The sequence below is a fragment of the Acidovorax sp. sif0632 genome, from assembly GCF_019218805.1.
Lineage (GTDB): Bacteria > Pseudomonadota > Gammaproteobacteria > Burkholderiales > Burkholderiaceae_C > Acidovorax > Acidovorax facilis.
The window spans coordinates 340,451-387,661 of the sequence record NZ_JAHUWW010000006.1; the positions used below are offsets into that span (position 1 = coordinate 340,451).

General features: G+C 65.3%; 36 protein-coding genes and 1 tRNA gene (1 of these 37 running past the window's edge). 25 read left to right on the top strand and 12 right to left on the bottom strand.

Going from position 1 to position 47,211, the window contains the following annotated elements; all coding sequences use genetic code 11:
• From KW832_RS19635 to KW832_RS19655, 5 genes are all read left to right on the top strand, one after another.
• A protein-coding gene (locus KW832_RS19635) for a LysR substrate-binding domain-containing protein (protein WP_055398106.1) crosses the window boundary here: on the top strand, positions 1–468 show its final stretch. The gene continues 471 nt to the left of window position 1, outside the view; only the last 468 of its 939 coding nucleotides appear in the window; the start codon falls outside the window, past its left edge; the stop codon is at positions 466–468.
• A gap of 97 nt (positions 469–565) precedes the next feature.
• Positions 566–1,708 carry an NAD(P)/FAD-dependent oxidoreductase gene (locus tag KW832_RS19640; RefSeq protein WP_218300998.1) on the top strand — a complete coding sequence of 381 codons (1,143 nt, stop codon included), beginning with the start codon at positions 566–568 and terminating at the stop codon, positions 1,706–1,708.
• The gene (gene gluQRS, locus KW832_RS19645) at positions 1,705–2,682 is read left to right on the top strand and encodes a tRNA glutamyl-Q(34) synthetase GluQRS (RefSeq protein WP_218300997.1); all 978 of its coding nucleotides are present in this window, start codon (positions 1,705–1,707) and stop codon (positions 2,680–2,682) included. Before KW832_RS19640 ends, gluQRS begins: the two co-directional genes overlap by 4 nt.
• Positions 2,679–3,440 (top strand): tRNA (guanosine(46)-N7)-methyltransferase TrmB, encoded by a 762-nt coding sequence (trmB, locus tag KW832_RS19650; protein ID WP_055398104.1) that lies wholly within the window; start codon positions 2,679–2,681, stop codon positions 3,438–3,440. Before gluQRS ends, trmB begins: the two co-directional genes overlap by 4 nt.
• 33 nt (positions 3,441–3,473) lie before the next feature.
• Positions 3,474–4,526, top strand: coding sequence for a GGDEF domain-containing protein (locus KW832_RS19655; RefSeq protein WP_055398103.1), 1,053 nt, complete (start codon positions 3,474–3,476; stop codon positions 4,524–4,526).
• Between the two features lie 52 nt (positions 4,527–4,578).
• Here KW832_RS19655 and KW832_RS19660 read toward each other — a convergent pair whose 3' ends face one another.
• Together KW832_RS19660 and alaS are read right to left on the bottom strand one after the other, a co-directional pair.
• Positions 4,579–7,572 (bottom strand): HD domain-containing phosphohydrolase, encoded by a 2,994-nt coding sequence (locus KW832_RS19660; RefSeq protein WP_218300996.1) that lies wholly within the window; start codon positions 7,570–7,572, stop codon positions 4,579–4,581.
• 100 nt (positions 7,573–7,672) lie between these two features.
• Positions 7,673–10,300 (bottom strand): alanine--tRNA ligase, encoded by a 2,628-nt coding sequence (gene alaS, locus KW832_RS19665; RefSeq protein WP_218300995.1) that lies wholly within the window; start codon positions 10,298–10,300, stop codon positions 7,673–7,675.
• A gap of 255 nt (positions 10,301–10,555) precedes the next feature.
• On the opposite strand from alaS, the gene KW832_RS19670 reads away from it, so the two are divergent.
• From KW832_RS19670 to KW832_RS19710, 9 genes are all read left to right on the top strand, one after another.
• Positions 10,556–11,473 (top strand): dihydrodipicolinate synthase family protein, encoded by a 918-nt coding sequence (locus KW832_RS19670; RefSeq protein ID WP_218300994.1) that lies wholly within the window; start codon positions 10,556–10,558, stop codon positions 11,471–11,473.
• A 37-nt stretch (positions 11,474–11,510) separates the two neighbouring features.
• Complete coding sequence (locus tag KW832_RS19675) at positions 11,511–12,446, top strand: 4-hydroxyproline epimerase (RefSeq protein ID WP_218300993.1); 936 nt, start codon at positions 11,511–11,513, stop codon at positions 12,444–12,446.
• A gap of 27 nt (positions 12,447–12,473) precedes the next feature.
• The gene (locus KW832_RS19680) at positions 12,474–13,589 is read left to right on the top strand and encodes an FAD-binding oxidoreductase (RefSeq protein ID WP_218300992.1); all 1,116 of its coding nucleotides are present in this window, start codon (positions 12,474–12,476) and stop codon (positions 13,587–13,589) included.
• A gap of 23 nt (positions 13,590–13,612) precedes the next feature.
• Complete coding sequence (locus tag KW832_RS19685) at positions 13,613–13,873, top strand: 2Fe-2S iron-sulfur cluster-binding protein (protein WP_199737542.1); 261 nt, start codon at positions 13,613–13,615, stop codon at positions 13,871–13,873.
• Positions 13,870–15,237: an FAD/NAD(P)-binding oxidoreductase gene (locus KW832_RS19690; protein ID WP_255577846.1), complete on the top strand. Its 1,368-nt coding sequence runs from the start codon at positions 13,870–13,872 to the stop codon at positions 15,235–15,237. Before KW832_RS19685 ends, KW832_RS19690 begins: the two co-directional genes overlap by 4 nt.
• A 150-nt stretch (positions 15,238–15,387) precedes the next feature.
• Positions 15,388–16,023, top strand: coding sequence for a TRAP transporter small permease (locus KW832_RS19695; protein ID WP_218300991.1), 636 nt, complete (start codon positions 15,388–15,390; stop codon positions 16,021–16,023).
• A 25-nt stretch (positions 16,024–16,048) separates the two neighbouring features.
• Positions 16,049–17,314, top strand: a complete 1,266-nt coding sequence (locus KW832_RS19700; RefSeq protein ID WP_055398094.1) for a TRAP transporter large permease — start codon at positions 16,049–16,051, stop codon at positions 17,312–17,314.
• A 58-nt stretch (positions 17,315–17,372) separates the two neighbouring features.
• Positions 17,373–18,392: a TRAP transporter substrate-binding protein gene (locus KW832_RS19705; RefSeq protein ID WP_108498414.1), complete on the top strand. Its 1,020-nt coding sequence runs from the start codon at positions 17,373–17,375 to the stop codon at positions 18,390–18,392.
• A 67-nt stretch (positions 18,393–18,459) separates the two neighbouring features.
• A complete protein-coding gene (locus KW832_RS19710) occupies positions 18,460–19,134 on the top strand; it encodes a GntR family transcriptional regulator (protein ID WP_055398092.1) in 675 nt (224 codons plus the stop codon).
• A 155-nt stretch (positions 19,135–19,289) separates the two neighbouring features.
• Here KW832_RS19710 and KW832_RS19715 read toward each other — a convergent pair whose 3' ends face one another.
• Positions 19,290–20,708 carry a PLP-dependent aminotransferase family protein gene (locus KW832_RS19715; protein WP_218300990.1) on the bottom strand — a complete coding sequence of 473 codons (1,419 nt, stop codon included), beginning with the start codon at positions 20,706–20,708 and terminating at the stop codon, positions 19,290–19,292.
• 479 nt (positions 20,709–21,187) lie between these two features.
• Here KW832_RS19715 and KW832_RS19720 point away from each other — a divergent pair, with 479 nt between their 5' ends.
• The 7 genes from KW832_RS19720 to KW832_RS19750 all read left to right on the top strand — a co-directional run bounded on the left by KW832_RS19720 (position 21,188) and on the right by KW832_RS19750 (position 30,659).
• The gene (locus KW832_RS19720) at positions 21,188–22,996 is read left to right on the top strand and encodes a right-handed parallel beta-helix repeat-containing protein (RefSeq protein ID WP_218300989.1); all 1,809 of its coding nucleotides are present in this window, start codon (positions 21,188–21,190) and stop codon (positions 22,994–22,996) included.
• Positions 22,997–23,357: 361 nt separating this feature from the next.
• On the top strand, positions 23,358–24,650 hold the full coding sequence (gene gabT / locus KW832_RS19725) for a 4-aminobutyrate--2-oxoglutarate transaminase (RefSeq protein ID WP_121506537.1): 1,293 nt from the start codon (positions 23,358–23,360) through the stop codon (positions 24,648–24,650).
• Positions 24,651–24,693: 43 nt separating this feature from the next.
• Entirely contained in the window at positions 24,694–25,794 is a 1,101-nt protein-coding gene (locus KW832_RS19730) for an ABC transporter ATP-binding protein (protein ID WP_218300988.1), read from the top strand.
• Positions 25,795–25,860: 66 nt separating this feature from the next.
• Positions 25,861–26,892 (top strand): ABC transporter substrate-binding protein, encoded by a 1,032-nt coding sequence (locus tag KW832_RS19735; protein ID WP_218300987.1) that lies wholly within the window; start codon positions 25,861–25,863, stop codon positions 26,890–26,892.
• A 34-nt stretch (positions 26,893–26,926) separates the two neighbouring features.
• Positions 26,927–28,192 carry an ABC transporter permease gene (locus KW832_RS19740; RefSeq protein WP_218300986.1) on the top strand — a complete coding sequence of 422 codons (1,266 nt, stop codon included), beginning with the start codon at positions 26,927–26,929 and terminating at the stop codon, positions 28,190–28,192.
• A 21-nt stretch (positions 28,193–28,213) separates the two neighbouring features.
• Positions 28,214–29,035, top strand: coding sequence for an ABC transporter permease (locus KW832_RS19745; protein ID WP_218300985.1), 822 nt, complete (start codon positions 28,214–28,216; stop codon positions 29,033–29,035).
• Positions 29,036–29,168: 133 nt separating this feature from the next.
• Entirely contained in the window at positions 29,169–30,659 is a 1,491-nt protein-coding gene (locus tag KW832_RS19750; protein WP_304505083.1) for an NAD-dependent succinate-semialdehyde dehydrogenase, read from the top strand.
• A 68-nt stretch (positions 30,660–30,727) separates the two neighbouring features.
• On the opposite strand, the gene KW832_RS19755 is transcribed toward KW832_RS19750, so the two are convergent.
• On the bottom strand, positions 30,728–31,873 hold the full coding sequence (locus KW832_RS19755; RefSeq protein WP_218300984.1) for an ROK family protein: 1,146 nt from the start codon (positions 31,871–31,873) through the stop codon (positions 30,728–30,730).
• Positions 31,874–32,070: 197 nt separating this feature from the next.
• Positions 32,071–32,144: transfer RNA gene (locus KW832_RS19760), tRNA-Gly, on the bottom strand.
• Positions 32,145–32,377: 233 nt separating this feature from the next.
• Here KW832_RS19760 and KW832_RS19765 point away from each other — a divergent pair.
• On the top strand, positions 32,378–32,740 hold the full coding sequence (locus KW832_RS19765) for a hypothetical protein (protein WP_218300983.1): 363 nt from the start codon (positions 32,378–32,380) through the stop codon (positions 32,738–32,740).
• A gap of 46 nt (positions 32,741–32,786) precedes the next feature.
• Here KW832_RS19765 and KW832_RS19770 read toward each other — a convergent pair whose 3' ends face one another.
• Positions 32,787–34,817, bottom strand: coding sequence for a methyl-accepting chemotaxis protein (locus KW832_RS19770; RefSeq protein WP_218300982.1), 2,031 nt, complete (start codon positions 34,815–34,817; stop codon positions 32,787–32,789).
• A gap of 153 nt (positions 34,818–34,970) precedes the next feature.
• Positions 34,971–35,888 carry a pseudouridine synthase gene (locus KW832_RS19775; protein ID WP_218300981.1) on the bottom strand — a complete coding sequence of 306 codons (918 nt, stop codon included), beginning with the start codon at positions 35,886–35,888 and terminating at the stop codon, positions 34,971–34,973.
• A gap of 202 nt (positions 35,889–36,090) precedes the next feature.
• Here KW832_RS19775 and KW832_RS19780 point away from each other — a divergent pair, with 202 nt between their 5' ends.
• Positions 36,091–38,382, top strand: a complete 2,292-nt coding sequence (locus KW832_RS19780; protein WP_255577847.1) for an AsmA family protein — start codon at positions 36,091–36,093, stop codon at positions 38,380–38,382.
• A gap of 43 nt (positions 38,383–38,425) precedes the next feature.
• Positions 38,426–38,989: a M23 family metallopeptidase gene (locus KW832_RS19785; RefSeq protein ID WP_218300980.1), complete on the top strand. Its 564-nt coding sequence runs from the start codon at positions 38,426–38,428 to the stop codon at positions 38,987–38,989.
• Here KW832_RS19785 and KW832_RS19790 read toward each other — a convergent pair.
• The 3 genes from KW832_RS19790 to imuA are packed head-to-tail and all read right to left on the bottom strand — an operon-like array spanning position 38,983 to position 44,657.
• A complete protein-coding gene (locus KW832_RS19790) occupies positions 38,983–42,240 on the bottom strand; it encodes an error-prone DNA polymerase (protein ID WP_218300979.1) in 3,258 nt (1,085 codons plus the stop codon). The genes KW832_RS19785 and KW832_RS19790 overlap by 7 nt on opposite strands.
• A 16-nt stretch (positions 42,241–42,256) precedes the next feature.
• Complete coding sequence (locus KW832_RS19795) at positions 42,257–43,810, bottom strand: DNA polymerase Y family protein (protein ID WP_218300978.1); 1,554 nt, start codon at positions 43,808–43,810, stop codon at positions 42,257–42,259.
• On the bottom strand, positions 43,773–44,657 hold the full coding sequence (imuA, locus tag KW832_RS19800) for a translesion DNA synthesis-associated protein ImuA (RefSeq protein ID WP_218300977.1): 885 nt from the start codon (positions 44,655–44,657) through the stop codon (positions 43,773–43,775). The genes KW832_RS19795 and imuA overlap by 38 nt, the downstream gene beginning before the upstream one ends.
• Before the next feature lie 187 nt (positions 44,658–44,844).
• On the opposite strand from imuA, the gene KW832_RS19805 reads away from it, so the two are divergent.
• On the top strand, positions 44,845–45,450 hold the full coding sequence (locus KW832_RS19805) for an IPTL-CTERM sorting domain-containing protein (protein ID WP_121419972.1): 606 nt from the start codon (positions 44,845–44,847) through the stop codon (positions 45,448–45,450).
• 9 nt (positions 45,451–45,459) lie between these two features.
• Here KW832_RS19805 and KW832_RS19810 read toward each other — a convergent pair whose 3' ends face one another.
• Complete coding sequence (locus KW832_RS19810) at positions 45,460–46,770, bottom strand: HD-GYP domain-containing protein (RefSeq protein ID WP_218300976.1); 1,311 nt, start codon at positions 46,768–46,770, stop codon at positions 45,460–45,462.
• A 246-nt stretch (positions 46,771–47,016) separates the two neighbouring features.
• On the bottom strand, positions 47,017–47,211 hold a 195-nt coding region (locus KW832_RS19815), incomplete at its 5' end, for a hypothetical protein (RefSeq protein ID WP_218300975.1).

A 47,211-nucleotide genomic window follows, 5' to 3' on the forward strand; every position in this document is an offset into this window, starting at 1 on the left:
GGCAACAACGTGGCGGGCCTGCAGCAGGGCACGCTGGGCGATGTATTGTTCATCTACGTAGTAGCGCCCCACCACCCGCTTGCGGCGGCTGCCGAACCGATCTCAGACGCCACCTTGCTGGAACACCGGGCCGTGGCCGTGGCTGATTCGGCCACACGTGGCGGCGCCACCATGGGCCTGCTCGGTGGGCAGGACGTACTGACGGTGGACACCATGCAGGCCAAGGTGCGCGTGCAGCTGCGTGGCCTGGGCGGCGGTTTTCTGCCCGAGCCCATGGTGCGCCCCTACCTGGAGGCCGGCCGCCTGGTCGAGCGCCGCGTGGCCCGCCCGGAACGCAACGTGCGTGTGCACTACGCCTGGGGCGGCCCGGGCTTCACCGCACCAGGCCGCGCGCTGCAATGGTGGCTGAACCAGCTGCAAAGCCCCACCACACGCCGCGCTCTGCTGGAAAACCACCATCATTTCTGATCCCGATCAAGTCCCGACAGGGTGATACCGCGTGTAGAGTGGTTCCTGTTGGTTTTGTATTGCATCTCGCTTGCCGACCGTCACCGAAAGGCCTCCCATGAGCAAACCCGATCCTCTTCCCGCCAAACGGCTCCGACGCAACACTGCACTGGCAACCCCCCCCGTTGCAGCCCCCGCAGCCCCCACCACGTTCTCTGGCAAACCCCAGCGCCACTTCGCCATCATCGGCGCTGGCATGGCTGGTATTGCCTGTGCACGCACCCTGGTGCAGGCCGGGCACCGCGTGACGGTGTTCGAGAAATCCTCCCAGGCGGGCGGCCGCACTGCCACCATCGACACCCCTTTTGGCAACTTTGATGCCGGTGCCCAGTACTTCACCGTGCGCGACCCGCGTTTTGCCCGCGCCATCGACACCGTGCCCGGCATCTGCAAGCGCTGGAGCGCCAATTCCGTGCAGGTGCTGGACGCCGCAGGCCGTGTGGCCGCTGCGGGCCTGCCCCACCGCGAAGCACACTGGGTGGCCAGCCCAGGCATGCAGTCCCTGGTGGGCGCCTGGGCCGAGCCGCTGCTCAAGGCCGGCCAGCTCGTCACCCACACCCGCGTCACCTCCATTGAGCCCGATTCGTTGAACGCCCCTGGCTGGCAACTGCGCACCGAAGGGCCTGCGGGCAGCCAGCACGTCTATGCCGGTTTCGACGCTGTGCTGCTGGCCCAGCCTTCGGTGCCCGCCCAGGCCCTGCTGGCCAGCTCGGCGGTGGACACCCCGCTGACCGACGCCCTGTCCAAGGTGGCCATTGCCCCCTGCTGGACACTGATGCTCGCCTACCCGCAGGCCGTGCGCCCCGGCCTGACCACGCTGGGCCCGCAGTGGAATGCGGCACGCAGCACACACCACCGCATCGCCTGGCTGGCGCGCGAGTCGTCCAAGCCCGGCCGCAATGTGGTCGAACGCTGGACGGTGCAGGCCAGCCCCGCCTGGTCTGCCGAACACCTCGAAGACGACGAAGCCCGCGTGCAGGCCAAGCTCATCAAGGCCTTTGCCGAAGTCACGGGCATTCGTGCCGCCCCCGCCCATGCGGACACACGCCGCTGGCGCTATGCCCAGACCACCCACCCGCTGGGCAAGAGCCACCTGTGGGACAAATCCATGGGCCTGGGTGCATGCGGTGACTGGTGCCTGGGGCACCGGGTTGAAGACGCCTTCGTGTCGGGACTGGAACTGGCACTTGCCGTGGCATGACGGCCGAGGTGGGCGCTGCACGGCGCTACGTGGGCCGGTTTGCCCCTTCGCCCACGGGGCCGTTGCATGCGGGCTCCCTGGTAGCGGCCCTCGCCAGCTGGCTGGACGCGCGGGCGCACCGGGGCCAGTGGCTTGTTCGCATTGAAGATGTGGACACACCCCGCTGCGTGCCGGGGGCGGATCGGCTCATCCTGCAACAGCTGGCCAGCTGCGGCATGGTGCCCGACGCTCCCCCCCAATGGCAGTCCACCCGCAGCCCGCTCTACCAGCGGGCGTTGGACCAATTGGTAGCCCAAGGCCACGCCTACCCCTGCGCCTGCTCGCGCAAGGACATCGAAGACGCCCATGCCGCCCAGGGCCACACGCGTGAGCGCCATGCCGCGCTGCCTTACCCAGGCACCTGCCGCCACGGGCTGCAGGGCCGCGCCGGGCGCGCATGGCGGTTCAATGTCACAGATTTCAAGCAAAAACAGGCCCTGGCGCTTGACGGCAAATCGCCAGTAGCTGCAAAAATCATAGCAAATCATCTCCTGCAGTGGGAGGACCGCCGCCTGGGTCTGCAGCAGCAGGACGTGGAACAAGCGGTGGGTGATTTCATCCTGCGCCGGGCCGACGGGCTCTGGGCCTATCAGCTCGCCGTGGTGGTGGACGACGCCGACCAGGGCGTCACCGATGTGGTGCGCGGCGAAGACCTGGCCGACAACACCCCGCGCCAGATCCTGCTGCAGCAGGCCCTGGGCGTGCCCACGCCCCGCTACCTGCACACCCCGCTGGTGTGTGGCGACAACGGCGAAAAACTCTCCAAGCAGAACGGCGCCCGCGCGCTGGACCTGTCCCACCCGCTGCAGGCTCTGAACGATGCCGCGCGGGTGCTGGGCCTGCCATCGCTGCCTGCCCCGCACAGCCCTGGCATCTCTGACGCACTGACCCTGTGGGTCGCCGCGTGGCGACGAAACTACAATGGCGCACCGTGACCGAACTGACCCCTACCGCTTCCGCCCCCACCGCTGCGCCCGCTGCAGCCCCCGCGACGACATCTGGCGGGGTTCCCGCTGGCGTGACCCACCCCAAGACCATCAAAAGCTTTGTGCGCCGTGCCGGCCGCACCACCACGGGCCAGGCCAAGGCCTTTGAAGACTTCGGCCCCCGCTTTGTCCTGCCGTATGCCCCGGCGCCGCTCGACGCCGCTTCGGCCTTTGGCCGCACGGCACCGCTGATTCTCGAAATTGGCTTTGGCATGGGCGAGGCCACGGCCCACATCGCCCGCGTGCGCCCCGATGACAACTTCCTGTGCTGCGAGGTGCACGAGCCGGGGGTGGGCGCACTGCTCAAGCGCATTGGCGAACAGGAGCTGACCAACATCCGCATCCTGCAGCACGACGCCGTGGAGGTCATCGACCACATGCTGCCCGAGGGCAGCCTGGACGGTGTGCACATCTTCTTTCCCGACCCCTGGCACAAGACCAAACACAACAAGCGCCGCCTGATTCAGGGCCCGCTGGTGGCCAAGCTGGCGGCCCGCCTCAAGCCCGGTGGCTACCTGCACTGCGCGACCGACTGGCAGCCCTATGCCGAGCAGATGCTGCAGGTGCTGGGCGCCGAACCCCTGTTGCAGAACACCGCCACGGACTTTGCCCCGCAGCCCGACTACCGGCCCCTGACCAAGTTCGAGAACCGGGGCCTGCGGCTGGGGCATGGCGTGTGGGATGTTGTGTTCGTGCGACGACATTGACAAGCTGTGCCTAGTGCTCCACCGTACATCCCAATGAAGCCCATTCTCCAGAACCTGGTGGAAATGACTGGCCACCGCGACCACTTGCGGTTGGAGGTGTCGGTGCTGTCCACGCTGCAAACGCTCAGTGGCATCGTTGAAGTGCGCGCGCTGGAGCTTTTCACCGTGGACGGCGTGGCCCATGTACGCCCCCGTTCCTGGGTTGAGGACGGACAGCTCGTCTCGACCGATTCCGAAGCCGCCGCAGACCCTCGCCGCGAAACGCTGGAAAAATACCCCGCACTTCGCGATTGCGTAGCCAGCCAGGGGGACAGCGCCCTCGCATCGCCCCGCAGGGGGCGCCATGTGCTCTGGCTGCCGGTGTGGATGCATGACAAGGTCACCACCTGTCTGGAGATCACGCAGTCGCGCGCGTTCTCGGCGCACAAGCTGGAAGTGCTCAAGGGCGTGTTCCAGGTCTACCAGAACTACCAGAGCCTGCTGGACTACAGCGAACGCGACGCCCTCACCGGCCTGTTCAACCGCAAGACCTTCGATGAGCAGTTCTCGCGCCATGCGCTCAATGGCCTTTCCAGTGGCCGCCCGGGCACTGTTACCGAATCTCTTCCCCCCGAAGAAGGCTCACAGCCCGGCGAGCCCGTGCAGCAATGGCTGGCGGTGGTGGATATCGATCACTTCAAGCAGGTCAACGACCGCTTTGGCCACCTGTATGGCGACGAAGTGCTGATCCTGATTGCCAACATCCTGCGCAGCTCGTTTCGCAGCCACGACCGCATCTTCCGCTTTGGCGGCGAAGAATTCGTGGTGCTGCTGCGCTCCACCACGCTCAGCACCGCCCACAAGGTGTTCAACCGCTTCCGGCTTGCGGTGCAGGAATACAACTTCCCGCAGGTGGGCCAGGTCACGGTGAGCCTGGGTTTTGTGAGCACCATGCAGGGTTCGCCCGTGGAGATACTGGGGCAGGCCGACCAGGCGCTGTATTACGCCAAAGAGCACGGACGCAACCAGGTCTGCTTTTATGACGACCTGGTGGCCAGCGGCCAGCTGGCCGCCAAGGTGGCCAACGACGACGTCGAGCTGTTCTGAAGCTACCCAGGCGGAGCGAAAGGGCACCAATGCCCGCCTTCAGCGCATTGGCTCATTGGCTCAATGACTCCAGGATCGCCTCCACATCCACTGCGTCCCGCTGCGCAGCAGGCAAGAACTGCTCCGCATACTCACGCCAGACCCCGCTGCGCAGGAAGAAGCGGAACACCTCGGCATCGATATGGCGTTCGCGCACCATGTGGCCCATGATCCTGAGCGATTCCGACAAAGTCTTGGGCGGCTTGTAGGGCCGGTCTGCCGCCGTCAAGGCCTCGAAGATATCGGCCAGTGTCATCACCCTGTCTGCCAGCGTCAGCTCTGAAGCCTTCAGGCGCCGGGGGTAGCCCGTACCGTCCAGTTTTTCATGGTGCGAGCCCGCAATCGACGGTACGCGCGCCAGATGCGGCGGGAACGGCAGGCCGCTGAGCATGACGATGGTCTGCACGATGTGATCGTTGATCTTGAAACGGTCTTCTGCAGTGAGCGTGCCGCGCTGGATCGACAGATTGTGCAGCTCGCCGAGGTGGGCTTGTTGCGGTGGCAGCACCATGTCAAAGCTCCACAGGTTGGCCGGGTTGCCAACCTCCACCGGCGGTTTGCGGGCACCCCAGGGCACGATGTGTTCAGGCCGGTCTGACAGCAGGGGCTCATTGGCGGGCAAGGGGCGCGTCGGCACATTCGCCAGCCGCCCCAATTCGGCTGCTGACAAGCCCAGCCGGTCATCAAAATGCCGCTGCCACACCTGGCGCCCGATGGTGGCCAGCCGCTTGATGTCGGCATCGGCCATGAACTCGCCGCCCACATTGCTGCGGGCCACAAAGGCAAACTCTTCCTGCAGGCGGTCACGCCGCTGCAAAAGCTCGCGCTGCAGCCGCACCGGGTCCACGCCGGACACGTGCTGCTTCCAGTAGTCCAGTTCCGCGTCGCGCCACAGCACCTCAAAGCGCATGCGCACCTCATGGATGCGGTTGTAGAGCGCCTCCAGCTTGGTCGCCTTGTCGATGATGTGCTCGGGGCTGGTGACCTTGCCACAGTCGTGCAGCCACGCGCCCAGGCGGAATTCGTAGCGCTCGGCATCCGTCATGGCGACGTGGGCAAATGGACCTTCCTCGGCCTCGCACAGGCGCTGCATCAGGGATTCCGCCAACTGGGGCACCCGCTCGCAGTGGCCGCCGGTATAAGGGCTCTTGGCGTCGATCGCGTCCGCCAGCAGGCGGATGACGGCATCGAACAGCTTCTTTTGCCCTTCGATCAAACTGCGCGTCTCGATGGCGACCGACAACGTGCCCGAGAGTTTCTCGACAAACGCCCGGAAGTGGACATCGTCCTGCTGCTGGTCCGCACGGTAGCCCAGCACCAGCAGGCCCAGCGGTTGGCCATCGCGCGTGCGTAGCTGCACGCGCAGCACGCGCTGGGGCGTGGCCTGGTCGTCATCAGGGTGCTGGTCGCCGTCGTGCGGCTCGGCAGGGTTGATGAAAAACACCATGGGCAGGTGCTCCGGGTAGAGCGACTGGTGCTCAGGATCTTCGCAATACCTTGCCGTGCGCAGCAGGCCCGCGCGCTGAGCCTCTACCAGGTACACCGCACCGCCGGTGCAGCTGGTGGCGCGCACCAGCTCGTAGAGCACGCTCGACAGCATGAGGTCCAGGCGCGACTCGGCGCTGATGTGGTGCGTGATGTGCAGGAACTCCTGGATGGTGTCGGACATGCGGTCCATCACCTGACCCAGTGCGCGCACCTCGCGCACGCGCGACATGTGGTGTTGTGTCGGCCGCCGGAAATCAAACCGTGCCAAGGCCTGCGCCTGCGTGGCCAGCCCCGACAGGCTGCGCCCCACACGCCTCCCGGCCAGCCACCCAAAAGGCAGCATCAGCGCGATGAGCCCCAGGGACAGCCAAACCTGGCGCTGGAGGTTTTCGTTCACATCCGCCAGCAGCTCCCGGGTGGGAATGGCCATCAGGATGTGCAGCCCCTCCCAGCGCTGCGACTTGAGTGACATGACCTTGGCCAGCCACTCCTCGCCACCTGCCACAAAGCGACGCGAAGGCCCCTCTTTCATGTCCAAGCTGTGCAGGGCCTGCAGGCTTGGCACCCCCAGGCCGTCGAGTGTGCGCAGCTTGAGGCTGGGCTGGTCGCCATCCTCACGCACCAGCACGCGGGACATGTCCGGGTAGGCCAGCACGCGCTGGTCCTGGTCCACCACAGCGATCTCGGTGCGCGGCATCAGTCGCAGCTCGCCGATCTCGCGGCCCAGGTCGGTGAGCGCAACATCCAGGCCGATCACAGCACGGCCGTCTTCGCTGGGCTGGCTCAGCGTAACGCCGACCTCCTGCGTGGTGAAAAACACATAGGGGGCAGTGAGGACCTGCGTGTTTTTTTCCGCCGCCTCGGCATACCACGGGCGGGACCGGGGGTCATAGCGGTAGCCGGGACGCACGGAGGAATCGATGAGACGCAGCTGTGCGTCGTAATAGTTCCAGCGCCCCACCAGGCCCATCAGACCCGCCGCGCTGCGCTCCCGCGCCATCGACTGCACCAGGAATGCAGCCTCCGCAGGCGCCTGAAGCCGTGCCCGCAGCGCAGCGTTGCGCAGCGGACGCATGAGCAAAAACTGCCCGTCGGAATACCCGATGAAGACCGCCGACAGCAAAGCGTTTTGCTCCAGCAGGCGCACAAACACCGGCAGGCGGCGCAGCCGCGCCTGGAGGGTGGCGGCCGAAGCAATGGGATCAAACGCCAGCAGCCGCAGCGTGGCATCCGCCGGGTCGACGATATGGTGCACCCGCTCGCTGATCAACAGGCTGATGTGCTGCGCACTGTCGTCCGACGCCGCGATGATGGCCTGCCGCGCGCTGGTGCCTACCTGGTAGACCAAGAGCACCGTGAGCAGCAGCATGGCAGATACCACCACCGAGGCAATCACCACCTCGAACGGAACGGTGATGCGCCGCCACCAGGGCAGTTCGGCCCCTCCCGAATCAGGCGAACCGGAACGGGTGCCGTGGGCGGGCACCGGCTCTTGCGGACTTTCGCGCAGGGGGTCCATGCGCTTGAATGTAGGGGGAAAGCCGGTTTTCCGTCACCCTATTTTTGGCAGAAATGGCTGCCACACCACAGCGGCTGGTGCCGCTATGGCGACCGGTACATCAGCCCAGTTGCTGCGCGACCCAGCCTGTCACCGAAGCCAGCGCCGCTGGCAGCTTGGAGGCATCGGTGCCGCCGGCCATGGCCATGTCGGGCTTGCCGCCGCCTTTGCCACCCACTTGCTGGGCCACAAAGTTGACCAGCTCGCCGGCCTTGACCTTGCCCACGCTGTCGGCGGTGACGCCTGCAGCGATCTGCACCTTGTCGCCATCCACAGCGGCCAGCACGATGGCAGCGGTCTTGAGCTTGTCCTTGAGCTTGTCCATGGTGTCGCGCAGGGTCTTGGCGTCGGCACCCGGCAGCGCCGCAGCCAGCACTTTGAGGCCCTTCACATCCACAGCCTGGTTCACCAGTTCGTCGCCCTGGCTGGAGGCCAGCTTACCCTTCAAGGCAGCCACTTCCTTTTCGAGCGCGCGGGCGTTGTCCAGCGCCTGGCTGATGCGGCCGTTGAGCTCGGCCACCGGCGCCTTGAGGGTGCTGGCGGCCTGGTTCACGGTGTCTTCCAGGTTCTGCAAGTACGCCAGTGCGTTGGCGCCGGTCACGGCCTCAATGCGGCGGATGCCAGCAGCCACCCCGCCCTCGCCCACCACCTTGAACAGGCCGATGTCACCGGTGCGCTGCACGTGGGTGCCGCCACACAGCTCGCGGCTGGTGCCGATGTCGAGCACGCGCACGGTTTCGCCGTACTTCTCGCCAAACAGCATCATGGCGCCGGTCTTCTGGGCCGACTCGATGTCCATCACGCGCGCTTGCGTGGGCTGGTTGGCCAGGATTTCTTCGTTCACGCGGCGCTCAATCTCGCGGATCTCGGCCGCCGTCACGGCTCCGTTGTGCGTGAAGTCAAAACGCGTGCGGTCGGCATTGACCAGGCTGCCCTTTTGCTGCACATGGCTGCCCAGCACTTCGCGCAGGGCCTTGTGCATGATGTGCGTGACCGAGTGGTTGCGCATGGTGGCAGCGCGCACGGCGGTGTTGACCTGGGCCTGCACGGTGTCGCCCACGTTCAGCGTGCCCTCTTCGAGCGTGCCGTGGTGGCCAAACACATCGGCCTTGATCTTGAGCGTGTCACCCACCGCAAAGCGTGCCGAGCCGCTGGTGATGACACCTTCGTCACCCACCTGGCCGCCGCTTTCGGCGTAGAACGGGGTCGTGTCCAGCACCACCACGCCGTTTTGGCCGGCTTTCAGGGCCGCAGCGCTTGTTCCATCTACATAGATTGCTACGATTTTTGCAGTCTCTGCGAGCTGTTCGTAGCCGGTGAACTGGTTGGCGGCACCGGTGTACTCCAGCGCCTTGTCCATCTTGAACTTGCCGGCCGCGCGGGCCTGGGCCTTCTGCTTTTCCATGGCGGTCTTGAAGCCGGCCTCGTCCACTTCCACGTCGCGCTCGCGGCAGACGTCATTGGTCAGGTCGAGCGGGAAGCCGTAGGTGTCGTGCAGCTTGAAGGCCACGTCGCCGGGCAGCACCTTGGCACCGCCGTCCAGGGTAGCGTCCAGGATTTCCATGCCGTTGGCCAGCGTCTCGAAGAAGCGCTCTTCTTCCACCTTGAGCACCTCGGTGATACGCTGTTCCTGCTCGCGCAGGGATGGGTAGGCATCGCCCATCAGGCGCACCAGGTCGGCCACCAGCTTGTGGAAGAACGGCGTCTTCTTGCCCAGCTTGTAGCCGTGGCGGATGGCGCGGCGCACGATGCGGCGCTGCACGTAGCCACGGCCTTCGTTGCTGGGGATCACACCATCGCTCACCAAAAACGCGGTGGCGCGGATGTGGTCGGCGATCACGCGCAGGCTCTTGTTGTTGAGGTCCGTCACGCCGGTCTCGCGGCCGGCGGCGTTGATGAGCGCGTCGAACAGGTCGATCTCGTAGTTGCTGTGCACGTGCTGCAGGATGGCGGCCAGGCGCTCCAGGCCCATGCCCGTGTCCACGCAGGGCGCGGGCAGCGGCGTGACGGCGCCGGTTTCGTCCATGTTGAACTGCATGAACACGTTGTTCCAGATCTCGATGAAGCGGTCGCCGTCTTCATCGGGGCTGCCGGGAGGGCCACCCGCAATGTGCGGGCCATGGTCGTAGAAGATTTCGCTGCAGGGGCCGCAAGGGCCGGTGTCGGCCATCATCCAGAAGTTGTCGGACTTGTAGCGGCCGCCCTTGTTGTCGCCGATGCGGATCACGCGCTCGGGTGGCAAGCCGATTTCCTTGGTCCAGATGTCGTAGGCCTCGTCGTCTTCCTGGTAGACCGTGGCCAGCAGGCGCTCTGGCGGCAGCTTGTAGACCTCGGTCAGCAACTCCCAGGCCCACTTGAGCGATTCGCGCTTGAAGTAGTCGCCAAACGACCAGTTGCCCAGCATTTCAAAGAAGGTGTGGTGGCGCGCGGTGTAGCCCACGTTTTCCAGGTCGTTGTGCTTGCCGCCCGCACGCAGGCAGGCCTGCACGGACACCGCCCGGTTGTACGAGCGCTTGTCGGTGCCCAGGAACACGTCCTTGAACTGCACCATGCCCGAGTTGGTGAACATCAGCGTGGGATCGTTGCCGGGCACCAGGGGGCTCGATGCCACCACGGTGTGGCCCTTGGAGACGAAGAAGTCCAGGAAGGACTTGCGGATGTCAGCGACAGAAAAAGTGGGAGTGCTCATGGTGTTGTGGAGTGGTTGCACGCAGCAGGCAGGCCGCAGGACCCGCGCCTGCGCGCTGCCTGTCGCTGCCCCTATGGGGACCAACCTTTCATTATAGGTTTGCAGTCTGGCGGTCCGTGGCGGGAGGGCGACAGGGCGGGGACAGACGCCTCCACTCCATGCGCCAACGAATGCTGAAAAATCCGCTTGCGCGCTTTAAATATCTTGTTAATATATTAATAACTTCAACCCGACCACCTATCCAAGGAGTCCCTCGTGAACCCACAACCCCGCTGGCAAGGCATCTTCCCTGCCATCACCACCAAGTTCCACGCCGACGAGTCCATCGACGCCGAGGGCACAGCCCGCCACATCGACTTCCAGATCCGCAACGGCATCCACGGGCTGGTCACCTGCGGTTCTCTCGGCGAGGCCAGTACCCTCACGCTCGAAGAAAAGCTCCACGTTGCCAAGATCGCCCTCGAAGCCGCCGATGGCCGCGTGCCCGTACTCGCCAACGTGTCCGAGACCAGCACCCGCGAAGCCCTGCGGTACATCGACGGCGGCAACAAGCTCGGCGTGGCCGGCTACATGGTCATGCCCTCGGTGATCTACGTGGCCGATGCCCGCGAGGCCATGGCCAATGTGCGCGCCATGGCGGGCGCCGCCCAGCGCCCCCTGATGGTCTACAACAACCCTGTGGCCTACCGCGTGGACCTAAAACCCGAGCACATGGTGGAGCTAGCCGACTGCGAGTGGATCGCCGCCATCAAGGAAAGCACCGGCGACATCCGCCGCATCACCGACCTGCGCAACACCGTGGGCGACCGCTACCAGCTCTTCCTGGGCGTGGACGACCTGGCTTACGAAGGCCTGGCCCTGGGATGCGACGGCCTGCTGGCTGGCGTGGGCTGCGCCTTCCCGCGCGAAACCGTGGCGCTGTACGACCTGATGAAAGCGGGCAAATTTGCCGAGGCGCTGCCGCTCTACCAGTGGATGACGCCCATGCTGCACCTGGATGTGTCCAACAAGCTCGTGCAGAACCTCAAGCTCATCGACGCACTGGTGGGTGTGGGCACCGAACACATGCGCCGCCCCCGCCTGCCCCTGGTGGGCGACGAACGCGCATTTGTCGAGAGTGTGGTGCGCAAGGCCCTGGCCACGCGCCCTACAAAATACCAGTCTGTCGCCTGAGACACTGAGCGCCCTACTTCACCACCACCAGAGCACCATGCAACGCATCCACGTGATCGACTCCCACACCGGTGGCGAGCCCACCCGGCTTGTCATCGACGGTTTTCCCGACCTGGGCACCGGCACCATGGCCGAGCGGCGTGCACTGCTGGCCGAGCGCCACGATGCCTGGCGGGCCGCCACCGTGCTGGAACCGCGTGGCAGCGATGTGGTGGTGGGGGCGCTGCTCTGCGCGCCGCAAGACCCGGCCAACGCAGCGGGCGTGATCTTCTTCAACAACAGCGGCTATCTGGGCATGTGTGGCCATGGCACCATCGGGCTGATCGCATCGCTCGCCTACCTGGGCCGCATCACCCCTGGCGAGCACCGCATCGAAACCCCGGTGGGCACCGTCACCACCACCCTGCACACCGATGGCTCTGTCAGCGTGCGCAACGTGCCGGCCTACCGCCTGCACCATGAGCTGGCGGTGGACGTGCCCGGCTATGGCCGCGTGGTGGGCGATGTGGCCTGGGGCGGCAACTGGTTCTTCCTGATCTCCGACCACGGCCAGCGTGTAGCCAGTGACAACCTGGAGGCGTTGATGGCCTACAGCTGCGCCGTGCAGCAAGCCCTCAAAGACCAGGGCATTCGGGGCGACAACGGCGGTGAGATTGACCACATCGAGTTGTTTGCCGACGACGACCAGGCCGACAGCCGTAACTATGTGCTGTGTCCCGGCAAGGCCTATGACCGCTCGCCCTGCGGCACCGGCACCAGCGCCAAGATTGCCTGCCTCGCCGCCGATGGCAAGCTGCAGCCGAGCCAGGTGTGGCGCCAGGCCAGCATCATCGGCAGCCAGTTCGAGGCCAGCTACACGCTGCAGGACGATGGCAAGCTCATCCCAACCCTGCGTGGCCGCGCCTACATGAGCGCGGAAGCGACCCTGCTGATCGAAGATGCAGACCCATTCGGCTGGGGCATCCGGCTGTAAACCGCCTTCTCCCACAGCGCAGGCCCCATGCAAACCACCGACGTCCTTGTGATCGGCGCTGGCATCGTCGGTGCGGCCTGTGCCCATGCGCTGGCGCGGGCGGGCCTGTCGGTGCGAATCATCGATGCGCGCCTGGGCGGTGCCACGGCGGCAGGCATGGGCCATCTGGTGGTGATGGATGACAACCCGGCTGAGCTGGCGCTGAGCAAATCGTCGCTCGACCTCTGGCACGCCTGGGCACCGCAGATGGATGCCGGCTGCGCCTTCACGGCCTGCGGAACGCTCTGGCTGGCTGCCAACGAGGAAGAGCTGCAGGCCGCGCACGCCAAGCGTTCCACCTTGCAAGCACAAGGCGTAGCTTGCGAGATGCTGGATGCCGCAGCCCTCGCCCGCGCAGAACCCGCGCTGCGCCCCGGTCTGGCCGGCGCGCTCAAGGTGAATGGCGACAGCGTGGTCTATGCACCGCGTGCCGCCCAGTGGCTGCTGGAGCAGGCCGCAGCCCACGGACGCCTTGTGTTGGAGCAGGCTGAAGCGATGCAGATCGACGGCCACACCGTCACACTGCGCGACGGAAGCCAGCGCAGTGCAGACGCCATCGTTCTTGCCAGCGGCATCCAGTCCCCGCAGCTGTGCCCCGGCCTGCCGCTGCGCCCCAAAAAGGGCCACCTCGTCATCACCGACCGCTACCCGGGCACCGTGCACCACCAGCTGGTGGAGCTGGGCTACATCACCAGCGCGCACCACAGCGACGGTACCTCGGTGGCCTTCAACGTGCAGCCCCGGCCCACGGGGCAGTTGCTGATCGGCTCGTCGCGCGAGTTCGACACCACCGACCCCGCCGTCAACAACGCCGTGATGGCGCGCATGCTGCAACGGGCACTCGACTACCTGCCAGGCCTGGCCGAACTCAACGCCATCCGCACCTGGACCGGCTTTCGCGCCGCCACGCCAGACAGCCTGCCGCTGATTGGCGCGCACCCCGAACACCCGCACCTGTGGCTGGCCGTGGGACATGAAGGACTGGGGGTGACCACCGCCCCGGCCACCGCGCAGTTGCTGGCGGCCCAGATCGCAGGGGGCACCCCAGCGATCGACCCCACGCCCTTTGCACCTGCCCGCTTTGCGGGCCTGAGCACACCATGACCGCATCCAGAACACCCGCCCTGGTGCACATCGTGGTGAATGGCACCCCCCTGCAGGTGCCCCCAGGGACCAGCGTCGCCGCCGCGCTGGCGCAGCAAACACCCGGCACCACACGCACCTCGGTCACCGGCGCGGCGCGGGCACCGCTGTGTGGCATGGGGGTGTGCCACGAATGCAGGGTCCGCATCCACGGCCGCACCCGCCTGGCGTGCCAGACGGTCTGCACCGAGGGCATGTCGATTCACACCGATGTCGGCACAGCACCCGGGAGCGCCACACCATGAACCAGCCCGTGACCCCACCCATGACCGAGCAACACTCGGCGCACGAGCGCTGCGACATCCTCATCATCGGCGCAGGCCCTGCAGGTTTGGCCGCAGCCCTTGCTGCTGCGCCCAGCGGGGCAGCGATCAACATCGTGGACGACAACCCGCAGCCCGGTGGGCAAATCTGGCGCGATGGCCCCCAGGTGGTCTTGCCCGCCCTGGCGCAGCAGCACCGTGCGGCGCTGGCCCGGCACACCAACATCCGCCTGCTGCCTGGCACCCGCGTGGTGGGCCTGGGTGATTCCCAACCCAGCGACAAGGCCCCTACCCTGCTGCTGGAAGACGCAGACCGGGGCTGGACCCAGCACAGCCACCGCATCATCCTGTGCACCGGAGCCCGCGAGCTGCTGCTGCCCTTTCCGGGCTGGACGTTGCCCGGTGTGACGGGTGCAGGCGCCTTGCAGGCCCTCATCAAGGCAGGGCTCGACGTGCGCGGCCAGCGCATCGTCATTGCAGGCACAGGCCCTCTGCTGCTGGCCGCTGCCGCCACCGCCAACAAAGCGGGTGCCTCCGTGGTGCGCGTGGCCGAGCAGGCGCCGTGGAGCGCGCTCGCTGGCTTTGCAGCGCAACTGCCGCGCTGGCCTGCCAAGGCGCTGCAAGCCCTCACGCTGCTTCACCCGCAGTTGCGCGCCAGCAGCCATATGCTGGAAGTCCAAGGCACCACGCAGGTGCAAGCAGTGAGGCTGCGCAAAGGCCAACACGCCGAAGAAACCATGGCCTGCGACCGCGTGGCCTGCGGGTTCGGGCTGGTGCCCAACACCCACCTGGGGCAGATGCTGGGCTGCACCCTGGGCGGACCGCTCAGCGGTGGCCAGGGCCTGGCTGTCGATGCACAGATGCGCACCAGCGTGCCCGGTGTGTTCGCCGCGGGTGAAGCCACCGGCTTTGGCGGCAGCGAACGTGCACTGGTTCAGGGCGCCATGGCAGGACATGTGGCAGCGGGACAGGTGCAACAGGCCCAGGCGCTGCGCCCGCAACTGGCACGCTGGGAGGGCTTTGCGCAGGCGTTGCAGGCTTCTTTTCCACTGAACAAAGCACTCAAAACCCTGGCGCAGCCCGGCACCCTGGTGTGCCGCTGCGAAGACGTGCCCTACGCTGCACTGGCCGATCGCGACGGCTGGATCGATGCCAAGCTCCACACCCGCTGCGGCATGGGCGCGTGCCAGGGCCGCATTTGCGGCGCTGCCGCACAGCACCTGTTTGGCTGGACGCCTGCGCCACCACGGCATCTGCTGGCGCCCACACGCATTGGCACGCTGGCCGCCTGCACGCCCGCGCCCACCACCAGCGCTCAGCGCGGGCCCGCAGTTCCCTCGGGCTGACAGGCGCGCGGCCGTTTTCCCCGGTCCTTCCTTTCAGGGCTTACCCGCACTCAGCAGGCATCCATCTTGCTTTTAAATATATTTGTTAGATATTAAAAAGTACAAGGCTTTTTCTTTCATCGCCGCGCCCTCCTCCCCAGGAACCCCATCATGCCCACGCCCAACAGTCCACCCACCCCGCAATCTCCGGCGCCGCGCGCTCCCGTCCGCTGGGTGCTGGCGCTGTCCACGCAGGTTCTGCGCATGGAGCGGCATCTGCTCACCGCACTCATGACGTTGCTGGTGCTGCTGATCCTGCTCAACGTGGTCACGCGCTACACCGGCATGCCGATCTACTGGGTGGACGAGGCGGCGGTCTACACCGTGGTCTGGCTGACCTTTGTGGGCGCCTCGGTCATGACGCGGCTGCGCATGGACTTTGCCGTGACCATGCTGACCGACCACCTCGGCGCGCGGGGTGCCCAGGCGTTCAAGGTGGTAGCCACCTGCGGCGTGCTGCTGTTTGGCCTGGCCATGCTGGCGATGTGCTGGATGTGGATGGACCCCATCGGCATTGCGCGCTACGGCTTTGATGCCAAGGAGTTTGCGGCCGAGAGCTTCAACTTCATCTACACCGAGCGCACCCAGACGCTGAACTGGCCCACCTGGGTGCTGCAGCTGATCCTGCCGATCTTCTCCGCCACCTTCAGTTTGCATGCACTGGCCAACCTGCTCGAAGACATGGGTGTCGCAGAGCGTGTGACGCACGCAGGTTTCGACGTGGTCAGCGCCGACGCCGTGAACTGACTGACCTCTACACCAGGACCCCAACATGATCACCACCCTGTTTTTCCTTGCCGCGTTGCTGGTGGGTGTGCCCATCGGGGTCTGCCTGTGTCTGGCAGGCATGGTCTACATCGTCAGCATCGGAAGCCCGGTGCTGTTCCAGTCGTTCCCCATGCAGATGTTCGGCGGGGTGGACAGCTATGGCCTCATCGCGATTCCGCTGTTCATCCTGATCGGCGAGATCATGAACAGCGGCGGCATCACGCGGCGGCTGGTGGACCTGGCCATGGCCTTTGTCGGCTCGGTCAAAGGCGGGCTGGCCTATGTGAACATCCTGGCCAACATGCTGGTGTCGTCCATCATCGGCTCCGCCACGGCGCAGGTGGCCATCATGTCGCAGGTGATGGTGCCCGAGATGGAAAAGCAGGGCTACGACAAGACCTTTGCAGCCGGCCTCACGGTGTATGGCGGCATGCTGGGGCCCATCATTCCGCCCTCGGTGATGTTTGTGGTCTACAGCGTGCTGGCCCAGGTGGCAGTGGGCGACATGCTGATTGCAGGCATCCTGCCCGGCGTGCTGCTCACCGTGCTGTTCTTTGTCGTGATCGCGCTCATGGGCTTTGTCTACAACTACCCGCGCAGCGAAAAGCGCACGCTGGCCCAGCGCGCGCGCACCGTGGTGCAGGCCAGCCCCACGCTGCTGATCCCCATCATCATCGTGGGCTCCATCCTCAGTGGCCTGGCCAACCCGACCGAATCTGCCGCCGTGGGTGCGCTGGTATCGGCGCTGGTGGGTCGGTACGTGACCAAGGAGTTCCGCTTCAACGCGATGCCCGCCATCCTGCTGCGCTCAGCCATTTACTCGGCCATTGTGCTGTTTCTGGTGGCGGCGGCGGCCGTGTTCTCGTGGCTGCTGATCTACGGCAAGGTGCCGCAGATGGTGGCCGCCTGGGTGCAGACCGTGGCACACGATCCGGTCACCTTTTTGCTGCTCACCAACGCCATCCTGCTGGTCATCGGCACGGTGATCGACGGCATCCCCGGTCTCATCATGACCGCGCCCATCCTGCTGCCGATTGCCACCGAGGTTTATCACATTGACCCGCGCCACTTTGGTGTGGTGATCGTCGTCAACCTGGTGCTGGGGCTGATGACTCCGCCCGTGGGCCTGAGCTTCTTTGTCGCGTCGGCCGTCACCGGGGCCAAGCCCGGAAAGATGTTCATCGTCACGCTGCCGTTTTTCATCATCAGCTGCGTGGCGCTGGTGATGTTGTCGCTGTTCCCCAGCCTGTCGCTCGGTTTGCTCAAGTAGCCCGTCGAGCAACAGATCCCCCGTCCCCCTCCCAAGGTTCTTTCACACGGAGTTCACCATGACGACCACGCCCGCCCACACTGTCACCCGCCGCCATTTCATCCAGCGCCACGCCGTGGCCGCTGCCACCGTCACGGGGCTGGGCTTTCCAGCGCTGGTACGTGCAGCCGATGCCAAGGAGTTTCGCCTGGGGCTGATCACGCCTGCGGGCCACTCCTGGAACCGCGCCGCGCTGCAGTTTGGCGAGGCACTCAAGAAGGAAACTGATGGCCGACTGAGCGTCACGGTCTTCCACTCGGGCCAGCTGGGCAACGAGGCTGCGATGATGCAGCAGCTGCAATCCGGCGCGCTCGACATGGGCTGGATCCAGGCGGCCGAGCTGGGCTCGCGCGTGTCCAGCATCGCGGCGATCAATGCTCCGTACCTGGTGCGCTCCACGCCTGCCGTGGCCAAACTCGTCAAACACCCATCTGCCACCAAACTGCTCGAAGTGCTGCCGCGCGAGACCGGCACCATCGGCCTGGGCTGGGGCATCACCGGCATGCGCGCCGTGTTCTCCACCAAGGACATCGCCGTGCCCACCGACATCAAGGGCATGAAGCTGCGCATCAACCCCACGCCGGTGTACCGCGACTTCTACCAAATGCTCGGCGCCGCGCCCACACCCATCCCCACGCCGCAGGTGTTTGATGCCATGAGCAACGGCCAAGTCGACGGGCTGGAGGCGGACATCGAGTTCTCGTGGAACCAGCGCTTCGACAAGGTAGCCAAGACCCTGCTGCAGATGAACGCCCTGTTCATGCCGTTCGCGCCGCTGGTCTCCGGCCGCATCTGGCAAGGGCTGGACGCCAAGGACAAGGACATCATCCGCAAGCTGGTGGCCCAGTCGCTGGATGCGCAGATCAATGACATCGTGACCACCGAGGCAGGGCTGATCGAGAAGTTCAAGGGCACGTCCATCGCCTTCAAGACGGCATCGTCGTTCAACCCCGACGGCATCATCCAGGAGTTCGACAAGCTGTGGCTGCCCAAGGCGCCGCAGATTGCCGAGCTGCGCAAGGCGGGGGCAAGCCTCTGACAGTCCGCAAGGGTCACCGGGGCCGCATCCCATAAGATGCGGCCTCCCGCAACGTCCTTCACGCCCGATGACACTCCGCCGCCCCTCCCCCCAGCAAGACCCCGCGCCCAAGCGGCGCGCGGCGGACGTGGCCTACGACGCCATCGAGACCATGATCTCCACGCTGCAGCTGCAGCCCGGCAGCCCCGTGGTGGAGGCCGAGATCGCCGAAAGCACAGGCCTGGGCCGCACGCCGGTGCGCGAGGCGCTGCTGCGCATGGTGTCCATCGGGCTCATCGTGCAGCAGCCCCGGCGCGGGCTGCTGGTGTCGCACATCGACCTGGCCGATCACCTGGACGTGATCCAGACCCGCCGCGTGCTGGAGCGCCTGCTGGCCTCCAACGCCGCACGCCGCGCCACGGCGCCGCAGCGCCAGGCCATCGTGCGTTGTGCGGAAAACATGGTGCAAGCCGCAGCGCGCGGCCACCTCGACGACTACATGCTGGCCGACCATGAACTGGACCTCGTCACCCACCAGGCCAGCCAGAACCACTCGGCCGTCAAATGCGTGCAACCGCTCATCGTGCAGTGCCGCCGCTTCTGGTACGCCTACCAGCACGAAGGCGAAGTGTCAGAAGGCGCCCGCGCGCACATGCAACTGGCGCAGGGCATTGCCAGTGGCGACGAAGCCCAGGCCATTGCCGGCGCGGAGCAGTTGATGGAGTATCTGGAGCGGTTTGCGCGGCGCATCATTGACCGGTAGCACGCGCCACCATGCACACAGCGCCTGCAACCGCATGGACAGCCTCAGTTCCAAAGGGCAATTGCTCTAATTTTTATAGCTTATTGCGCTTTACCAATAGGCGCTAGCGACCAAAATGGCCTAAATTTTTCACCCCAGCAGCGGCAACAGCAGGCCTATTCCGACACTTGCTGGCCCAGCAGAATGCGCTGCTCCAGAAAGCGCCACAGACGCTCGTCCTGGCTGAACGCCACGTTAAACCGCAGCCAGCCCGTGGGGCGCGGCTCCACCAGAAACAGCTGACCGGGGCCGAGCATGATGCCCGCACCCGTGGCTTCCTTCGACAGCTCGGCACTGTCGGGCAGATCAGGATGGCGCGCCCACAGGTACATGCCCGCCTCGGGCTCGTGAAACAGCTCGAACCCCAGATTCAGCAAGCGCCGCCCCACCGTGCGGTGCGCCTCGGCCAGCCGCTCGCGCAGGGACTTGAGGTGCTTGCGCCAGCGCCCGTCGGTCACCACGCCAAAGGTGATGCGCTCGGTGATCTCTGACGAGGTCAGGCCCGAGATCATCTTGAGCTGCACCAGCTCATCGAGCAGATCGCGCCGCGCCGCCAGAAATCCGGTGCGCAGGTTGGGCGAAATCGTCTTGGAGAAACTGCCCAGGTAGATCACACGGTTGAGCTGGTCCAGGCTGGCCAGCGAGGGGCGCACACCGGGGTCCATGTCGGCATAGATGTCGTTCTCCACGAGCATGAAGTGGTGCTGCTCGGCCAGTTGCAGCAGCCGGTGCAGGTGCGCCACCGATGCCACCGAGCAGGTCGGGCTTTGCAGGCGCGGTTGGGTGAAAAACACCGTGGGTTTGTGCTCGGCCAGCAGGGTCTCTAGCGCCGGCAGGTCGTAGCCGGTGGCGGTGCGCGGCACACCCACCACCTGGGCTCCTGCAAAGCGCAGCATGAACAGCAGGTTGGGGTAACCCGGGTCGTCCACCAGCACCACGTCACCAGGCTTGACCATGCGGCGCGCCACCAGGTCCAGTGCCTGGCTGGAGCCCTGGGTCAGCAGCACCTGGTCGGCGTCCACCGCCAGATGGTGTTCGGCCAGCGACTCGGCCACCACCATGCGCAGCGCCATGTGGCCGTGGGGCAGGCCATAGCCATCCAGCTCGGGCCCGTCGGACGACAGCTGACGCATGCTGCGTTTGACCGCATCGCCAAACAGCCAGTCGTGAGGTAACCAGCCGCAGCCGGGTTTCATGGGCAGGTTGCGGTTTTCAAAAATTTGTTTGAGGTACCAGCGCGCATCAAAACGGGGCACCGGCCGCTCGGGCGCACCAGTACCGGGCGACGCGCCCTCATCGCCCCGTCGCTTCACAAAAAAACCTGCATTGGCGCGCGACACCAGCCAGCCCTGCGCCACCAGGCGGTCGTAGGCCTCGACCACGGTGAACACGCTCACGCCGTGGGCTGCCGCAAAGGCGCGGATGGAGGGGAGCTTGGCACCAGGTTTGAGCACCTGGCCAGCGATGAGACCCCGCAGGCCATCAACGATCTGGCTGACCAGCGGTGTCTGAAGATCCGGGCTGAGAGTGAGCATCAAAAGAACAGGGAAAGGGGCCAAATTGTGCACCGGGCCAACACCCGCGAACTCAGGGATTGCTTGTACAGGACGGGACACCTGCACAGTGTGCTCCCGTCAACAGCGACGCGTGCCTGGAGGTACCACCGCTGAGCCCGCATTCGGTCCGGCCGGGTTGCCCGTATTGTCCGTCAGCCCCACCTACCCTGGGGCAGCGGTCTCCAGCGATTTGCAGGGCTGTGGGATGTCTTGCGCGTTGATGATGCCGCGCTCGAAAAGGCCCGCAGACCGTGAACGGTAGTGCCCAACCGATGGGCGGTATTCAGTCTTTTGTCCGATGCAGCGGCTGTCGGATTGCATCCACCGCCCGTCCCTTTTCCGCCGCCGCAATGCGCACACACCCATGCCCCAGCGATAGGCTTGCCCCCCAACTCGATTGGCATCGGTGACCGCAAATCGGGTTTGAAAACCAATACCCAACACACCGAGGGACACCCATGCTGACACGAACATCTGAACTCAACTCTTCACGGATTTTTCAACCCAGGCCATGGGCCATTGCCTTGGGTCTATGCCTGGGCACAGCCACAGGCCCTGCACTGGCGCAGGCGGCCCACACCCCACCGGCAGGCTACAAGCCGTGCGCCGTCGAGGGACAGAAATGCAGCTTCAGCGGCGCAGCCAACGTGGTCTATGGAGCAGGCACGACCTGGACCAGCCCCCGCAGTTTCACCAACGGTGTCAGTTGCAGCAACGCCACCTTTGGCGACCCCCTGTGGGGTGTGCAAAAGGCTTGTTATGCCAGCGCACCGTCGCCAGCTCCTGCGCCCGATCCCGTGCTGACAGCACCGCCACCGGGCTACACCTTGTGTGCCGTCGAGGGGCAGCAATGCAGCTTTACCGGTACGGCCAAGGTGGTCTATGGGGCTGGCACCACCTGGACTGCCGCGCGCGCATTCACCAACAACGTGATGTGCAACAACGCCACCTTTGGCGACCCCCTGCGGCAGGTGAAAAAGGCGTGCTACGTCAGCAGCCCCGTCCCAACGCCCGCCCCGCCCGCCCCACCGCCAACGCCTCCGGCACCGCCGGCTCCACCGGCGCCTCCGCCAGCACCGACGCCCGGTGGCTCCGTAACGTACTACTTCTCGGACTGCCAGGCGGGCGCCGCCACCGGTTGCGTGCCAGGGAGCAATTCCAACCCCGGCACGCAGGCGGCACCCAAGCAGAACCTCACGGGGATCAATGTCAACACACTGCCTGCGGGCACAGCACTGCTTTTTGCGCGCGGCGGTGCCTGGGTAGTGGGTGTCACCACGTTCGAGAACATGAACGTCCGCGCAGACGCGCCCCTCACCTTCGATGCGTATGGCGCAGGGCCCGCCCCCCTCCTCAACACCAACAACAATGCCATCGCGCCCTTTGAGCTGGGAGGGCGCTATGCCAACACCTCCAACGACGGCGGCTACGTGTTCCGCAATTTGCGGATCCACGGCTCCAACAACTCGGCCTGGGGCTTCTGGCTGAGTGGCAATGTCCGCGACATCGTGATTGAGAACGTGGAGATATCCGGCTTCCAGATTGCCATCCACTCGCAGGCACGCGCTCCCCACGGTGTGAACAACGTGCTGATCCGCAACAACCACATCCATCACAACGGAAGCATGGGCATCCTCGGCCAGTTCCGCAACAGTGTGATCGAAGGCAACCTGATCGAGGCCAACAACTTCAGCGGCAGCGGCTTCAACCATGGCACCTACCTGTCGGGCAGCCATGGACTGAGTGGAACCAACGTCACCTTGCGCAACAACCGCTACATCCGCAACTCGGTGGTCAATGGCATCTGCCAAGGGGGCAACATGACCTTCCACGGCCAGATGGACGGCGTACTGATTGAGGGCAACCGGATTGAGCAGGATGCTGCGACGGATGGCTGCTGGGAGATGTCGATCACGCAGGGGTATGACTCGGCCGAATGGTTCCGCAACTTCGTGGTGCGCAACAACACACTCATCAACGCCGGCAACACGGGCATGGCAGTGCAGTCGGCACCCGGTATCGTGATTGAAGGCAACGTCATCATCAACACGCAGACGACGTTTCAGACAGCCATCAATGTGGGCCACACCGAATTCCAGAATGGCGATGTACCCGATGGAAACGCTGTGGTGCGTAACAACATTGCATGTTTCCCCACACCCCACGCGGGCAGCACGGTGGTGCGCGTGATTGCACCGAACAGTGTGGTCACGAACAACGCCATGGTGACCGGGGCGGCTGCAACGACCGGGGTGTGCGCCCGGTAGCAGAGCGTTCAAGTTTCGGCCGGCAGAGGCCTCGCAGCACGCTGCGAGGCCTTTTTTCGTTTTTACGCACCGTTTTGGAAGATGGCAAGCGGCCTGCCGCGGCATACCGATACAAGACCCTTCAATCCCCCGAGTGCCCGGTTTTCCTGCAGATCAGCGTGGGGGATTGCGCTACGGCTACGCAAAAGGGTCTGCATTGTGCACCGTGTTGGCGCACACCAAATCAGGGATTGCCTGTACAGGATCGAGGACCTGCACAGTGCGCGCAAAACAGCATGCCGGTGTACATGGACGGGCCGTGGCGCGAATTCCAGAATTCGCCCATTCCTTCATTTCGTGTTCAACCCACCCGCCCACCGCCATGCAGCAAGACCGCCACTTCACCAACGCCGCCCTCCTCACCCGCCGCCATGCCGCTGTGGCCCGGGGCGTGGGTCAGGCCCATGAACTCTTCGTACACAAGGCGCTTAACGCCGAGCTGTGGGATGTGGAGGGCCGCCGTTTCATCGACTTTGCCGGTGGCATCGCCGTGCTCAACACCGGCCACCTGCACGCCGGAGTGATCTCTGCAGTCAAAGCCCAGCTGGAGCTGTACACCCACACCTGCTTCCAGGTGGTGGCGTACGAGCCCTACGTGGAAGTGTGCGAGCGCCTGAACACCCTGGCCCCCGGCGCGTTTGCCAAGAAGAGCCTGCTGCTCACCACGGGCGCCGAGGCCGTGGAAAACGCCATCAAGATCGCCCGCGCCTACACCAAACGCCCCGGCGTGATCGCCTTCACGGGCGGCTACCACGGCCGCACCAACCTCACGCTGGGCCTCACCGGCAAGGTCGCGCCTTACAAGATCGGGTTCGGCCCCTTCCCTGGCGAGATGTACCACGCCCTGTTCCCTAACGCGCTGCATGGCGTCAGCGTGGAGCAGGCCCTGCATTCGGTGGAGCTGATCTTCAAGAACGACATCGAGCCCGAGCGTGTGGCAGCCTTCATCCTTGAGCCCGTGCAGGGCGAAGGCGGCTTCTACGTGGCGCCACCCGAATTCGTCACCGGCCTCAAGGCCCTGGCAGACCGCTACGGCATCCTGCTGATCGCCGACGAAGTGCAGACCGGCGCTGGCCGCACCGGCACCTGGTTTGCATGCGAGCAATGGCCCGTGGCGCCCGACCTCATCACCACTGCCAAATCACTGGCAGGCGGCTTCCCCCTGTCTGGCGTGGTGGGCCGCGCCGACGTCATCGACGCCCCTGCAGCCGGTGGCCTGGGTGGCACCTATGCGGGCAGCCCCGTGGCCTGTGCCGCAGCGCTGGCGGTGATCGATGCGTTTGAAAAGGAAAACCTGCTGGCCCGCAGCCAGGACATGGGTGCGCTGCTGGTCAGGGCACTGAAAGAAATGGCCGCCACAGTCCCCGCCATCGGCGATGTGCGCGGCCTGGGTGCCATGGTGGCGATCGAGCTGTTCGAAGACGGTGATGTCCACCGCCCCGACGCCGCACTGACCAAGAAAGTCGTCGCCGAAGCCGCCAAGCGCGGGCTCATCCTGCTGTCGTGCGGAACGTATGGCAACGTGATCCGCATCCTGGTGCCGCTGACCGCCTCCAACGAGCTGCTCGAAGAGGGCCTGGCCATCCTGGCCGACAGCTTTGCCGCGCTGGGCTGACATGCGACCCGACCTTCATTCTGCTTACAAGGTGCCCCCAACCATGAACCCATCAGCAGAGCCCCTGGTCCGCTTCAGCGGTGTGCAAAAGACGTACGACGGTGAACAACTGGTGGTGCGCTCGCTGGACCTGGACATCCAGCGCGGTGAATTCCTGAGCCTCCTCGGGCCCTCGGGCTCGGGCAAGACCACCACACTGATGATGCTGGCGGGGTTTGAGTCCCCTACTGCGGGCGACATCCTGCTCGATGGCAAGCAGATCACCGGCACGCCGCCCCACAAGCGCAACTTTGGCATGGTGTTCCAGAACTACGCGCTGTTCCCCCACCTCACCGTGGGTCAGAACGTGGCTTACCCGCTCACCGTGCGCAAGGTGCCCAAGGCCGAACAGGCCGAGCGTGTGAAGAAGGCGCTGGACATGGTTCGCCTGACCGGCATGGCCGACCGCCTGCCCACGCGCCTGTCGGGCGGCCAGCAGCAGCGCGTGGCGCTGGCCCGCGCCCTGGTGTTCAACCCCCAGCTGGTGCTGATGGACGAGCCCCTGGGCGCGCTGGACAAGCAGCTGCGCGAGCATATGCAGATCGAGCTGAAAGAACTGCACCGCCAGCTGGGCGTGACCTTTGTCTACGTGACCCATGACCAGGGCGAGGCCCTGACCATGAGCGACCGCGTGGCGGTGTTCAACGAAGGGGTCATTCAGCAACTCGCGGATGTGGAAACCCTGTACGAAGCGCCATCCAACCGATTCGTGGCCGGCTTTGTGGGCGACAACACGGTGCTTTCGGGCACCCTGCAAGGCGCGGGCGCCGACACCGCCATCCAGCTGCCAGGCGGCTACCTGTTGCCAGGAGTGAACGTGAACCAGGCCGCACTGGGCTCTGCCGTGCACGCCTGTGTTCGGCCCGAACGCATCGTGCTGCATGCGCATTCCGAGTACCCCAAAACCTCGGCCATTCCCGCCACGGTGGCGCGCGCCATCTACTACGGCGACCACCTGCGCCTGATGTGCGACCTGGGCCATGGCCAAGAGCCCGCCACGGTGAAGGTGGCGCTGGCTTCGTCCGCTAGCAACCCCCATCCACAGCCGGGTGATGCCGTGCTGCTGGAGTTCCCCCCGGTCTCCACGCGCATTTACGCGGTCTGACCACCGGCACAGCCACACCCTTTTCCCGTCCCCTGTTCCTCCACAACCCTAAGGAAAAACTGCACCATGAAAAAGAGCCTTATCGCCTGCGCCTCCCTGGCCGCCTGCCTGGCACTTCCCAGCTTTGCGCAGCAGCAACTGACCGTCGTGAACTTTGGTGGCGCCAACGCCAACGCGCAGAAAAAGGCGTTCTACGAGCCCTATGAAAAGCTGGGCAACAAGATCGTGGCCGTGGAATACAACGGCGAGCAGGCCAAGGTCAAGGCCATGGTCGAGGCCAAGAAGGTGACCTGGGACGTGGTGGAGCTGGAGTCGCCAGACGCTGCACGCGGCTGCGACGAGGGCCTGTATGAAAAACTCGACTACAGCAAGATCGTGAACAAGGCCGACCTGCTTCCCGCTGCGGTGTCCGACTGCGCCGTGGGCATCTTCGTGTGGTCCACCGTCATGGCCTACAACGGCGACAAGCTCAAGACCGCCCCCACGAGCTGGGCCGACTTCTGGGACACCAAGAAGATCCCTGGCAAGCGCGGCATGCGCAAGGGTGCGCGCTACAACCTCGAATTCGCGCTGATGGCCGATGGCGTGAAGCCCGCCGATGTGTACAAGGTGCTCGCCACCAAAGACGGTGCAGACCGCGCCTTCAAGAAGCTGACCGAACTCAAGCCCAACATTCAATGGTGGGAAGCAGGTGCCCAGGCGCCGCAGTTCCTGGTGGCGGGCGACGTGGTGCTGACCACCGTGTTCAACGGCCGCATCGACGCGGCCAACCGCGAAGGCCGCAATCTCAAGATCTACTGGCCCGGCGGCATCTATGACCTGGACTACTGGGCCATCCCCAAGGGCACACCGAACAAGGACGCGGCTGTGAAGTTCATCGCCTACACCATGCAGACCGCCAACCAGGCCGCCTACGCGCAGAACATCGCCTATGGCCCGGCCAACACCACGGCCCTCGCCAAGCTGGACAAGAAGGTGCTGGACGACCTGCCTACCTCGGCGAGCAACGCCAAGGAAGCCATCCAGTTCGGCGTGAGCTTCTGGGCCGATCAGGGCGAGGCGCTGGAGAAACGCTTCGCCGCCTGGGCCACCCAATAAGTCAGTAAACCGCACCCTCGGAGCGCAAGACACCATGCAAGCCTCTTCTGCCATCGCCCCCGCCGCGCTTGCGCTGGACGCCCACGCACCCGGCGCACTGCGCAAGGCGCTGTCGCGTGCCGAAGCGCGGCGCAAATGGCGGGCCTTTGCCCTGACCCTGCCCTTGCTGATGTTCTTGCTGCTCACGCTGCTGGTCCCCATTGCCGCGCTGCTGCAGCGCGGCGTGGAGAACCCCGAGGTCGCCAACACGCTGCCCGCCACCATCGAGGCCTTGCATGGCTGGGACCGCCACGAGGCACCAAACCCCGCTGCCTATGCCGCGCTGATCAAAGACCTGGCCCGCCTGCCCGACAGCTCTGATGCAGGCGCCCTGGCGCGCCGGCTGAACTCGGAAGTGCCCGGAGCGCGTTCGATGGTGATGGGCGCTTTCCGCGCCCTGCCCCTGCAGGGCACGCCCGAGTCCATCCGCGACCAGCTGATCGACAAGGATGCACGCTGGGGCGAAGCGCCTTTCTGGCGTGCCATCGCCAAAAACGGGGCGCGCTGGACGCCCGACTACCTGCTCGCCTCGGTGGACCTGCAGCGCGATGCGCTGGGCCAGGTCGAACGCATGCCCGAGGAGCAGCGCGCGTTTGGCGGCATCCTGCTGCGCACCTTTCACATCAGCTTTGTGGTGACGCTGATTTGCCTGCTGCTGGGCTATCCGTTGGCTTGGTGGCTGGCCTCGCTGCCCGCACGCCAGGCCAATGTGCTCATGATTCTGGTGCTTGTGCCGTTCTGGACGTCGATACTGGTGCGCGTGGCCGCATGGATCGTGCTGCTGCAGTCCGAGGGGCTGGTCAACCGGGGGTTGATGGGCCTGGGCGCCATTGCCGAGCCTTTGCCACTGCTGTTCAACCGCACGGGCGTGGTGATTGCCATGGTGCACATCCTGCTGCCCTTCATGGTGCTGCCGCTGTACAGCGTGATGAAAAGCGTGCCACCCACCTACCTGCGCGCTGCGGTGTCGCTGGGCAGCTCGCCCATCGCCGCGTTCTTTCGGGTGTATGTGCCCCAAACCTACCCGGGCATTGGTGCTGGAGCGCTGCTGGTTTTCATTCTGGCCATTGGCTACTACGTAACGCCCGCGCTGCTGGGCGGGGCCGATGACCAGATGCTGAGCTACTACATCGCCCGCTACACCAATGTGGAAGTGAACTGGGGCATGGCCTGCGCGCTGGGCGCCCTGCTGCTGGTCGCCACCTTACTGCTCTACGGCGTGTACCGCCGGTTCGGCAAAGCCGAATTGAGCCTGGGCTAACCGCTTCAAATGACACTCACCATGCGCCATCTTCTGCCCCAATTCCCCCTGTACGCCACGTTGGCCGACAAGCTCGGCTGGTGGGCGGTGCGCGCCCTGTGCGTGGCCGTGCTGGTGTTTCTGCTGGCCCCCATCCTGGTGATGGTGCCACTGTCGTTCTCCGAGAGTTCGTTCCTGGCCTACCCCGTCCCTGGCTGGTCGCTCAAGTGGTACCGCAACCTGTTCGAATCCGCCGAGTGGGCCCGCGCCACGCGCAACAGCTTCATCGTGGCACCTGCGGCCACGTTGATCGCCACGGCCCTGGGCACACTGGCGGCGGTGGGGCTGTCGCGGGCCGACTTCCGCTTCAAGGGCCTGCTCATGAGCATCCTGATTGCGCCCATGGTGGTGCCGATCATTGTGGTGGGCGTAGCCACCTACCTGTACTTTGCGCCGCTGGGCCTGGCCGACAGCTACTTCGGGCTCATCATCGTGCACGCCGCCCTGGGCGCACCTTTTGTGCTGACCACCGTGCTGGCGACTCTGGCAGGCTTCAACCACAACCTCGTGCGCGCCTCGCTGAGCCTCGGTGAGACGCCCTTCAACACCTTTTTTCGTGTGACGCTACCGGTGATTGCGCCGGGCGTGATCTCCGGCGCGCTGTTTGCGTTTGCTACCTCGTTCGACGAGGTGGTGGTCACGCTGTTCCTGGCCGGTGCCGACCAGTCCACACTGCCGCGCCAGATGTTCAACGGCATCCGCGAAAACATCTCGCCCACCATCGCTGCGGTGGCCACGCTGCTCATCCTGTTCACCACCAGCTTGCTGCTGGCGCTGGAGTGGCTGCGCGGTCGCCGTGCCTGATATGCCCCTTGCCGCCCGGGAGTTCACATCGGCGACATGCGGCCGTCGCCCAGGCGGCTGACAATGACCGCTGCCGCTTCGTGCGTGAACCTCGATCTGCCCACGTTTAGCCCCCTTTCTCAAGGACCATCCCATGGACATGAAGACCTCCCCCCTCGCCCTGCTGAACGACCCCACCTTGCTCAAGACCGACGGCCTCATCAACGGCCAGTGGGTGGCAGGTAGCAGCCGCTTTGATGTGAACGACCCGGCCACGGGCCTCAAGCTGGCCGATGTGGCAAACCTGGGCCCGGCCGACGCCGAGGCCGCGATTGCCGCCGCCAACGCCGCCTGGGGCCCCTGGAAGACCAAGACCGCCAAGGAGCGCAGCATCATCCTGCGCAAGTGGTTTGACCTGCTCATGGCCAATCAGGACGACCTGGGCCGCATCATGACCGCCGAACAAGGCAAGCCCCTGGCCGAAGCCAAGGGCGAAGTCGCCTACGGCGCGAGTTTTGTGGAATGGTTTGCCGAAGAGGCCAAGCGCATCAACGGCGAGACACTGCCTCAGTTTGACAACAGCCGCCGCCTGCTGGTCTTGAAGCAACCCATCGGCGTGTGCGCGGCCATCACGCCATGGAACTTTCCGCTGGCCATGATCACGCGCAAGGTCGCGCCCGCGCTGGCTGCGGGCTGCCCCGTGGTCATCAAGCCCGCCGAGCTGACACCACTCACCGCCCTGGCCGCCGCCGAGCTGGCCATCCGCGCGGGTATTCCGGCCGGTGTGTTCAACATCCTGCCCGCAGACAGCGACAACTCCATCGCCATCGGCAAGGTACTGTGCGCGAGCGATGTGGTGCGCCACATCAGCTTCACGGGCTCCACCGAAGTGGGCCGCATCCTGATGGCACAGTCGGCCCCCACCGTCAAGAAGATGTCGCTGGAGCTGGGCGGCAACGCGCCCTTCATCGTGTTTGACGACGCCGACATCGACAGCGCCGTGGAAGGCGCCTTTGCCAGCAAGTACCGCAACGCGGGCCAGACCTGCGTGTGCACCAACCGCTTTTATGTGCAGGAAGGTGTGTACGACGAGTTCGTGACCAAGTTCGCCGCCAAGGTCAAGACAGCCAAGGTGGGCAACGGTTTTGAAGCTGGGGTGAACCAGGGCCCGCTGATCGAGGAAGCGGCACTGACCAAGGTGCAGCGCCACGTGGACGACGCGCTGGCCAAGGGCGGCCAGGTGGTGGCCGGCGGCCAGCGCCTCACCAGTCTGGGCTCCGGCCAGTTCTTCGAGCCCACGGTGGTCGCCAACGCCACGGCCGACATGCTCTGCGCGCGCGAGGAAACCTTTGGCCCCTTTGCCCCGGTCTTCAAGTTCAAGACCGAGCAGGAAGCCATCGACGCGGCCAACAACACCGAGTTTGGCCTGGCCAGCTACTTCTACAGCCGCGACGTGGGTCGCATCTTCCGCGTGACCGAGGCGCTGGAATACGGCATGGTCGGCGCCAACGTGGGTATTCTGGCCACCGAGCACGTGCCCTTTGGCGGCGTCAAGCAGTCGGGCCTGGGCCGCGAAGGCTCGCACTACGGCATGGACGACTATGTGGAGATCAAGTACCTGTGCCTGGGGGACATTCAGAAATAAGCAGCCCCACAAAATGCTACTTATTTTATAGCTGCTAGCGCTTTACCAATAAGCGCTAGCAGCCAAAATCATTCAAATTCTGGCGGCTGACGGTTGGTGTAGCTCGCGTTGCCCAGCCCCGTGCCCACCGTCAGCACCGCCCAGCGCTTCACGTCCTGCATGAAGGGCATTTCAGACAGGCCCTGCACCACGGCATCGTTGTGCAGGCACACCTGGGTGCGGCCGTCGCCGATGTGCGGTAGCCGCTCGCACAGGTCGCGCGGAAGGTGAAAGCGGGTGCTCTCCCAGTTGCCCGGAAGGTTCTGCGTGCCACCGGCCAGCGAGCCGTCTTCCACGATGAGCCCCGGGCAGGCCACGCCGATGTAGGGCGCCAGGCGGATCTTCTTTTTCTCGGCGTACGCGATCAGGCCTTCGAGCAGCGTGGCGATGCCCTCGACCAGTTCGTCGCGCCGGGGTTCGTCGTTGGCATGGGCCCATTTCTCGCGGCGCACCACCTCGGCCAGCGAAAGATCGGGGGCGCGGTGCAAATGGGTTTGCACGATGCCGCAGCGCACATTGGTGCCGCCAATGTCCACCGCCAGGATGGCGTCGTAGCTTTGCAGCAGCGCGGGGGGCGCCAGATGCACCCAGCCAATCAGGCCGCCCTCGTCCGCATGGTGGCGCAGCGTGCGCAGCTCCACGGGCACCTTTTCGGCCTTGAGGATCTTGCGGGTGCCATCGATGGCGCGGCCACCCACCTCGCTCTGGTGAAAGCCTCCGCCGATGATGATGCGCTCGACGCCGCGCCAGGTCTTGTGTTTCAGAAATCGCTGCACCACGTGCGCCAGCTGCATCGCGTAGTCTTCCGACGCGGCTTCGATGGCTTGGGCGGCCACGCCGTCTTTCTCCAGCAACGCATCCAGCTTATGTTTGCTGAGTTCGCGCGTGGGCTTGGTGCCCATAGGGTCCTTGCCCTCCATAGATGCATACAGCTTGCGCCAGGCATCGAGCATGTGGCGAAAGGCCGTGCGGCTGGCGACATCCCCCACATAGCCTTCGCCGTCGCTCAACTCGAGGCTATAGCCTTCGATGATGACCGAGGCCAGCCGCATGTCGCCATGCGGCCCGACGATGCCCAGCTCGCGTTGTGCCTTGGCGTCCTTGCCTTCCAGCGCCGTGCTTGGCTTCTTGCTGGCGGCGGGTTTCTGTGCTGAGTTCTTGTCTTTGGAAGCCATTCATTTCCTCACACGATAGTGCCCCTCCAAAGGAGGCCGTTCCAGCATGGTGGCGTGGGTGGCAGCCGCGTGGCGTCAGCCAATGGCTTGACATGCCCTACCGGATGGGCGCGCGCCCATGCCGTCATCCGTGCAGCATGCGCGGTCAAAACAACAGCAAAGGCAAGGACGGGGGGAGATGATCAGCCGAAGGGGGCTGGAGCGGGTGAAGGGAATCGAACCCTCGTATGAAGCTTGGGAAGCTGCCGTTCTACCATTGAACTACACCCGCCTTCTGTAAGCCGTTGATGGACAACGGTATTTCAGTGAGGCCTGTGAAAACACCGGGTTGGCAGCTGCCGCGCCAGAGTTTCATCAGCAGCCGTATTGTAGCCACGCGGCGGCGCGCCCGAAACGGGTTTGGCCAGAGGCTTGCGTCCCATGTTTGCGCCCCTTCGGCGGGATGCAGACCGAAGGCAGCACAATGGAGCCTTCACAACTACCCGCGAAAGAAGGAAAAGCCCCATGCAACTGAGCGACGACCGCACGCAGGCCACCCTGGCAATCAACAAAACGCTCACAGCGCCAGAGATCGAAAATCTGATTCGTGAGTTGGCCATGTTGCGCTCGCAGATGACGCCTGAAGTCACCCCGGCCCCCCAGGACAGCAATGGGAGCGGGGTCCCGGTGATGTCGCAGGACAACCCCACCCTCGCCATCCAGTACCCGCTGGAAGACGCGCACGTTACCGTGTACCTGCGCAGTATCGGCCTGGGCTGGACCGCATGGCGGCTGCACCCCGACACCCAGCGGGCATTGGCTGAATTCTTCAATTCACGGCTTCCAAAAAGCGCGCCAGCCAAGGGGAAGCCCATTCCGTTTCGCTGATCCTGCCATAGCGAAGCTCCGCTAACGCCCGCGAGTGCGCGAGCGTTCAGCCGGAGATTGCCGGGTTGCGGGAGCCCCCACGCGCCCGGTTTGGCAAACCGGGGCTGGCACTGGCGCCACCCAGATTGAACTGCGCAATGGCAGACACCATCTGGTGTGCCTGCGTCTGCAGGCTGCTGGCCGCAGCAGCCATTTCTTCCACCAGGGCGGCATTCTGCTGAGTAGTCTGGTCCAGTTGCGTCACTGCCTCTCCCACCTGGCCCACGCCAGCGGTCTGCTCGCTGCTGGCAGCGCTGATTTCAGAGACCATGTCGGCCACGCGCTGGATAGAGCTCACGACTTCCTGCATCGTGGTGCCCGCCTGATCGGCCAGCACCGAGCCCTGCTGCACCATGGCGCTGCTGGCGCCGATCAGTTCTTTGATGGCCTTGGCCTCGGCGGCGGTGCGCTGAGCCAGGTTGCGCACTTCAGCAGCCACCACGGCAAAGCCCCTGCCTTGCTCGCCAGCACGAGCGGCTTCAACCGCAGCGTTCAGGGCCAGGATGTTGGTCTGGAAAGCAATGCCGTCGATGACGCCGATGATGTCGGCAATCTTCTGGCTGCTGGTGTTGATGTCCTGCATGGTGCTGACCACCTTGGACACCACTTCACCGCCTTGCGCGGCCACGCGGCTGGCGCCGACGGCCAGCTGGTTGGCCTGGCTGGCGCTGTCGGCGTTGTGTCGAATGGTGGCACCCAGCTGCTCCATGCTGGCCGCCGTTTCTTCCAGAGAGCTGGCCTGGCTTTCGGTGCGGCCCGACAGGTCCTGGTTGCCTTGGGCGATTTCGGTGCTGGCCGACGACACGCTTTCGGCACTGGTGCGCACGGTGCTCAGGCTTTCTACCAGGCGGACACGAAAGCCTTCCATGGCCTGGGCCAGGCTGCCGATTTCGTCGCGGGATTTCAGGGTAACTGCATGGGTCAGGTCGCCCTGTGCCAGGTAACCCAGCGCGGTGCTCAGCTGCTGCACGGGAGCACCCACCAAACGGCGTGTGGCAACCACCAGTACCACCGTCAGCAGTGCCAGCGCCACCAGCACACCCAGCCACAGCCAGGTGAGCACGCTGCGGGCCTCGCCCATCATTTCAGACTCCGGCGCCTCGGCCACTATGGCCCAGTTCCAGGGCTTGTAGCGCTCCACCGCCACATAACGCGCAGCGGTGTCACCGTCGCCACTGCGGCGCGGCGACCAGCTCGATTCAAAATCGCCGGTTTGCTCGATACCCGACAGTGAAGCAAGCCAGGCCTTGGCCTCATCCACTTTCTCATCGACCTTGAGCGCCGCGTTGGCGCCCGTCAAACCAAAAATGTTGCCCCGTGCAGGGCCTGCTGAAATATTGACCGCGTAGACAGCGCCCGTGGCAAACAGCTTCTGGCCCGCCATCACGGTGTTGAGCTTGCCCAGAATGGGGCCGATGTCCGAACCGATGAACAGGATGCCGATGGTGCGGTTGCCTTCGCGGATGGGTTCATACACCGTCATGTACTCCCGGCCAAACAGATTCGCGCGGCCGATGAAGGTTTTGCCTTCGTTCATCAGTTCATAGGCGGGGTGCTTGCGATCCAGAAGGGTCTTGTAGGCGCGGTCTCCGTCCTGCTTCTTGAGCGAAGTGGTCACACGGATGAAGTCGTCGCCCGTGCGCGCGAAGATGGTGGCGACGGCACCCATGCTGTCTTTGGAAAACCGATCCACCACCTCAAAGTCGCCATTGATCGGCACCCCTTGAAATGCCAGCGTGGCCTCGGGCTTACCGTCAGCCCCCGGCGCCTCGCTGAGCGAAAAATTGCCCGGAAAATTGGCCTTGAACAGGGTGAAATCGCGTTTGGCCTGCTCTTGCGCGGTTTCGTCAAACGTCTGCACCAAGGTGCGCAACTGGGCTGCGTATTGCTGGGCATCGCCGCGCGATAGCCGTCCAAAGTTTTGCCAGAGCAAGGCGCTGACGATACCCATGGTGATGAGCAGCACAAGCAGCAGGCTGAGTAACGCCGCAAGCGACAGCTTGAACGCGACGGGACGGTGTGTGGTGGTGGGGCTCATTGTTGTTTTCTTCTGCAGTTTCCGGGCCCTCTGCCCAGAACAGGTAACCAAGTTACCTTATCTGTGTGTAAAAACAAAACCCAAAGCAATGCCATGCTTTCATGAGGGCCACCCCGCCCTCAACGAGCAAATAGCGATTACTAGTGGTAAACCCTAGTCTTCCAGACTCAGCCGCTGCCTGCTCTCAAACATCCGCGGCACGCCCAAAACCGGGTCCGCAAACTCCAGGGACCGCGCCAGCAGTTGCAGAGGCCGCGAGTAGTCTCCTTCGGGAGGATCGTTGACCACTGGATAGAACGGGTCGTTGCGCAGGGGCAGGCCCAACGCGGCCATGTGTACGCGCAGTTGGTGCCGTTTGCCGGTGATCGGCATGAGACGGTACCGGGCCCAGGCGCCAGACCTTGACACCTCCAGCATCTGCATCTGCGTGTGGCTGTTGGGCTCGCCGGGCACTTCCTGCATGCGAAAGAACTGAGGGCTTTCCTCCAGGCGGCTCATGTGTTCGCGCGGAAACACGAGGTCTTCGCGCCACGGAGCAATCGCGTCGTAGTGTTTGGTGATCTGCTTGTCACGGAACAGCGCCTGGTAGGCCCCGCGTGTGCGCTGCTGCACCGACAGCAGCACCAGCCCCGCCGTGTCCCGGTCGATGCGGTGCAGGGGCGACAGTTCAGGCAACCCCAGCTGGCGCTTGAGGCGCACCAGCAGTGTGTGGTGCAGATAGCGTCCCGACGGTGTCACGGGCATGAAATGGGGCTTGTCGGCCACCACGAGGTGCTCGTCCTGGTACAGCACCGTTTCTGTGAAAGGCAAGGCGGGCTCTGCGGGCAGGCTGCGGTAGTAGTACACGCGCAAGCTGCCTTCAAACGGCCGCCCGGGCGACACGGGCTCCCCGCGTTCGTCCACCACATCCCCCGTCTGCATACGCTGCAGCCATTCGTCGCGGGTCACGACGGGCAGACGCTGCGCCAGAAAGTCCAGCATGCTGCCCTGCCCCTGGCTGGGCAGCACCACGCAGCTTGGGCCCACGCCATCGCGCATGGGCGGGGCGTGGGGGTGGTGGGGGTTGTGCATGGTGCGCGGATTTTAGGGCGCGGCAGCACCGTTTTCCGCCTGTAGGACAAGGGCGGCAGTTGCGCCTGCACTGCCACTGGGCGCGCCAATGCGGGCTAGCATGAACCCAGGAGGCTCGGTGCCGCATGAGCAAACGAGGCCCCCCCCTGTCCCGTGCAGCATGGCTGTTCTGCGGCATGCGGCCATAACCCATACACCCTTCATGCCGTCACCTACCACGCCTTCTGCCGATCTTCCCCGCCCTGCCGCGTCCACCGGCCACCCCGCTCCCGCCTCGGGGGTTGGTCGACGTGTAGCACGGTGGTTGCTGGTGGCCCTGGGTGTAGTGGCCACGCTGCTGGTGCTGCTCGGCGCCTTGCTGGCCGTGATCGACTGGAACCGTGCAAAACCCTGGGTCAACGAAAAAGTCAGCGAAGCCACGGGCAGGCACTTTGCGATTGAGGGCGAATTGTCGGCAGCCTGGCACTGGCCCCAGCCCCTGGAGGAAGGATGGCGACGATGGATACCTGGCGTCACCGTCCAGGCCGAGCGCCTGGTGATGGACCAGCCGGCGGGGTTCATCCCCCCCTTCCAGCGTGCCGATGGCAAAACGCCTCCCAAGGACAACGCCGATCTGCCGGAAGCGCCCACCATGGCCCGCATCGGCAGCGCCACCGCCACGGTGCGCCTGCTGCCGCTGCTGGGGCGGCACCTGTCGATCGACACCGTGGCACTCACCAGCCCCCAGGTGGCGCTGGCCCGCACCGCCGATGGCACCAACAACTGGACCTTTGAGAGCAAGGACGGCCCCAGGAGCGGGTGGAGCTTCGATGTAGACCGGCTCGTGCTCAAGCAGGGCGTGTTGGCCTATGCCGATGGCATGAAAGACCTGGACCTGCAGGCGCGCATTGACACAACGGAGCCCATTGCCCCCACCAGCCCACCCGGCAGCCCGGCCGCCAAGGCTTCCGCCAGCGCCGCCAGTGGCACAGCCCCGACGGCAGCGATCGCGGCCCCCGGCACATCCTCCCAGGGGGCGATGCCCTATGGCCTGCGCTTTGAACTGAAGGGCCGCTATGCCAAGGCCCAGATCAAGGGACAGGGGCGCGCGGGCCAGGTCATCAGCCTGCGCAACAAGGTGGTGAACTATCCGCTGCAGATTGATGCCAGCGCGGGCAGCGTGGCACTGTCGGCTGAAGGGGTGCTGGCCAACCCCGGGGCGCTCTCGGGGCTGGATTTTCAGGTGTTCCTCCAAGGCGGCAGCATGGCCGATCTGTACGACCTGACCGGGCTGGTGCTGCCCAACACCCCGGCGTTTGAAACGCGCGGACGGCTGACCGGGAGCCTGGAACCCGAACGCGCGGTGTGGGAGTACAACGATTTTCGCGGCAAGGTGGGTCAGAGTGATCTGCAGGGGTCGCTGAAATACACCTCGGGCAAACCGCGCCCCCGGCTCACCGGCACCATGACATCGAACCAGCTGCGCCTGGCAGACCTGGGGCCGACGCTGGGCACCCGCGTGTCCGGCAACACGCAACGCACCCGCAGCCAGGGTGGCAAGGTGCTGCCGGATTCGCAATTTGCGGCCGAGCGGTGGAATGCCATGGACATGGACATCGTGTTCAAGGGCCGCCACATCATCCGCCCCGAGAGCCTGCCGCTGCAGGACTTGAGCACGCGCGCTGTGATGGAGAACGCGCAGCTCAGACTGGCGCCCCTCACGTTTGGCGTGGCAGAAGGCAAGATCGAATCGCAGGTCACCATCGATGGCCGCAGCGCCCCCCTCAAGGCCCAGATACGCGGCACCGTGCAGGGACTGCAGTTGTCGGCCCTGTTCCCCAAGGTGCAACTCATGAAGAAAAGTTTTGGCCGCATGGACGGAGCCATTGCCCTGGAGAGCACCGGCAACAGCATGGCCGTACTGCTGGGCCACGGCACGGGCGAGATGCGCCTGTATGTGCGCGAGGGCACCCTGAGCAAGCAGATGCTGGACCTGGCCGCGCTCAACGTGGGCAGCATCATCGTGGGCAAGCTCTTTGGCGAAAACAAGGAAGTGCACCTACGCTGCGCGGTGGCCGACTTCATGGTGGTGGATGGCTTGGCAACCGCCCGCGTCGTGAAAATGAGCACCGACGATGCCGTGGTGGAGGCCACGGGCACCATCGACCTGGGCACCGAGGCACTGGACCTGCGCATCAAGCCCGAATCCTTGCAATGGAAGTTCTTTTCGCTGCGTTCACCCCTGTATGTGAGGGGCACGTTTGGCAACCCGGATGTGGGCGTCGAGGCGGGGCCGCTGCTGCTGCGCGCAGGCGCTGCGGTGGTGGCTGCCGTGGTGGCCCCCGCCGCGCTGGCCCTGGTGCCCATCACCGTGCCGGCAGCAGACGACGACACCCATTGCAAGCCGCTGCTGAACCTGGCCCAGCAGCCTGTCAAGCCCGGAGTCCAGGGGGCAGCCGGCACGGCCTCGCAGCCTGCACGGCAGGCCGCCAGCAAGGCAGACCCTTCGCGCTGATTCACAGCGACTGCAACGATTGCGAGCGCGGAATAATCGCGCCATGAAAATGGCAAAAATTCTGGGCCTCACCCTGCTGGCCGTGCTGGTGGGGGGCCTGTTACTGCCAGAGCGCATCCAGATCCCTGTGGCCGGAGCCTCCGCAAAAGACTGGAATTCCAAGTCCTTCTGGTTCGAACCCTGGGGCAGCTCGGGTGTGCACAAGGGCATCGACATCTTTGGCAAGACCGGCACGCCAGTGCTGAGCACTACGGATGGCGTCGTGCTGTTCACAGGAGAAATCGCCAAAGGCGGCAAGGTGGTGCTGGTGCTTGGGCCGCGCTGGCGGCTGCATTACTTTGCTCACCTGGACTCGATCGGCACAGGCGCCTTCTCCTTCGTGGCGTCAGGAGAGGCGATTGGCACGCTGGGCGCCAGCGGCAACGCGCAGGGCAAGCCGCCACACCTGCACTATTCCATCGTGCGAATGCTGCCCGCGCCGTGGAAGGTGGATGGCGCTACGCAGGGCGCCAAAAAAGCGTTCTTCATCGACCCCCACGCCTATCTGCTGGAGCGTGACCGCAGGGGAGTCAGAAGGATGATCCGAAGCAGCGCCGAAGGTCAGTGAAAGTCCCGGCTACCCTGCAGCGCCTGGGCCATGCGACCGAGCAGCGGTGTCAGGTCCTTGAAGCGCTGGGCCACCAGGTGGCGCACTACCGTGGCCGCCTTCAGAGCGCCCCCCTCCCCCTCGGGCACGCTGCACTGCCACACGCCCTCCACCGCCAGCAGTTGCGACCTGAGCAGCGCATTGCGCCATGTCTCCACCAGCGCAGGCCACACGATCACGTTGACGGGACCCGTCTCGTCCTCCAGCGTGACGAACATCGTGCCTTTGGCCGTGCCGGGGCGCTGGCGCACAGTGACGATGCCGCAGGCGCGCACCTTGCGGCCATGGGGCACGGTGTTCAGCTGCAGGGCGGTCTGCAGGCGCCAGCGCGCAAGGCGCGGGCGCAGCAGGGCCAGTGGGTGGCGGCGCAGTGTGAGGCCGGTGGCGGCGTAGTCGAAAAGAATCTCTTCGCCCTCGGGCGCGGCGAGCAGTTGCAGGGGCGCTTCGTGCACGGGCACATCGCGCAGCAGGGGCGGTGCCGTGTGCTGCGCGGCCGCCTCCCACATCTGCTGGCGCCGGTGGCCTGACAGGCCCGCCAGCGCATCGGCTGCAGCGAGCGCCTGTAGGTCTTGCTGGCTCAGCTGTGCGCGCAGGGCCAGGTCTTCGGTGTTGGCAAAGGCAGGGCCTGTAGCGCGGGCCTCCACCAGTCGTTCGGCAGCATCTTTGTGCAGGCTGCCCACCAGCCGCAAGCCCAGACGCACAGCGGGCTGCGGCAGTGGCGGCACGCCCAGCCCCCGCGCCGGTCTCAGTGGCTCTGGTGTGCCCTCCAGCGTGCAGTCGATGTCGCTGCAGGTCACGTCGATGGGCAGCACACGCACGCCGTGGCGGCGCGCATCCTGCACCAGTTGCGAGGCGGTGTAAAAACCCATGGGCAACGAATTGAGCAGCGCGGCCAGAAAACACGCGGGCTCATGGCATTTGAGCCAGCTGCTGGCATAGGCCAGCAAGGCAAAGCTGTGGGCGTGGCTTTCAGGAAAGCCATATTCGCCAAAGCCCAGCATCTGCTGGAAGATGGCCTGGGCAAACTCGGTACGGTAACCACGCGCTTCCATGCCTCCGACCAGTGGGCGCTCGAACCGGTGCACGCCGCCCTTGCGCTTCCAGGCCGCCATCGACCGGCGCAGATCGTCCGCCATGCCGGCAGAGAACCCGGCCGCCACCATGGCGATCTGCATCACCTGCTCCTGAAAAATCGGCACGCCCAGCGTGCGCGCCAGGGCCGCTTCCAGTTCAGGCTTTTCCAATTGCAGCGGCTCGCCCCTGCGCCTGCGTTCACGCGCCTGCAGGTAGGGGTGCACCATGCCGCCCTGAATAGGCCCGGGCCGCACAATCGCCACCTCCACCACCAGGTCGTAGAACTCGCGCGGCCGCAGGCGCGGCAGCATGCTCATCTGCGCGCGGCTTTCGATCTGGAACACGCCCACGGTGTCGGCGGCGCAGATCATGTCGTAGGTGGCGGGGTCTTCGCGCGGAATGCCCTGGAGGTCCCAGCGCTCACCGCGCAAGGCTTCGCGCAAATTCAGGCAGCGGCGCAGCGCGCTGAGCATGCCAAGGGCCAGCACATCGACCTTGAGCAGGCCCATGGTGTCCAGGTCGTCCTTGTCCCACTGGATGACCGATCGGTGCTCCATGCTCGCGGGCTCCACGGGCACCAGGCGCGTGAGCTTGCCCTGCGTGAGCACAAAGCCGCCCACATGCTGGCTCAGGTGGCGCGGAAAGCCTTTGAGGTCCGCCGCCAGCTCCAGCCACAGCTGGGCCGTGTGCCGGTGCAGCGATGCACCCAGGCTTTCAGCCAGTTCCTGCAACCGGTCGGTGGCGAACTGCTCGTCAAACCAGTGGTGGTCCTTGGCAAAGGCATCGACCAAGGACGGCGCCACGCCCAGCGCCTTGCCCACATCGCGCAGCGCGCTGCGCGTGCGGTAGGTGGTAATCACGGCCGCGATGGCGGCGCGCTCGCGGCCGTATTTTTCGTAGATGTACTGGATGACCTCCTCGCGCCGGTCGTGCTCGAAGTCCACGTCGATGTCGGGCGGCTCCTTGCGCTCCTTGCTGATAAAGCGCTCGAACAGCAGGTGTGAGTTTTCGGGCGGCACGGCCGTGATGCCCAGCATGTAGCAGACCACCGAATTCGCGGCCGAGCCACGCCCCTGGCACAGGATGCCCTGGCTGCGCGCGTAGCGCACGATGTCGTGCACCGTGAGGAAGTACATCTCGTACTGGCAGTGTGCGATCAGGTCCAGCTCTTTGCGGATCTGCGCCTGCACCTTCTGTGGCGCGCCCTGCGGGTAAACGCCTTGCACACCCGCCTGCACCAGCCAGGCCAGTGCCTGCGCGGGGGTCATGCCAGCGGGCACGGTCTCCAGCGGGTACTGGTACTTGATTTCGTCCAGGGTGAACGTGCAGCGCCCCGCCACGGTGAGCGTGGCGTCCAGCAACTCGGGCGGATAGACGCCCGCCAGCCGCACGCGCCGGCGCAGGTGGCGCTCGGCATTGGGCTGCAGCGCAAACCCGCATTCGCCCACGCTGCGGCCCAGGCGTACGGCGGTGATCACATCCTGCAGCGGCTTGCGCGAACGGGCGTGCATGTGCACATCGCCCGCTGCCACCAGCGGCAAGCCCAGCGCCGCACCCACACGCTGCAGCGTGGCCAGCCACAGGCTGTCGTCCGGGGCCAGGTGCAGTTCGACGGCCAACCAGATATGGCCATCAAAATTTGAGTCAAATTGGCCTCTAGCGCTGGATAGACAAGCGCTAATAGCTATCAAATCAGAAGCATCAAAGCGTTGCCGGATAGGCGCCAGCAGCAACTCGCACCCTTGCAGCAATCCCCAGGGGCTGCGCGGGCCCACGTGGTACTGCCCCTTGGATGCGACCGCACGGGCCGCGGTGATGAACTCACACAGATTGCCCCAGCCCTCGGCATCGCGCGCCAGGGCCACCAGCCGCAGGTCGTCACCCCACAAAAACTCGCTGCCCACGATGAGGTGCAAACCACATTCCTTGGCGGCCTCCCAGGCGCGCACCACACCCGCCACCGAGCATTCGTCCGTCAGCGCGAGGGCCTGGTAGCCCAGCGCCAGCGCGCGCTTCACGAGTTCCTGTGGATGCGATGCACCACGCTGGAAGCTGAAGTTGGACAGGCAGTGCAGCTCGGCATAGCCCGGCAGCACGGTGGCTTGTGCAGGCGATGCAGAGGAAGGTGTCAGGCCCATGGAGCCTCCGCAGACATCACCCAAACACCCCATGCAGGAACCAGCGATGGGGCCGCACGGCGACAGGGGGACCATCCGACACGGACGGCACCGGCGCCAGCCGCTCGCGGAACACCCACACCAGCCCCGCCACATCGTTGTGCGCCACAAAGTAGTCGCGCAAGGCCAGGGCACCTTCACCGGGGGCCGGGCCTGCGCCCTCCCCGGCCGCAGACCACCAGCCCGCTTCAAAGCGGTGGGGCCCGGCCAGCAGTCGCAGCAGGCCGTGGTGGCAGGGGCGGTTGCCCTGCACCGCCAGCCGCCGGGGCGGGTTCAGCAGCCAGGTGGGCAGCAGCAGGGCATCGGGGGCTGCATCCAGCGCCGTCTTGGCAACACTGACGGAGGCATTCCGGGCTGCAGCGTGCTTTGCGGCCGCCGCCGTCACGCGCAGCACCTCGGCCGCCGGGCGCCACTGCTGCATGCATTCGGGGCGGTGGTCGGCCTGCAGCACCGGGGCCTGCACATGGTCTGCTCCAAGCCGGGCTGACAGGCGCTCCAGCAACTGGTGCAAAGCCTCGCCCTGGGCGCCAGCAGGGTCGGCGCCGCCCAGATGGTCGGGCGGCAGCAGGCTCGCACTGCGGTGTGGCAGCGGGGCCGCCTCCAGCAAACGCAGCGTGATCTGATTGACCGGCGCGGCCAGCGTGGTGCGCGCCAGATTTTCAGACAACAGGCGCCGCAGATGCCCCATGTCCTGCGTGGCCTGCGCCGTGCGCACCTGCAGCGCCTGCGTGGGGGCGATGGCCACACCATCGATGCGCCGCAGGTCATGGCGCCAGGCCAGCTCCAGGCCCAGCACGCCCTGCTGCCGCGCTTGCAGCCAGCCTTGCAAGGCCGTGAGGCAGCGGCTGGCGCTCCAGAGCAGCGCATCGGCCGACTCTGCCAGCGCAGGCAACTCGCCCGTCAGCACAAACTGCTCGGGCAGCTCCAGCCAGGCGTGGGCCTCAGGGGCATCTCCCACGGCCTGGTCCAGCACCCGCAGCACCGCCGCACCAAAACGCCGCGACACCCCGGCGCGGGGCAGCGCCCGCAGTGCCCCCCAGGTGCGGCAGCCCATGCGCTCCAGGCTGGCCACATGCGGGCGCAAGGCTGTGAGTGTGTGTAGAGGCAGGCTCAGCGGCCCCTGTGCAGGGAGAGCCAGCCCCGCCAACGCCACACGCAGCCGGGCCTGCGCCACCAGGGCGGTGGGGCCACTGCCCCAGATCACGGGTGCGCCCGTCGGCTGTGCGCCCGCCGCCGTCCCTTCCCCTGCAGGCCCACACTCGCCAGCGACCTGGGCAGCGGGGGGGGCGGAGCCCCTGGCAGATGCCCCGGCCCAGGCCCAGGCCTGCAGCACCTGGGCCAGCAGCACTTCGCGCCCGCCCCACAGCCGCTCGGTGGTGGACACCTCCAGCAGCACGGCCTCTGCATCCACCAGTGCCACACGCGGGGTAAAACGCAGGGCCCACCAGCCTGCCGCAGCGGTGTGCACAACCCCTGCAGGCGGTGCGGATGCCTCATCGCACCAGGGCAATGGCAGCGCGATCCAGTGCATGCGCCCTCCCCTCTGGCCCCGCCCCCAACGGCACCAGCAGCTCCACTGAAGGGCGCATGGGCAACGCCCCCGATGCCTTGGCTGCCGCAGCAAGGCGACCTGCCACCAAGGTGCTGCCAGCATCCACCTGCGCTGCACGCCGGCGCCCGGCCTGGGCTGCCAGCACCTGGGCCAGCCGGGGATGACAGCCCGGCAGATCCAGCCCTTGCGCCAGGGGCGGCCCCCGGCGCTTGAGAATGTGCACCTGCATCCCGGGGACTGTGCATACACCTCCCGGCATGGCCATCCCCTGCACCTGTAGCCGCAGCAAGGCTGGTGAGGCCTGGGCCGCAGCACTGGCCGGGCGAAACACCCATAGCAGTTGACGTTGCTGCGCTGCTGCCAGTTGCAGCCTGCGCAGGGCTGCGGGCTGCACCTGCGGCAGCCAGGCCATCACGGCCAGAACCTCCCGGCAACGCAACGCCTGCTCTGCCGCCCAGAGCGCAGCGGCGGCATCGGCCCGCACCACACACAGCCGCTCGACTGACAAGCCCTGGGCCTGCAGCGCCGGTCCAAAAGGCTCGCAAGGCGGCGCTACCACCACCACCGCCCCCGAGCGCGGGGCAGTGGCCTGTACCAGGGCAGGCAGCACAAGCTGCCATTCGTGCAGGCCCGCCAGGGGCTGCAGCACCTCGCTCAACGCCCCCACCGGCCAGCCCCCACCGGGCAACTGCGCATCCAGAGGACCATAACCGGTGGACTGCACCTGCAACTGGCCCGCACCCAATGCGTCCGCATGCCAGACACCGGGCACGGTCAATGGCAGATCGGACGCGACAACCCCCAGGGAGTGGCGTAGCGCAGGCATGGCGAAGACGAGAAGAACAATATGAATACTGTAAATATAACCAGTATTTCGAGCACCGGGGCAACTGGCGGAGAAGACTTTGGGGTGAGGGGCTTTTGGAGGCAACGCGTCCCAGGCCCTATAAAACTGGGCCAACGCACACCACGCTCCCTACAATGGGCAGGACAAAAAAGAGAGGGTCCGTTGAATGAAAACAATCCAATCGGCAGCAGTCGCCCTGTTGCTGCTCCTGTCCGGCAACACGTTCGCTGCCTATACGCTCTACTTTTTTGAAAGCGGTGGCAATGTGGTCGCCAGTGGCAGTGGCAGCATGAATCTGGGGGCCCTCTCGCCTGCGGGCAGCGGGCCTCTGTCCCCCGGGGTCATTGCTTCGGCTGGGCTGGTCTTCACCGGTACGGCTGGCACCGTGGACGCCTACCTGGGGATATCCGGCCCACCAGCGTTCGGAGGCGGAGGCCCTGTCGGGGCGAATGCAGGATCTGGCGACATGGTGGGCCTGGACAGCACAATGCCCGGTTTCGTCTTCGCCCCGGCAGGTTACGTCTCGGGCTCTGCGCTCACGTCCTCGGCCACCTGGACTGCGACCTCGCTGGCCAGCCTGGGACTCACACCGGGCACCTATCTCTGGACCTGGGGCACGGGCCCGACAGCGGATTCATTCACGGTCCACATCGGCATCGCGCCGCCAGCATCCATTCCGACGCTGTCTGAATGGGGGCTGCTGGTCCTCGCGGTGCTCATGGCTGGCTGGGCGATGCACCATCGGTTCTGGCTGCGAAGCCGGGTGGGCTGACCACCCTTTTCAAAGCTTCCGCACTGCCCAATCACACCAATCCGCCACCGCTGCATCTGCAGGGGTGGCGCGGTCTGCCAGCTGCGGCCAGCGGCGATAGCTGGCATTCACAATACTTTGCAGCTGCCACAGCGCCTCGCGCCCCACCAGCGCCACTTCAGCCATCCCAATGGCATCGCCCTGCAACTGGGTCATGAGTTCACCCTGCTGCCGAGGGTGTGAACCGGCCTCCAGCAAGGCTTTTTGCAAAGCCAGCAGCCGCGCATCGAGGAACACAAAGGCGCTTCCCGGCAGTGCCTTGACACTGGCTTCGGGAGGCAGTGCGGTCTTGAGCCGATCCCAGCATTCAAAAGCTTCGGCCAGCAGATCGATCTGGCGCGAGGCATCGTTGCCCAGCGGCATGAGGGCAGATTCCCGGGCGACTTCTTCCTGCAGCAGGGGCAGGATGTGTGCCACCAGGGCCGATGGAAATTTGCGATGGTTCAGCCGCAGCACCAGCGACAGGCGCTGCGCGGGCATGTCGTCGTATTTTTCATAGAACGCCGCCACCACCTCGGCCAGCAACAGGATGCGGCCCAGAACAGAGATGTCCGCACCGGCCAGGCCACGCGGGTAGCCGCTGCCATCCATGCGCTCGTGGTGTTCCAGCACCGCCACATCCACAGCCCGGGGATAGACCTGGGTATCGCGGATCATGAGCATGGCGGTGATGGGGTGCGCCACCAGATGCTTGCGCTGAACACCAACGACCTTGTGGTCGGGATCGTCCCAGGCCGGATCCATGTGCAGCACACCCAGATCGTGCAGCAAGGCTGCTGCCGCAAGATTGGCGCAGTCGCGCTCAGCAAGACCGCTTTTGATGCCCAGGAACACGGCCACCGTCATCATCTGCAGGCTGTGTTGAAACAGCCCGGGCCGCTGATCGCGCATCACGGTGAGCTTGCAGGCCATGGATGGAGGCAAGGGCAGCGAGCGCAGCGGCGCCAGCAGCCGGGCAGCCGAGCCGAGGGCTTCTGCCAGCAGGCTGGGCAGCACCTCCTGTTCGCTCATGGTCTGCCCCGCCGCGAGCAAAGCGGGTACGTCCACGGGATTCTCGATGGACAGATGGCGGTCAATGGGCTCGCGCAGCTTGTGCTGCACCAGGCGGTCATACAGGCGGCTGTCGATGCGCGCGCCTTTTTCGACCAGCTTGATACCTTTGTCGGTGTAAATAGCTGCGTCAGCAACCACCGTGCGCCGGTCAGCCATGTCGGTCAACGCGCGCAAGTAGTGGGGGCTGTCCGAAGTGTCGATGCCCGCAGGCGCAAGGGTGTCCGTCATGCAGATAACAAAAGCTTATTCGGGACTATAGAGCGTTCTCCCCGAGGGGCATCCACGAAAAATACCCGGGCCACACACAGTCTTGAGCCAGATCAAGTCCCAGTCGCCGTCCCCCAGTGTTTCACAAGGCCGGGAGACTTCCCTGCACGCCATTCACCACCCGATTCAGCCCGTCCTGCAACCATGGGTCACCATTCCGGATAAACGCTTCATTCATTGCATGCAAAAGCGGTTCAAGCCTTCTTTTCAGGCTAAAAATCTGGGTAAACCCTGAAATTTTCTGGCGGCATTGTTTCCAATACTGGAACAGTTAATTTGCGACTCGGTGGTTTTTCTTTGGACTTCACCCGCGTACAGTTCAACCCATCGATGAGCCGAACCCGCAAGGCGACTCACCGAACCCGGTTCAGGAATGGTTTTTTGACCCGGCTTTTTTGAGAC

Excerpts from the sequence above, each read along its gene's own strand:
- KW832_RS19775 (WP_218300981.1), bottom strand. The coding sequence starts at position 35,888 with ATGCACAACCCCCACCACCCCCACGCCCCGCCCATGCGCGATGGCGTG.
- KW832_RS19710 (WP_055398092.1), top strand. The coding sequence starts at position 18,460 with ATGACACTCCGCCGCCCCTCCCCCCAGCAAGACCCCGCGCCCAAGCGG.
- KW832_RS19680 (WP_218300992.1), top strand. The coding sequence starts at position 12,474 with ATGCAAACCACCGACGTCCTTGTGATCGGCGCTGGCATCGTCGGTGCG.
- KW832_RS19740 (WP_218300986.1), top strand. The coding sequence starts at position 26,927 with ATGCAAGCCTCTTCTGCCATCGCCCCCGCCGCGCTTGCGCTGGACGCC.
- KW832_RS19735 (WP_218300987.1), top strand. The coding sequence starts at position 25,861 with ATGAAAAAGAGCCTTATCGCCTGCGCCTCCCTGGCCGCCTGCCTGGCA.
- KW832_RS19795 (WP_218300978.1), bottom strand. The coding sequence starts at position 43,810 with ATGCACTGGATCGCGCTGCCATTGCCCTGGTGCGATGAGGCATCCGCA.
- KW832_RS19790 (WP_218300979.1), bottom strand. The coding sequence starts at position 42,240 with ATGGGCCTGACACCTTCCTCTGCATCGCCTGCACAAGCCACCGTGCTG.
- imuA (WP_218300977.1), bottom strand. The coding sequence starts at position 44,657 with ATGCCTGCGCTACGCCACTCCCTGGGGGTTGTCGCGTCCGATCTGCCA.
- KW832_RS19700 (WP_055398094.1), top strand. The coding sequence starts at position 16,049 with ATGATCACCACCCTGTTTTTCCTTGCCGCGTTGCTGGTGGGTGTGCCC.
- KW832_RS19755 (WP_218300984.1), bottom strand. The coding sequence starts at position 31,873 with ATGGCTTCCAAAGACAAGAACTCAGCACAGAAACCCGCCGCCAGCAAG.
- KW832_RS19640 (WP_218300998.1), top strand. The coding sequence starts at position 566 with ATGAGCAAACCCGATCCTCTTCCCGCCAAACGGCTCCGACGCAACACT.
- KW832_RS19765 (WP_218300983.1), top strand. The coding sequence starts at position 32,378 with ATGCAACTGAGCGACGACCGCACGCAGGCCACCCTGGCAATCAACAAA.
- KW832_RS19715 (WP_218300990.1), bottom strand. The coding sequence starts at position 20,708 with ATGCTCACTCTCAGCCCGGATCTTCAGACACCGCTGGTCAGCCAGATC.
- KW832_RS19780 (WP_255577847.1), top strand. The coding sequence starts at position 36,091 with ATGCCGTCACCTACCACGCCTTCTGCCGATCTTCCCCGCCCTGCCGCG.
- KW832_RS19655 (WP_055398103.1), top strand. The coding sequence starts at position 3,474 with ATGAAGCCCATTCTCCAGAACCTGGTGGAAATGACTGGCCACCGCGAC.
- KW832_RS19730 (WP_218300988.1), top strand. The coding sequence starts at position 24,694 with ATGAACCCATCAGCAGAGCCCCTGGTCCGCTTCAGCGGTGTGCAAAAG.
- KW832_RS19785 (WP_218300980.1), top strand. The coding sequence starts at position 38,426 with ATGAAAATGGCAAAAATTCTGGGCCTCACCCTGCTGGCCGTGCTGGTG.
- KW832_RS19695 (WP_218300991.1), top strand. The coding sequence starts at position 15,388 with ATGCCCACGCCCAACAGTCCACCCACCCCGCAATCTCCGGCGCCGCGC.
- KW832_RS19690 (WP_255577846.1), top strand. The coding sequence starts at position 13,870 with ATGAACCAGCCCGTGACCCCACCCATGACCGAGCAACACTCGGCGCAC.
- KW832_RS19720 (WP_218300989.1), top strand. The coding sequence starts at position 21,188 with ATGCTGACACGAACATCTGAACTCAACTCTTCACGGATTTTTCAACCC.
- KW832_RS19660 (WP_218300996.1), bottom strand. The coding sequence starts at position 7,572 with ATGGACCCCCTGCGCGAAAGTCCGCAAGAGCCGGTGCCCGCCCACGGC.
- alaS (WP_218300995.1), bottom strand. The coding sequence starts at position 10,300 with ATGAGCACTCCCACTTTTTCTGTCGCTGACATCCGCAAGTCCTTCCTG.
- KW832_RS19675 (WP_218300993.1), top strand. The coding sequence starts at position 11,511 with ATGCAACGCATCCACGTGATCGACTCCCACACCGGTGGCGAGCCCACC.
- KW832_RS19805 (WP_121419972.1), top strand. The coding sequence starts at position 44,845 with ATGAAAACAATCCAATCGGCAGCAGTCGCCCTGTTGCTGCTCCTGTCC.
- KW832_RS19750 (WP_304505083.1), top strand. The coding sequence starts at position 29,169 with ATGGACATGAAGACCTCCCCCCTCGCCCTGCTGAACGACCCCACCTTG.
- gluQRS (WP_218300997.1), top strand. The coding sequence starts at position 1,705 with ATGACGGCCGAGGTGGGCGCTGCACGGCGCTACGTGGGCCGGTTTGCC.
- KW832_RS19770 (WP_218300982.1), bottom strand. The coding sequence starts at position 34,817 with ATGAGCCCCACCACCACACACCGTCCCGTCGCGTTCAAGCTGTCGCTT.
- KW832_RS19810 (WP_218300976.1), bottom strand. The coding sequence starts at position 46,770 with ATGACGGACACCCTTGCGCCTGCGGGCATCGACACTTCGGACAGCCCC.
- gabT (WP_121506537.1), top strand. The coding sequence starts at position 23,358 with ATGCAGCAAGACCGCCACTTCACCAACGCCGCCCTCCTCACCCGCCGC.
- KW832_RS19705 (WP_108498414.1), top strand. The coding sequence starts at position 17,373 with ATGACGACCACGCCCGCCCACACTGTCACCCGCCGCCATTTCATCCAG.
- KW832_RS19745 (WP_218300985.1), top strand. The coding sequence starts at position 28,214 with ATGCGCCATCTTCTGCCCCAATTCCCCCTGTACGCCACGTTGGCCGAC.